The following is a 56,402-nucleotide window of genomic DNA, read 5'->3' as shown; positions in this document are numbered from 1 at the left end:
AGCCGCGCAGCAGATGCTGTTCGACGAGAGCCGCAAGCTGTCGCAGATCCTGCGCGCGATCGAGACTTCCGGAAAACCATGGGTCGCGGCGATCAACGGGCTCGCGCTCGGCGGCGGCTTCGAGGTGACGCTGGCCTGCCATTATCGCGTGGCCGCCGACAATCCGAAGACCAGGCTCGGCCTGCCCGAGATCAAGGTCGGCCTGTTCCCGGGCGGCGGCGGCACCCAGCGGATTCCGCGTATCGTGCAGCCGCAGGATTCGCTGACGATCCTGCTCAAGGGCGACCAGATCAAGCTCGACAAGGCGAAGGCCTGGAAGCTGGTCGATGCCGTGGTGCCGGCTGCGGACCTGATCAAGGCCGCGAAGGACTGGATCAAGGGCGGCGGCAAGGCGGTCGCGCCGTGGGACGAGAAGGGCTTCAAGCTGCCGGGCGGCCCGGTGTTCTCGAAGCAGGGCATGATGATGTTCCCGGCCGGCAACGCCATCTATCGCCGCGAGACCTATGACAACTACCCGGCCGCGCGCGCCATCATGAGCTGCGTCTATGAAGGCCTGCAGGTGCCGATGGACGTCGCGCTGCGCATCGAGTCGCGCTATTTCGCGCAGGTGGTACAGACCAAGGAAGCGGCGGCGATGATCCGCAGCCTGTTCCTGTCGATGCAGGAACTGAACAAGGGCGCCCGCCGCCCGCAGGGCGTGCCGCCGACCAAGGTCAAGAAGCTCGCCATCATCGGCGCCGGCTTCATGGGCGCCAGCGTCGGCTACGTCTCGGCCAAGGCCGGCATCGACGTCGTGCTGATCGATCGCGACCAGGAGAGCGCCGACAAGGGCAAGGCGCACTGCAAATCGGTGATCGACGGACTGATCGCCAAGGGTCGCGCCAAGGAAGCCGACCGCGACGCGCTGCTGGCGCGCATCACCGCGACGCCGGACTTCAACGCGATCAAGGATTGCGACCTGGTGATCGAGGCGGTGTTCGAGGATCGCAAGGTCAAGGCCGACACCTACGCCAAGGCGCAGCCGCTGCTGAAGGAAGGCGCGATCTTCGCCTCCAACACCTCGACGCTGCCGATCAACTCGCTGGCCGAGGAGTTCAAGGACCAGTCGAAATTCATCGGCATCCACTTCTTCTCGCCGGTCGAGAAGATGATGCTGGTGGAAGTGATCATGGGCAACAACACCGGTGACGTCGCGCTGGCCACCGCGCTCGACTACACCCGCCAGATCGGCAAGACCCCGATCGTGGTGAACGACAGCCGCGGCTTCTTCGCCAACCGCTGCGTGCTGCGCTTCACCGCCGAGGGCCTGGAGATGCTGCTCGAAGGCGTGCCGCCGGCGATGATCGAAACCGCCGCCAAGATGGCCGGCATGCCGGTCGGCCCGCTGTCGCTGGCCGACGAAGTCGCGCTCGATTTGATCGTGAAGATCATGAAGGCCACCGAAGTCGACCTCGGCGAACAGGCGGTCGATCAGGCGCAGAAGAAGCTGATGATCGAGATGGTGGAGAAGCAGGGCCGCTTCGGCCGCAAGAACGCCAAGGGCTTCTACGACTATCCGGAGAAGGGCAAGGGCCAGAAGGCGCTGTGGAGCGGCATCGGCGCGTTGCAGCCGAAGCAGCTCGATCCCGACACCATCGACGTCGAGGAGCTGAAGCAGCGCTTCCTGGTGGTGCAGGCAGTGGAAGCCGCGCGCACGGTCGAGGACAATGTCATCGTCGATCCGCGCGAGGCCGATGTCGGCTCGATCCTCGGCTTCGGCTTCGCACCGTTCACCGGCGGCACGCTGAGCTACATCGACTTCATGGGCACCAAGGAGTTCGTGGCGCTTTGCCATAAGCTCGAAGGCAAATTCGGCTCGCGCTTCACGCCGCCGAAGCTCTTGGAAGACATGGCCAAGACCGGCGACACCTTCTACCACCGCTTCGCCCCGAAGAAGCAGGCGGCGGCGTAGTCACCCCGAGCACAGAGCGCTCCCTCTCCCGCTTGCGGGAGAGGGTTGGGGTGAGGGCGCCCCGAGCACTGACTCAGCGACTCGCGGGGCGGAGTGCCCTCACCCGCCGCGCTTCGCGCGTCGACCTCTCCCGCAAGCGGGAGAGGTGTGCGCTGCCGCTGCGGCGAGGCCACGTCTCTCTACGGTTACAAACAACAAGGGCCGGATCATCGCGATCCGGCCCTTCTTTGTTTCAGCACCAGGCGGTTCGTTACGCCTTCTGCAGCAACCCTTCGCTCCGCAGCGCATCCTGCACCTTCGGCCGTGCGGCGACGCGGGCCTTGAAGGCGGCGAGATTGGCGAAGGTCGACATGTCGATCTTCATCCGGTCGGCCCAGGTCAGGATCACGAACAGATAGCCGTCCGCCACCGTGAACTGCGAGCCCATCAGGTAATCCTTTCCGGCGAGCTGCTTGTCGGCATAGGCAAAATATTTTGCGATGCGGTCCTTGAAGAAAGTCTTGGCTTCGTCGCCGAGCACCGGGGAGAACAGCGGGCCGAAGCTCTTGTGCAGGTCGGTGGAAATGAAATTCAGCCATTCCTGCAGCCGATAGCGCTCGGCCGTGCCGTTCTCGGGTGCGAGTTTACCGCCGCCCACCTTGTCGGCGATCATCTGCACGATCGCCGGGCCTTCGGTCAGCACGCCGCCGTCGTCGAGACCGAGCGCCGGGACCGATCCCTTGGGATTGATCTGGGTGTAGTCGTCGCCGTTTTCCAGCTTCTTCGCCCGGATGTCGACCTTGACCAGTTCAAACGGCAGGCCGGATTCGCTGAGCGCAATATGCGGCGAGAGCGAACACGCTCCGGGTGAATAATAAAGCTTCATCGACGATTCCTCCTGAAAGATCATTGGAAAAACTTACCGGCGCGATTAAATGCGGCTGCATGGAAGAGTCAATATTGATGCAGCTGCATACAGTGCGCTACATTCGCGGCGCACGATGGATGGGGCGATGAAACGCAAGCCGTCGACCGAAGCGACCGCCGCCTGGGTCCGTCTGATGCGGGTCCGCAGCCGTGTGCTGGATGCTGTCGAGCTGGATCTGAAAAAGGCCGGCTTCCCGCCGCTCGCCTGGTACGACGCGCTGCTCGAATTGTCGCGCGCGCCGGGTGGCGAGATGCGTCCGGTCGAGCTCGAAAAACAGATGCTGATTCCGCAGTATTCCACATCGCGCCTGATCGATCGGCTGGTCGACGAGGGGCTGGCGGCGCGGCGGGAATGCGAGATGGACAAACGCGGCCTGTTCGTGGAAATCACCGAGGCTGGACGCGAGTTGCAGAAAACAATGTGGGCCGCCTATTCTGCGGCGATCGAAAAACACGTCGGCTCGAAATTGTCCGACGCCGACGCGGTGCGGTTATGCGGGCTGCTCGACCGGCTTGGCTGTTCCTGCGACGGGACGGCGGCCGCGCCGCCCCCCCGAGACACCGCGGCTGCGCGATGATACACAGCTCACCCCTCCCGCTCGCGGTTGTTTCGACCCGCGGCTCCCGTCCCCCTGCGCATCCCATCCCCGCGCGCTGCTTCCGGAACTCTCATGGCGCGTGACCAGATCGATATGACGCCGCTGAACTCGCGCGACGAACTCGTCGGGTGGATCGAAGCGGGCGTCAAGCCGCCGTCGGAATTCCGGATCGGCACCGAACACGAGAAGACGCCGTTCACGCTCGAGGGACATCACCCGGTGCCCTACGCGGGCGCGCGCGGCATCGGCGCGCTGCTCGAGGGCATGCAGCTCCTGCTCGGCTGGGAGCCGATCATGGAGGGCCCGCACATCATCGGGCTGCACGACGTCACCGGCGGCGGGGCGATTTCGCTCGAGCCCGGCGGCCAGTTCGAACTGTCCGGCGCGCCGCTCGACAATGTGCACCAGACCCACGCCGAGCTGATGGCGCATCTGGCGCAGGTGCGCGAAGTCGCGACGCCGCTCGGCATCGGCTTCCTCGGCCTCGGCATGACGCCGTCCTGGTCGCGCGAGGACATTCCGGTGATGCCGAAGGGCCGCTACAAGATCATGACCAACTACATGCCGAAGGTCGGCAGCTACGGCCTCGACATGATGTACCGGACCTGCACGGTGCAGACCAATCTCGACTTCTCGTCCGAAGCCGACATGGTCAAGAAGCTGCGGGTGTCGGTGGCGCTGCAGCCGGTGGCGACCGCGTTGTTCGCCAATTCGCCGTTCACCGAAGGCAAGCCGAACGGCTTTCTGTCGTTCCGCTCTGAAATCTGGCGCGACACCGACAATGCTCGCTCCGGCATGATCCCATGGGCGTTCGAGGACGGCATGGGGTTCGAGCGCTGGGTCGACTACGCGCTCGACGTGCCGATGTATTTCGTCAAGCGCGGCGACCAGTACATCGACGTCTCCGGCTCGTCGTTCCGCGATTTCTTCGACGGCAAGAACCAGAAGCTGCCCGGCGAGCGGCCGACGCTGTCGGACTGGGCCAATCATCTGTCGACGATTTTCCCCGAGGTGCGGCTGAAGCGCTATCTCGAGATGCGCGGCGCCGATGGCGTGCCGTGGGGCCGGCTGCCGGCGCTGCCGGCGTTCTGGGTCGGGCTGCTGTACGACGACACCAGCCTCGACGCGGCCTGGGAGATCGTCAAAGGCTGGGATGCGTCGGAGCGGCAGGCGCTGCGCGACGACGTGCCGCGGCTCGGCTTCAAAGCCCGAATCGGCAACCGCTTCTTGTTCGAGATCGCCCGGGAATGTCTGGTGCTGGCCCATGCCGGGTTGCGCCGTCGCGGCCGAATCGATGGCTTCGGCCATGATGAAACGCGGCACCTCGCGGCGCTCGATCAGATCCTCGACGCGGGCCGGACGCCGGCGGAGGAGATGCTGGAGAAGTTCGACGGCGCCTGGCGCGGCTCGGTCGAACCGGCCTACGACGAATACGCATTCTGAGGATCGCGCCGCGGCCGATCGCCGTTCATCGCTCGTACAGGTAGATCACCGTCAGATGCCGTTTTGGTGCGGCGGCCCGGGCTCCCCATTTTGGTGCGCCCTCGACGGGAACCAGGGCCTAACTCGAAAGCGAGCGTGAATGCGGCGAGGCGGCTCGGTCAGGGCATGGTTATTCGTGCTCGCCTTGGCTGCGGCGGCGCTGGCGCCGCGCGTGGCGCAGGCCCAGGCCAATTTCGACCGGCCGGGGGCCGACTATCTGCGTGCGAAGGTGTCGAGCAACGATCCCGCCGACTGTGCGCTGATGTGCGAGCGCGATCGCCGCTGCCGGTCATGGACCTTCGCCTATCCGCAAGCGCCGGAAGACGGCGCATTCTGTTGGCTGAAGAGCAGCGTGCCGCAGCGCAGCCCGAGCAATTGCTGTGTCTCAGGCGTGCGCGGGGCCGGCGTCCTGGAGCCGCGCAACGGCTCGATCGAGGCGTCGATCGATCGGTTCGGCGGCGACTACCGCAATTTCGAGCTGAAGGCCAACGAAGCCGACGATGCCTGCAAGGCGGCCTGCGAGCAGGACAACAAATGCCGCGCCTGGACCTATGCGCGGCCGGGCTATGTCGGCCGCAACGCGCGGTGTTTCCTGAAAAACCAGATCAAGCCGCCGCAGCGCAAGCCGGGGTTTTTCTCAGGCGTGGTGCGGTAGCACGGCGCATCCCGCGCCGGTGACTTTCGCGCGCCGGAATATTGGGTCAAGCCCGCATAGGATGGCGCGTTATCATGCGCTATCCGCCGGTGCCGCCGACCGTGATCCTGTCCATCCGCAGCGTCGGTTGGCCGACGCCGACCGGGACGCCCTGGCCGTTCTTGCCGCAGGTGCCGATGCCGGAGTCGAGCTGCAGGTCGTTGCCGATCATCGAGATGCGGTGCAGATCGGTGGGGCCGTTGCCGATCAGCATCGCACCCTTCAGCGGCGCGCCGATCTTGCCGTTCTCGATCTTGTAGGCCTCGGTGCACTGGAACACGTATTTGCCTGAGGTGATGTCGACCTGACCGCCGCCGAAATTCGCGGCATAGATGCCGTTTTTCACCGACGCGATGATCTCGGCCGGGTCGCGCTGACCTGCGAGCATGTAAGTGTTGGTCATCCGCGGCATCGGCACATGGGCGTAAGACTGACGGCGGCCGTTGCCGGTCGGCTGCATCTTCATCAGCCGTGCGTTCTGGCGGTCCTGCATGTAGCCGGTCAGCACGCCGTCCTCGATCAGCACGGTGCGGCTGGTGGGCGTGCCCTCGTCGTCGATCGACAGCGAGCCGCGCCGCGCCGAGATGGTGCCGTCGTCTACCACGGTGACGCCCTTGGCCGCCACCTGCTGGCCGAGCAGGCCGGCAAAGGCCGAAGTCTGCTTGCGATTGAAATCGCCCTCGAGGCCGTGGCCGACCGCTTCATGCAGCATCACGCCCGGCCAGCCGGGGCCGAGCACCACGTCCATCTCGCCGGCCGGCGCCGGCACCGATTCCAGATTGACCAGCGCCTCACGCAGCGCGCCGTCGGCGGCCTCGCGCCACGCCTTGGTCTCGATGAAACGCGCATAGGGCTCGCGGCCGCCATAGCCCTTGCTGCCGCTCTCCTGCCGGTCGCCTTGGCCGGCGACCACCGAGACGTTGACCCGCACCAGGGGGCGGACATCGCGATAGCTCTCGCCATCGGGACGATGGATCTCGACCACCTGCCAGGTCGCGCCGACCGACACCGACACCTGCCGCACCCGCGGGTCCTTGTCGCGGATATAGGCGTCGATCTCGGCGAGCAGCTTGACCTTGGCCTCGAAGCCCGGCGCATCGAGCGGATTACCGTCGCCATACAGCCGGACATTGGTATGCGCCGGCGCGGCCGCGAAGCTGCCGCTGTAATCGCCGCGCACCGCCGCCACCGCATCGGCGGCGCGGATCAGCGCCGGCAGCGACACGTCGGAGGAATGCGCGTAGCCGACCGCGTCGTCCTTCACCGCGCGCAGGCCAAACCCCTGCGCGGTGTCATAGGTCGCCTGTTTCAGCCGGCCGTTGTCGAAGGCCAAGGCCTCGGTCTGGCTGTATTCGAGATACAGCTCGCCATCGTCCGCCCCCGCAAGCCCGCGGGCGATCTCGCGCCGGACGTCGTCGCGATCGAGATTGGCGCGGTCGAGCAGGGAGGTCTGGGCAAGGCTGGTCATGTGATCTGTTCCACTGTTGGCTGGTGATCAACATAAGCGCTCTGCGGGCACTCTGCGAGGGGATGGCATAAGCCAGAGCTGCGCCCGCCATCTTCAACCGATCGAAGGATATCGATCCGTCAGTCGAAAAAGAATCGATGTCGCGTAACCGCGTCTTTCGTCACGGACGCATGACAAAACGGGCAGCCGGGATAACCCGTGCCGCCGCATTTCGTTGAACTGCGGGATCTGACGGAAAGGCGACTACGGCAGCTTGTCGTAACCCTCGCCGATGCCGTTGAGGCTCAGCGGGAAGCCGATGCCTTCTTCCGGCGTCTCGAAGATGATGAAGGTCGCGGTCTTGGCGGTGCGGAGCTGGCCGAGCAGCTTGTCGTCCATCACCACTTCGGCGACGCAGCCGTTCGGCAGGCAGCGGACGAAGCCGGCGCGGCCGACGTCGACATTGTCGAGCTTCAGCCCCAGGCCCGACGGCAGCAGCACGCCGAGCGGCGCGACCACGCGCATCAGCTTGCTCTTCTGATCGGCGGTCTTGAGGATGATGACGGTGAGGCCGGCATTGGAGCGGTCCTCCGCAACCACGCTCTGGATCAGCGCGCATTGCTCGGCCTTGGCGCCGGGCGGGGTGTCGCAACGGATCTGCCAGTCGCCATGCACCGAACGCACGGCGCCCTGCGCATCGGCGCGGTCGCTCCACCCGAACGACAGCGCGATCGCCATCGCTCCGGCCAGCACCAGCCGGGCGCCGCTCCTGCGCGCAAGGCGGCGGCATGAGGCAAGCATCGGCGAAAGTTCGGCTGGGCCCATCTGGATCGCTTTCAAGGCAGGGACGGCATGTTTGGTCACAGGCCTCCGACTGATCCGGCAATGACGGCACCATAAAGGCGGCATCGGACGCCGGCGAATCAGGGTCCCGTGAAGTTTGCCCGCTGTGCCTACAACGACGTGTGCGGCTGTCAAGCTCAGTTCACATTATCCGGGCACCACAAGATGCGCCTGAACCGCAACGATTTTCGGCTCACGGACAAACCTCCGCGAGGGCCCTACGAATGTACAATACTGCATTGCAGGTACATGCGAATTGTGGTTTGAGAGAGGGAATGAGAAGCATTCTTAAAGGGGATGCGTCGCATCCCCTTCGGAATGAAAAAGGGCGCTCCGCACAAGCGGCTTAGCCCTCAAAACGCATAGGGGAGCGAGGCGGCATGACGATGTCGATGGGCCTGTTTGGCCGGCGGTTGCTCAGCTTGGCGATTTTGGGAGGCGCGCTTGGTTTCAGCGGCGCTGCGGTTGCGGCCGAAGGCCAGCCGTCCCCTTGGGAAATGAAGCTGCAGCAAGCCGCCACCCCGGTGATGGAAAACATCGTCTGGTTCCACGACTTCCTGCTGTGGCTGATCATTGCCATCACGCTGTTCGTGTTGGCGCTGCTGGTGATCGTGGCGGTGAAGTTCAACGCCAAGGCCAATCCGATCCCGTCCAAGACTACTCACCACACGCTGATCGAAGTGGCGTGGACCATCGTCCCGGTGCTGATCCTGGTTGCGGTCGCGGTGCCGTCGTTCCGGCTGTTGTTCCTTCAGCTCGATATTCCGAAGCCGGACGTCACCATCAAGGCGACCGGCAATCAGTGGAACTGGACCTACAACTATCCCGACGACAAGATCGAGTTCACCTCGATCATGCTGACCGACGAAGAGCGCGCCAAGATGAACCCGGTGCCGCCGCGGCTGCTCGCGGTCGACAATGAAACCGTGGTGCCGGTCAACAAGGTGGTGCGGATTCAGACCACCGCCGCCGACGTGATCCATTCCTGGGCGATCCCCTCGTTCGGCGTCAAGATCGACGCGATCCCCGGCCGGCTCAACGAGACCTGGTTCAAGGCCACCAGGGAAGGCCGTTACTACGGCCAGTGCTCGGAACTTTGCGGCAAGGATCATGCTTTCATGCCGATCGTCGTCCGCGTCGTGAGCGATCAGGAATACGACGCCTGGAAGAAACAGCAGCAGATCGCCTCCCACGGCGGCAAATCCTACGCATCGGCCGGCGCTCCCGCGCGTTGATCGGGTCATCGCGCGAGGCGTCTGAACGAGGACCGCGAGGTTCGAAGGTTTCAAGTCAGGATCTGAAAATGACGATGGAAGCTGCAAGGGTTGCTCATTCCGATCACGCGCATGACGATCACGCCCATGCGCATCCGACAGGGTGGCGGCGCTACGTCTACTCGACCAATCACAAGGACATCGGCACCATGTATCTGATCTTCGCGATTATCGCGGGGATCATCGGCGGCGCGATGTCGATCGCGATCCGGATCGAGCTGATGTACCCGGGCGTGCAGATCTTCCACGAAAGCCACACCTACAACGTGTTCGTCACCTCGCACGGCCTGATCATGATCTTCTTCATGGTGATGCCGGCGATGATCGGCGGCTTCGGCAACTGGTTCGTGCCGCTGATGATCGGCGCGCCCGACATGGCGTTCCCGCGCATGAACAACGTGTCGTTCTGGTTGCTGCCGGCCGCGTTCGCGCTGCTGCTGATCTCGACCTTCGTGGAGGGCGAGCCGTCGTCGAACGGCGTCGGAGCGGGCTGGACGATGTACGCCCCGCTATCGACCTCGGGGCATCCCGGCCCCGCGGTCGACTTCGCCATCCTGGCGTTGCACATCGCCGGCGCCTCGTCGATCCTTGGCGCCATCAACTTCATCACCACGATCTTCAACATGCGCGCGCCGGGCATGACCCTGCACAAGATGCCGCTGTTCGTGTGGTCGATCCTGGTCACGGTGTTCCTGCTGCTGCTGTCGCTGCCGGTGCTCGCCGGCGCGATCACCATGCTGCTGACCGATCGCAATTTCGGCACGACCTTCTTCTCGGCCGAAGGCGGCGGCGATCCGCTGCTGTTCCAGCATCTGTTCTGGTTCTTCGGCCATCCCGAAGTCTACATCCTGATCCTGCCGGCGTTCGGCATGGTCAGCCAGATCGTCTCGACCTTCTCCAAGAAGCCGGTGTTCGGCTATCTCGGCATGGCCTATGCGATGGTGGCGATCGGCGTGATCGGCTTCGTGGTCTGGGCGCACCACATGTACACGGTCGGGATGTCGAGCACGACGCAGGCCTATTTCGTCGCGGCCACCATGGTGATCGCGGTGCCGACCGGCGTGAAGATCTTCTCCTGGATCGCCACGATGTGGGGCGGCTCGATCGAGTTCAAGACGCCGATGCTGTGGGCCGTCGGCTTCATCTTCCTGTTCACCGTCGGCGGCGTCACTGGCGTGGTGCTGGCGAATGCCGGCGTCGACCGCGTGCTGCAGGACACCTATTACGTCGTCGCGCACTTCCACTACGTGCTGTCGCTCGGCGCCGTGTTCGGGATCTTCGCCGGCTGGTACTACTGGTTCCCGAAGATGTTCGGCTACATGTACAGCGAGACGATCGGCAAGCTGCACTTCTGGGTGACGTTCATCGGCGTCAACATGGTGTTCTTCCCGCAGCACTTCCTCGGACTGTCGGGGATGCCGCGCCGCTACGTCGACTATCCGGACGCGTTCGTCGGCTGGAACCTGGTGTCGTCGATCGGCTCCTACATCTCCGGCTTCGCCGTGCTGATCTTCCTGTTCGGGATGACGCTCGCCTTCATCCGCAAGGAGAAGGCGGCGGACAATCCGTGGGGCGTCGGCGCTACCACGCTGGAATGGACCCTTTCGTCGCCGCCTCCGTTCCATCAGTTCGAAGTGCTGCCGCAGGTGCGCTGAGGCTATTGCGACAACGAGCATCCGCCGGGGTTCATCCGCCGGCGGATGCGGCTCAAACAACAGAGGTTTCGAATTGTCGGTCATCGACACCAACCAGATCGATCTCGCCGCGCCCCGCATCTCCGAGGCCGGAGTCGCCGACTACGTCGCGCTGTTGAAGCCGCGGGTGATGTCGCTGGTGGTGTTCACTGCGCTGGTCGGTATGCTGCTGGCCCCGGGCGACTTCCATCCGGTGCTGGCAGTCACCGCGATGCTGTGCATCGCCGTCGGCGGTGGCGCCGCCGGCGCGCTGAACATGTGGTACGAAAACGATATCGACGCGCTGATGACGCGCACCGCGAACCGGCCGATCCCGCGCGGCCGCGTTACCCGGCCCGAAGCGCTGACCTTCGGCATGACGCTGTCGTTCTTCTCGGTGGTCACGCTCGGCGTACTGGTCAATTGGATCGCCGCGGCGCTGCTCGCCTTCACCATCTTCTTCTACGTCGTGATCTACACGATGTGGCTGAAGCGATCGACCGCGCAGAACATCGTGATCGGCGGCGCCGCCGGCGCGTTGCCGCCGGTGGTGGCCTGGGCCGCGGTCACCGGCTCGCTCGCGGTTGAGCCGCTGCTGTTGTTCGCGATCATCTTTTTCTGGACGCCGCCGCACTTCTGGGCGCTGGCGCTGTTCCGTAACGACGACTACGCCCGCGCCGGCGTGCCGATGCTGCCGGTGGTCGCAGGTCCCGATCACACGAGGCTGCAGATCCTGCTCTACACCGTCGTGCTGGTCGCGGTCGCCGCAGCGCCGTGGCCGCTCGGCTATTTCGACGCGGTGTACGGCATCGCCTCGCTGGCGCTCGGCGGCTGGATGCTGGTGCTCGCCATTCGGGTGTATCGCCATCGCAGCGGCAGCGCCGCGCTGCGGGCGACGCGCAATCTGTTCAAGTTCTCGATCCTGTATCTGTTCGCGCTGTTCTCGATCCTGTTGATCGAGGTCGTCGCGAAGGCCGTGTGGCAGTTGTTCGCCTGAGGAGGTCTTGCAATGGACCAGCCGAGGAGACCGGGGATCGTTCTCACCGAAGCGCAGAAGAAGCGCCAGCGTGAACGCTCGATCGCCATCGCGCTCGCGCTCGCCGTGCTGGTGGCGCTGTTCTTCGCGGTGACCATGGTCAAGGGACCGATCGTGCTGCAACGGCCGATGTGAGGAGCAAACCAGCGATGCCGGACGTCCAGCCCAGCGCGTTACCGAAGCCGGCCCCTCGCCGCGGTCTCGGGCGCGATGCGGCGGTGGCGTCGATCTGCGGCTTCGTGGTGGCGCTGATGGTGGGCGCATCATTCGCAGCCGTGCCGTTCTACGACTGGTTCTGCCGCACCACCGGCTTCAACGGCACGACGCAGGTGGCCGGCTCAGCGCCGTCGTCGGAGCCGCTGGCGCGCAAGGTGTCGGTGCGGTTCGATTCGAACATCAACGGTCTGCCGTGGAAGTTCGAACCAGAGCAACGCGAGGTCGAGGTGGCGATCGGCCAGGTCGTGACCGTGTACTACAGCGTCACCAACACATCGAAGCGCGCGACCACCGGGCAGGCGGCCTACAACGTCACGCCGCTGACGGTCGGCTCCTATTTCACCAAGATCAATTGCTTCTGTTTCACCGAGCAGACGCTCGCCGCCGGCGAGACCCGCGAAATGCCGGTTGTGTTCTACGTCGACCCGGCCTTCGCCGCCGACAATGAGAACGACACCGTCAAGAACATCACGCTGTCCTACACCTTCTATCCCGTGCGTGAGCCGCCGCCGAAGCCGTTGGCTTCGGGCGAGCCGGACCAGCGCAAGGGCAATTTATAAACGACACGGAAACGCTGCAAGACGACTGTCGGGTGGCCTTGGGCAAGACCTCACCGGCACTGCCAATGGAGAGCACGACAATGGCCACCGCGCACGCGAAACGTCACGATTATCATCTGGTCGATCCGAGCCCGTGGCCGTTCGTCGGCTCGGTATCGGCCTTTGTCATGGCGCTGGGTGCGATCGGCTGGATGCACAACATGTTCCAGGGCGCGCCGATGCTGTTCGGCGTCGGCGTGATCGGCGTGCTCTACACCATGGCGAGCTGGTGGAGCGACGTGATCAAGGAGGCCGAGTTCCAGGGCGACCACACCCGCGTGGTGCAGATCAGTCACCGCTACGGCATGATCCTGTTCATTGCCTCTGAGGTGATGTTCTTCGTCGCCTGGTTCTGGGCGTTCTTCAACTCCGCGCTGTTCCCCGGCGACCCGGTCCACGCCACCCGCGAGGCGTTGTTCGGCGGCGTCTGGCCGCCGAAGGGCATCGAGACCTTCGATCCCTGGCATTTGCCGCTGCTCAACACGCTGATCCTGCTGACGTCGGGCACCACGGTGACCTGGGCGCATCATGCGCTGCTGAACAACGATCGCAAGGGGCTGAAGAACGCGCTGATCCTGACAATCCTGCTCGGCGTCACCTTCAGCTTCGTGCAGGCCTATGAGTACAGCCACGCGAGCTTCTCGTTCGCCGGCAACATCTATGGCGCCACCTTCTTCATGGCGACCGGCTTCCACGGCTTCCACGTGCTGATCGGCACCATCTTCCTGCTGGTCTGTCTGATCCGCGCCACCAAGGGACACTTCACTCCGACCCAGCATCTCGGCTTCGAATTCGCCGCCTGGTACTGGCACTTCGTCGACGTGGTCTGGCTGTTTCTGTTCGTCTCCATCTACGTCTGGGGCCACGGTGCCTCGACCATGGCCGGCGCACACTGACCTCAGCCGGATGTGCTACAAAAGGCGGCCTGCATGGCCGCCCTGTTCATTTTCCTTGTCCCCTCGTGGGAGAAGGTGGCGCGGACGAAGTCCGCGTCGGATGAGGGGGCTTGGGGCACAACCCCTCACCCGGCTTCGCTTTCGCGAAGCCACCCTCTCCCACAAGGGGAGAGGGTTGGAGGCGCGATGTCCGAACAAGTGCCAGAAGTAACCCTGCTGCAGAGCGCGCTGCGCGGCGTCGCCTGCCGCTGCCCGCGTTGCGGCGAGGGCAAGCTGTATGCGGGTTTCCTGACGCTGCGGCCGCGCTGCGAGGTCTGCGATCTCGACTACGCGTTCATCGATGTCGGCGACGGCGCGGCGGTGTTCATGATCCTGATCGGCGGCGCGATCGTGGTCGGCTGCGCGCTGGTGGTGGAGGTGAAGTATCAGCCGCCGTTCTGGCTGCACGCGGCGCTGTGGGGGCCGCTGGTGCTCGCCACCACGCTGCTGCCGTTGCGGTCGATGAAGGCGCTGCTGATCGCGCTGCAATTCCATCACAAGGCGCAAGAAGGCCGTCTGGAGGGGCCGGAACCGAAATGACCGTGTCCCCCTCGCGCCGGCGCGGCATCGCCGGAATGAGCCTGATCGCGCTCCTGATCGTCGCGGTGTTGCTGTCGCTCGGCTTCTGGCAATTGCAGCGCCGCACCGCGAAGCACGCGCTGATCGCGGCGCTGACCGAGCGCCTCGCCGTCGCGCCGGTCGCATTGCCGTCTCCCGCCGCGTGGCCGTCGCTCACCCCCGCCGCCGATGAATTCCGCCGCGTCAGCTTCACCGCTTCCTATGCGAAGCAGCCGGATGCGATGGTGTATTCTTCCGGCTCCGCGGTGCGCGGCGACATTTCCGGGCCGGGCACCTGGGCGTTTCTGCCGGCGCAATTGCCGGGCGGCGAGACCGTCGTGGTCAATGCCGGCTTTGTGCCGAACACCATGCAGGACCGTGGCTACGAGGACCGCGTGGTGGCGCCGCTCGTCACCGGCCAGCCGGTGACGCTCACCGGCTATCTACGCTTCCCGGAAACCGCCGGGATTCTGACGCCCGAGCCGGACATCGCCAAGCGGCTGTGGTTCACCCGCGACGTGGCGGCGATGGCCGACCGGCTCGGCTGGGCCGGGGGCGCGCGTCCTGCGCCGTTCTATCTCGATCTGGAGTCGCCGGTGCCGGCCAATGGCCTGCCCAAGCCCGGGCCGCTCGGCGTCTATTTGCGCGACCAGCACATCCAATACGCCATCACCTGGTTCGGCCTGGCCTTCGCGGTGGTGGTCGCCTTTGCGTTCTGGCTGCGCGGCCAGTGGCGGGCCCGGCCCGCTGCGCCGGCTGGCCGGGCGTCGCGCCGCATTGCGTGATGTCGCTGGATGCAATCTTTTCGTCAGGGGCGGTTTCCCCTGCGCGGGAAAACGCTCTATGGTGCCCGTGATTTCACCCGCGCGTGAGACTAATATTAATCGATATCAAAGGCTTGGCCGCGGCCCACGCCTTTGGAGGATCCCTTGACGACCTACGTTTCGACCCGGGGTGAAGCCCCGCGCCTCGGCTTTTGCGACGTGATGCTGACCGGGCTCGCCCGTGACGGCGGGCTGTATCTGCCCGAAGTCTGGCCACAGCTCTCTCCCGAGACCATCGCCGGCCTGTTCGGCCGGCCTTACTGGGAGGTCGCCGTCGAGGTGATCCGGCCGTTCGTGGCCGGCGAGATTTCCGACGCCGAGCTCGGCCGGATGGCCAACGAGGCCTATGCGACCTTCCGTCATCCCGCGGTGGTGCCGCTGCGCCAGACCGGCCCGAGCCAGTTCGTGCTCGAGCTGTTCCACGGCCCGACGCTGGCGTTCAAGGACGTCGCGATGCAGTTGCTGTCGCGGCTGATGGATCACGTGCTGGAGAAGCGCAAGCAGCGTACCACCATCGTGGTCGCAACCTCCGGCGACACCGGCGGCGCCGCGGTCGACGCTTTCGCCAATCTGAACAATGTCGATCTCGTGGTGCTGTTTCCGCATGGCCGGATCTCCGACGTGCAGCGGATGATGATGACGACCTCGGCGGCGCCGAACGTCCATGCGCTGGCGATCGAGGGGCATTTCGACGATTGCCAGGCGATCGTGAAGGGCCTGTTCAATCATCACGCCTTTCGCGACAAGGTCGCGCTGTCCGGCGTCAATTCGATCAACTGGGCGCGGATCGTCGCCCAGGTGGTGTACTACTTCACCAGCGCGGTGGCGCTCGGGGCGCCGAACCGGCAGGTCGACTTCACCGTGCCGACCGGCAATTTCGGCGACATCTTCGCCGGCTACGTCGCCAAGAAGATGGGCCTGCCGGTGCGGCGGCTGAAGATCGCCGCCAACGTCAACGACATCCTGGCGCGGACGCTGAAGACCGGCATCTACGAGGTGCGCGAGGTGCACGCCACCACCTCGCCGTCGATGGACATCCAGGTGTCCTCGAATTTCGAGCGGCTGCTGTTCGAGGCGACCGGCCGCGACGCCGCGCAGGTGCGGGCGCTGATGGGCTCGCTCGCCCAGTCCGGCCGTTTCGTGCTGCCGGATGCGGTGCTGGCGGCGATCCGCGAGGAATTCGACGCCGGCCGTGCCGACGAGACCGAGACCGAGGCGGCGATCCGCGCCGCCTGGCGCGAGGCCGGCGATCTGGTCGATCCGCACACCGCCGTCGCCCTGGCGGTCGCTGATCGCGACACCACGGACCCAACCGTCCCCAACATCGTTCTGTCCACCGCGCACGCGGCCAAATTCCCTGACGCGGTCGAGGCCGCCTGTGGAATGCGGCCGGAGTTGCCGGCCTGGCTCGACGGTTTGATGAGCGGGACGGAGCAGATGCAAGTGATGCCCCGCGATCAGGCGGCGATCGAACGCCACGTGCTGTCCATCAGCCGTGCGGCCAACCAAGGAGCTGTCGGATGAGCGTGGAAGTCAGCAAGCTTCCCTCGGGCCTGACCGTCGTCACCGACACCATGCCGCATCTCGAAACCGCGGCGCTCGGTGTCTGGACCGGCGTCGGCGGCCGCGACGAGAAGCCCGACGAGCACGGCATCTCACATCTCCTCGAACACATGGCGTTCAAGGGCACCACAAGGCGCACCTCGCGCGACATCGCCGAGGAGATCGAGGCGGTCGGCGGCGACCTCAACGCCGGCACCTCGACCGAGACCACCGCCTATTACGCGCGGGTGATGAAGGCCGACGTGCCGCTGGCGCTCGACGTGTTGAGCGACATCCTGGCCAACCCGTCTTTCGCGGCGGACGAACTCGAGCGCGAGAAGAGCGTGATCGTGCAGGAAATCGGCGCGGCGCAGGACACGCCAGACGACGTGGTGTTCGAATATCTCAACGAGCTCTGCTATCCGGAGCAGCCGATCGGCCGCTCGCTGCTCGGCACCGCCAAGACGCTGAAGAGCTTCAACCGCGACAAGCTGCAGTCCTATCTCTCGACGCATTATCGCGGCCCCGACATGGTGGTCGCGGCGGCCGGCGCGGTCGATCACAAGCGCGTCGTCGAGGAGGTCTCGCATCGCTTCGCGAGCTTCGACGCCGCTCCGGCGCCGAAGCCGCAGCCGGCCATGTTCGGCGCCGGCGGCTCGCGCGTGGTGCATCGCGACCTCGAACAGGCGCATCTGACGCTGGCGCTGGAAGGCCTGCCGCAGAGCGACAAGTCGTTGTTCAGCCTGCAGGTGTTCACCAACATCCTGGGCGGCGGGATGTCGTCGCGGCTGTTCCAGGAAGTTCGCGAGAAGCGCGGGCTATGCTACTCGATCTACACCTTCCACGCGCCCTACACCGACACCGGCTTCTTCGGCCTCTACACCGGCACCGATCCGGACGACGCGCCGGAGATGATGGAAGTGATCGTCGACGTCATCAACGACGCGGTCGAGACCCTGACCGACGCCGAGATCGCCCGCGCCAAGGCGCAAATGAAGGCCGGTCTGCTGATGGCGCTGGAAAGCTGCAGTTCGCGCGCCGAGCAGCTCGCCCGGCACATCCTGGCCTATGGCCGGCCGCTGTCGGTCGACGAACTGGTGGCCAAGATCGACGCGGTCAGCATCGACACCACCCGCCATGTCGCGCGCGAGCTGCTGTCGCGCAGCCGTCCGGCGGTGGTGGCGCTAGGCAGCGGGCGGGGTCTGGACGCGGCGGTGGGTTTCGCGGAAGGATTGACACACTCCAAGGCCAAAACGTCGTATCATTGACGCCGCGCGCGGTGCGCGGGGCCTGAGCTTCCCGCGGGCGCGGATCGGAGTGTCGTCGATCGGAGTGTCGCCATGGCGCTGTTTCGAATGCCGTCCGCAGGTCCCGCCGCTTTGGCGCCGCGTGGCCACGGGCTGTTGCTGCGCTCTCCCCAGATGGCCGATTATCCGCAATGGGCCGAGCTGCGCGACCGGAGCCGCGCTTACCTCGCGCCGTGGGAGCCGATCTGGCCGTCGGATGATCTGACCCGCTCGGGCTTCCGCCGCCGGCTCCGGCGCTACGCCGAAGACATTGCCGCCGACCGCTCCTATCCCTTCCTGGTGTTTCGCGAGACCGATGGCGAATTGATCGGCGGCGTGACGCTGGCCAATGTCCGCCGCGGCATCGTCCAGGCCGGCACGATCGGCTATTGGGTCGGCCAGCCACATGCCGGTCTCGGTTACATGACGGCGGCGTTGCGGGTTTTGCTGCCCACGCTTTTCGGCGAGCTCAATCTGCATCGCGTCGAGGCTGCCTGCATCCCCACCAACGCGCCGTCGATCCGCGTGCTGGAGAAATGCGGCTTCACCCGCGAGGGGCTGGCGAGGCGTTATCTCTGCATCAACGGGGTGTGGCAGGACCACCTGCTGTTCGGCCTGCTGCACGAGGATTTTCGCGGCTGATCGGGCGGCGAATCACCTTGGGCGCGTGACATCACCGCCTTTGGTTCGCCGGCTTTGCTTTGCTATAACGCCCCCGTTAAGACCAGTGGAGCAGCCGGGTAGGGTGATGAGACACGATTTTGAACGAGCGTCGCAGCGGCGCCGGGGGCGAAACGCCGCGCGAATCATCATTGGAACGGCGATTGTGGGATCGGCGATCTGCGGCGTCGTGCTGGCGACGACGCCGGCGTGGTCGCAATCGTTCACCGATCGGTTCAAGGGCTTGTTCGGCGGTTCGTCGGATCCGGCGCCGACGATTTCGAACGGCCCCGCGACCGACACCGATCTCACCTGTCCCGCCGTCAGCATCCGCTCCGGCGCCGCGACCTACGCGGTCGGGTTGCCCGGTAAGGAGGCCAGCGGCAACGATCTGCGCTATCAAGTGGTGATCGGCCGCACCGCCCGCGAATGCAATCTCAATGGCGGGATGATCACGGCGCATATCGGCATCCAGGGCCGCGTCATCGCGGGGCCCGCCGGCGCGCCCGAGAATGTCGACGTGCCGATCCGGGTCGCCGTGGTGCAGGATGGCGTGTCGCCGAAGACGGTGTTCACCAAGGCCTATCGGACCAATGTGGCGATGGGCGGCAGCGGCAATGTGCCGTTCAGTCTCGTGACGGAGGATGTCGTTTACCCGGCGCCTCCGGCCGACGTGAACGACGCCTATGTGTTCTATATCGGCTTCGATCCGCAGGCGCTGAAGGGCGAGCCGAAGGCGCGGAAGAAGTAGTCGCTGCGCTTCCGGCGAGCCGTCGCATAACTCTTTCCTCTGATAGCCGGAGCCTCGCAAGGGGTCCGGCGCGCCCCTCTCCCGCTTGCGGGAGAGGGTTGGGGTGAGGGTGAGCCGAGCACTGACCCGGCGGTCTGCGAGAGTGAGCTTCCCACCCGGATCGCTGCGCGATCCGACCTTCCCCGCAAGCGGGAGAGGTTGCGAAGTGCGCGTCGCCGGGTGAAAGCAAACACAAAAAAGCCGGCGCGATCGCTCGCGCCGGCTTTTTGAGTTTTTGGATGGAGCCGCGCTCAGTTGAGCTTGCTGCGGACTTCCTGGATGCCCTTGCCGAGCAGATCGTCGGCGACCTGGCCCTTGACCGACTGCGACAGGATGGTCGCGGCGGCGGAAACGGCGGCCTCGGCGGCTGCGGCCCGGACGTCGGCGACGGCCTGGGCTTCCGCCAGAGCGATCTTGCTCTCCGCGGTCTTGGTGCGGCGGGCGACGAAATCTTCCAGCTTGGCCTTGGATTCCGCCGCGATCCGCTCGGCGTCAGCCTTGGCGCTGGAGATGATCGCCTCGGCCTCGCGTTCCGCCTGGGCGCGCCGCGCGCGATAGTCGGCGAGCAGCTTGGCGGCCTCGTCCTTGAGCTTGCGGGCCTCGTCGAGCTCGGCCTTGATCCGGTCGCGACGATTGTCGAGGGCCTGCAGCACGGTGCGGTGGACACCGAGATAGGCGAACAGAGCCATCAGGATCACGAACGCGATCGCGACCCAGGTTTCTGCTTCAGCGAAGATTCCCATCGGCCTCAGCCCTTGATTGAAGCGTTGACCGCGCTATCCAGCGCCTTGCTGTCCGGCTGAATGCCGGCAAGCTGCTGAACGATCGCGGCGGCTGCCTCGGAGGCGATGCCGCGAACGTTGCCCATCGCGGCGGTACGGGTCGCCGAGATGGTCTTCTCGGCGTCGGCGATCTTCGCCGCCAGCCGCTGTTCCAGCGTCTTGCGCTCGGCTTCCGCCGCCGCGTTCAGCTTTTCGCGGGTCTCTGCGCCGATCGCCTGGGCCCGGGAGCGGGCCTGGGCGAGTTCGGCCTCATAGGCCTTCAGCGCGTCGTCCGATTCGCCCTTCAGCTTCTGGGCCGCCGCCAGATCGCCCTCGATCGTCTTCTGGCGCTCTTCGATCACCCCGCCGACGCGCGGCAAGATGATCTTGGACACGATCAGATAGAGCGCGACGAAGGCGATCGTCAGCGACACCAATTGCGAGGCAAAGGTTTCCTTCTGGAACGGCGGAAACGGAGCCTTGTGGCCTCCATCGGCCGCCGTGTGGGCGGTTGCGCCCTTCGCATCGCCATGACCTTCAGCCACGGGCTTCTCCTGTTCGGCCGGTCATGACCATCGGGTCAGGACCGGATTGGACTTAGAGGGCGAACAGCAGCAGCAGCGCGATCAGCAGCGAGAAGATGCCGAGCGCTTCCGTCACCGCGAAGCCGAAAATCAGGTTGCCGAACTGGCCCTGAGCAGCGGAGGGGTTGCGCACCGCAGCGGCGAGGTAGTTGCCGAAGATGATGCCCACGCCCGCGCCCGCGCCGCCCATGCCAATGCAGGCAATACCAGCGCCAATGTACTTCGCGGCAATCGGATCCATGTAACGAACTCCTGTTGGGGTTTGGTTGAAGAGAGGTCGAATGCCGGGCCTCAGTGGCCCGGATGCATCGCATCGTTGAGATAGATGCAAGTCAGGATGGTGAAGACGTAGGCCTGCAGGAATGCGACCAGAATCTCGAGCGCAGTCAGCGCCACCGTCAAGCCGAGCGGCAGGATCGCGCCCATCCAGCCGAGAAAGCCGAGCGCGCCCAGCATCCCGACGAAGCTCGCGAACACCTTCAGCGCGATGTGGCCCGCCAGCATGTTGGCGAACAGACGCACCGAGTGCGAAACCGGCTTGAGGAAGAAGGAGATGACTTCGATGAACACGACCAGCGGCAGGATGTAGACCGGAACGCCGGACGGCACGAACAGCTTGAAGAATTTCAGGCCGTTTTTGTAGAAGCCGTAGAACAGCACGATCACGAACACCAACAGCGCCAGCGCGACGGTGACGATCAGGTGGCTCGACACCGTGAAGGTGTAGGGAATGATGCCGATCAGGTTCGAGACCGCGATGAACATGAACAGCGAGAACACCAGCGGGAAGAACTTCATCCCTTCCTTGCCGGCGGTGCTCCTGATGGTTCCTGCGACGAATTCGTAGCTCAGTTCGGCGATCGACTGGATCCGCCCCGGAACGAGCTGACGTCCGGCCATGCCGCCGATCATCAGCAGGGAGATGACCCCCACGGAGAGGAACATGTAGGCCGATGAATTGGTGAACGCGATTTCCTGTCCGCCAATGTGACCAAGGGTAAAGAGCTTGGTGATTTGGAACTGATGAATTGGATCGGCGGCCATTCGTTTCTCAGTCTATCGGTTTCGCGAACTTGCGCGGGTGTCGGCGATCAGTTGCACTTCGGAACCCGCGTCAGAGCCGCTCGGACTGCTTCGCCATCACACCCGCGGCTCTCATCACATTGATCACGCCGGCGGTAAAGCCCAGCAGTGAAAACACGATAAGGCCCCAGGGCGAAGTCGACAGCAAACGATCGAAACCCCAGCCGAGAGCCGCTCCGCCGAGGATGCCGGCAACCAGTTCGGAGGAGAGGCGAAGCCCGATGGCCATGGCGGATGCCTTGGCCTGAGCCGTGTCCTGCTCGTCCCCGGACAGGTCAGTCCCGATTTTCCGGCCGCCCTCAATTTTGGACAACCGTTGATCCAGACTTCCGAGCCTTGCGGAAAGCGCAGCTTCATCGGGCGTATTGCCGCGACTTTCATCAGTCTGTTTGCCGCCCTCGTGCGTGTCGTCCGCCATATCGTGGAGACCCGAAACGGTGCCGCAGATGATGAAAATAACGCCCCGTGACCCTCAAAAGCCGCGCGGACCATACTGATGGCATAACGGCAAGTCAAGATTCGCTCGCAGTCCTCTAGCGCATTGTTCTGGTTGATTTTATTGGGGATTTGCGACTCGCTGCGATAACTTGTCCGCAGTGCAATAGCGGGATGCGCCGACGTTCCGGCTTGCACCGGTTGATGGCCTCTGATCGGATGCGCCCGATTTCGGCGACTTGCTCGCAAAGGTCCTCTCGATCTTCCATCAGCCGGAGTGCGCATGTCGCGTCAGATCGACTATTATTTCTCGTTCCAGTCGCCCTGGGCCTATATCGGCCATCAGGCGTTCAGGCGGCTCGTCGAAGCCCATGATCTCGCAGTCAATTACAAGCCGGTGCTGTTGACCGGGCTGTTCTCCGAGACCGGCGGCCTGCCGCTCGCCAAGCGCCATCCGGCGCGGCAGCGTTATCGGCTGGTCGAGCTGCAGCGCTGGCGCGAGAAGCGCGGGCTGGATTTCAAACTATGGCCGAAGCACTGGCCGTTCGACGCCCGTCTCGCCGACGGTGTCGTGCTGGCTGCGGTCGCGGCCGGGCTCGATCCGGAGCTATATTTGCAGCAGGCCTATGCGGGGGTGTGGGAGCGCGAACTCGACCTTGCCGACCCTGCGGTGCTGATCACGCTCGCTGACGACGCCGGCCTACCGGGCGAAAAGCTGGTGGCGCATGCGGCGTCTGACCAGACCCGCGATGCCTATGAGCAGAATCGGCAGGACGCGATGGCGGCCGACGTGTTCGGCTCGCCGGCTTACGTGCTCGATGGCGAGGTGTTCTGGGGGCAGGACCGAATCGAACTGCTGGCCGACGCCTTGAAATCCGGCCGCGGCCCGTACCGTCCGCCGCGTTGAATCCCATATAGGGTATGATCCCGAAAAGTGGCCGCCGGTTTTCGGAAAAGATCATGCTCAAACAAGGACCTGGAGCGGGATGACGATTCGAAGATCAATCATCCGGATTAAGGGGGCACCATCCGCCTGCGGGAGTACTCCGATGACCCTTGCCACCCTCGATGCCATCTCCGCCCGCCCCGCGTCGCGCCTGCTCCGGCTCGCGGCGCTGCCCGTGATGGTCGCGCTTTGCGGCGGCGGCGCTTTGGCGCAGTCGTTGCCGGACAGCGAGAACGGCCGCTACACCTTCACGCCGAGCGCGGAAGGCGTGATGCGGCTCGACACCCGCACCGGCAAGGTCTCCACCTGCAGCGACAAGGGCAATGGCTGGGCCTGCTACGTGATCGCGGATGAACGCGCGGCGTTCGACGCCGAGATCGGCCGGCTGCAGGGCGACAACGATCGGCTGAAGAAGGATGCCGACGCGCTCAAGGTCGAGAACGACAGCCTCAAGGCGCAGCTCGCGCAGCGTGGCCCGACCGTCTCCGGCAAGATCGAAGAATCGATGCCGAAGAGCGACAAGATGGCGACGCCGGAAGTCATCACCAAGGATGGCCAGCGCAAGCTGGAGATCCCGCTGCCGAGCGATCAGGACGTCGACCGGGTGATGGGCTTCATCGAGCGCGCCTGGCGGCGACTGATCGAGATCGCCAACCGGATTCAGCGAGAAACCACCGGCGACGGCAAGACCTGAGCGCGCCCGGCCTGCAAAGCGTTACCGAGCGGAGTGAAGTTTCGCATGATGTCGTCCCGCGCGCTCAGCCGCGCCCCGATCACCGCGGCTGCCGTGACCCATGTCGCGTCGTCCCTGCTCACGGTGCAGACCAACGGCGCGGGCTTCGTCGATATCACCGGCGAGACGGCGAAGTTCATTGCGGAGGCGAACGCGCAGGATGGCGCGCTGACGCTGTTCGTCCGCCACACCTCGGCGTCGCTGACGATCCAGGAAAACGCCGACCCCACGGTGCTCGCCGATCTCGCCACGGTGCTGAACCGGTTGGCGCCCGAGAGCGTCGGCTGGACGCACGATACCGAGGGGCCGGACGATATGCCGGCGCATGTGAAATCGATGCTGACCGCGACCTCGCTGCAGATCCCGGTGCTGCAGGGCCGGCTCGCGCTCGGGACCTGGCAAGGCGTCTATCTGATCGAGCATCGCCGCCGCCCGCATCGCCGCGAGGTAGTGCTGCAGTTTCTCGGCGGCACGCGCTGATCTCATCGGATCAACAGACAAAACGGCCGCGGATCGCTCCGCGGCCGTTTCGCTTTGGCAGGATGGTCCGGCGCGCGGGCGCCGGACCGGAAGACGTCAGGTTTTGCTGATATCGACGTGTTTGGTCTCTGGCAGGAAGATCAGGCCGATCACGACGGTGATCGACGCGAAGATGATCGGGTACCAGAGGCCGGCGTAGATATCGCCGGTCGAGGCCACGATCGCGAAGGCGGTCGCGGGCAGCAGGCCGCCGAACCAGCCGTTGCCGATGTGGTAGGGCAGCGACATCGAGGTGTAGCGGATGCGGGTCGGGAATAGTTCGACCAGCATCGCCGCGATCGGCCCGTAAACCATGGTGACGAACAGCACCAGGACGAACAGCAGCCCGATCACCGCCATCACTTGCGGGCGGAAGATGTCGAACGGGTTCGACATCTTGATGATTTCCGGATTTCCCGCCTTCGGATAGCCGGCCGCCTGGATCGTCGCCAGCACCTGCGGATTGGACGTTTTGGCGTCGGTGTAGGGCACTTCCGTGCCGTTCACGAGCACCTTCACGCCGGAGCCGGCCGGGCCGTTGGTGGTCGAGTACTTGACCGAGGATTGCGACAGGTAGGCGCGGGCGGTGTCGCACGGGGCGGTGAAGACGCGGGTGCCGACCGGGTTGAACAGGTCGCCGCACAGCGCGGGATCCGACACCACCTCGACCTTGACGGTCTCGATGGCCCTTTCCAGCGCCGGGTTGGCGTTGGAGGTGATCGCCTTGAAGATCGGGAAGAACGACAGCGCAGCGATCGCGCAGCCGGTGAGGATGATCGGCTTGCGGCCGATCTTGTCGGACAACCAACCGAACACGATGAAGAAGAAGGTGCCGAGCAGCAGCGACCAGGCGATCAGCAGGTTCGAGGTGTAGCCGTCGACCTTCAGGATCGATTGCAGGAAGAACAGCGCGTAGAACTGGCCAGTGTACCAGACCACGCCCTGACCCATCACGGCGCCGAACAGCGCGATCAGCACGATCTTGGCGTTGCCCCAGTTCGCAAAGGCTTCGGTCAACGGCGCCTTCGAGCTCTTGCCCTCGTCCTTCATCTTCTGGAACACGGGAGATTCGTTCAGCCGCAGCCGGATCCAGACCGAAACGCCGAGCAGCACGACCGACACCAGGAACGGAACACGCCAGCCCCAATCCGCGAACGCGGCTTCGCCGAGAATCGTGCGGGTGAACAGGATCACCATCAGCGACAGGAATAGTCCGAGTGTTGCCGTGGTCTGGATGAACGACGTGTAGTAGCCGCGTTTGCCGGGAGGTGCGTGCTCGGCCACATAGGTCGCCGCGCCGCCATATTCACCGCCGAGCGCGAGACCCTGCAGCAGGCGCAGACCGATCAGGATGATCGGCGCCGCGATGCCGATCGTCGCCGCATTGGGCAGCAGGCCGACGATGAACGTCGACAGGCCCATGATCAGAATGGTGACGAGGAAGGTGTATTTACGCCCGACGATGTCGCCGACACGACCGAACACGATGGCGCCGAACGGGCGCACGAGAAAGCCGGCGGCGAAGGCCAGAAGCGCGAAGATGTCGCGCGTCGCAGGCGGATAGGCACTGAAGAATTGCGCGCCGATAATGGCTGCGAGCGATCCGTACAGATAGAAATCGTACCACTCAAAAACGGTACCGAGCGACGATGCGACAATGACGAAACGTTCGTCCTTCGTCATTCCGCTGGACCGCACCTGCGTCGCGGCATAGGTGGACATAGGCGATTACCTCCCTCTGGCTTGAAAACTTGGTTTTTTCTTGCCGCGCTGCGGAATATCCATTCCGGGCACAGTCCGTTAATTACCAAGCTAACATTGACAATGATGTCCGGCATTACGACTTTCGGCCCACGTTCTTGCTACGTTCTTGCGCTTGCTCAATGTTTTGCGTGGCGGGAAAGAGCAGGATGGTACGCGAAGGCAGCCGAAGACGCCTTGCCAGTCGCCGGACATTAGAGCGACACTTCATCCGACCTGCGGACCGCGGGCCAGAATGCGGGACTGTTTGATTCTAGCTTGCGCACAAGGGACATCATGAGCACGCCCGTCAGCACGCATCTGATCATTGCCGACGACCACCCGTTGTTCCGCGACGCCTTGCGGTTGGCGGTCTCGAGTGTCGTTCCCGGCGCCAAGGTCGGTGAAGCCGGCTCGTTCGAGGACCTCACCGCGATGCTCGAGCGGGACGGCGATGTCGACCTCGTCCTGCTCGATCTGAAAATGCCGGGGATCAGCGGGTTTTCCGGGCTGATCTACCTGCGAGCTCAATACCCGGCGATCCCGGTGGTTGTGGTCTCGGCCAGCGACGACGTCGAGACGATCCGCCGTTCGCTGGATTTCGGAGCCTCCGGTTTCGTGCCGAAGCGCTTCGGAGTCGAGAAGCTGGGCGAGGCGATCCTGCAGGTTCTGGACGGCGACGTCTGGGTTCCGCCGGATGTCGACCTGTCGGCGGCCGCCGATCCCGAGACCAGCAAGCTGCGCGACCGGCTGGTGACGCTGACGCCGCAGCAGGTGCGGGTGCTGATGATGCTGTCCGAAGGGCTGCTCAACAAGCAGATCGCCTATGAGCTCGGCGTCTCGGAAGCCACCATCAAGGCGCATGTCTCGGCGATCCTGCAGAAGCTCGGCGTCGAGAGCCGGACCCAGGCGGTGATCGCCGCGGCGAAAATTTCCGGCAACCAGTGGCGCCAGGACGAGCCGGTGGCATAACGACGAGCCGGTGGCGTAACGACCAGCGACCGGGCTGCTCATCGGATCATTGAAAAGCGCTGGTGAATCCGGCGCTTTTTTTATTCGGCCGCGGTTACCGCCTGCTGGGCGTGCCATTGGTTGAGCAGCGCCCGCAGTGACGCCGCCTTCACCGGCTTGTTCAGCACCGCGATCTCCTCCTGCCGCGCCGCGGCGCGGACGCCGGGGCTGCGGTCGGCAGTGATCAGGATCGCCGGGATGCTGGCGCCGAAGCGCTGGCGGATGTCGCGGATCGCCGCGATGCCGTTGCCGCGATCGAGGTGGTAATCGACCAGAAGCCCGGTAATGCGCCGGCCCGCCGCCTCGATGGCCCTGATCGCGGCTTCCAGATCGGCGGCCGCGATGACGGTGGCGTCCCAGGTCGTCAGCAGCGTCTTCATGCCGTCGAGGATCGCCGGATCGTTCTCGATACACACCACGAGGCTGCCGCTCATCGACGCTCGCGACAGCGGCGTCGCGCTGGTCACCGCGGTGGTGTGGTTGGCGACGGCGGCGATCGGCACCGTCACGGAGAACACCGAACCGCCGCCGCGGTTGGCGTCGAGCGCGATGCTGTGGTTCAGCACGCGGGCCAGCCGCTCGACGATCGACAGTCCCAATCCCAATCCACGGGCGATCCGCGCCCCCTGCTCGAGCCGGTGGAACTCCTTGAAGACCTCGCCGCGCTTGAGGATCGGCACGCCGACGCCGGTGTCGTAGATCGCGACCTTCAGCGACTCGCCCTGACGGCGGCAGCCGACCAGAACGCGGCCCTGAGGCGTGTACTTGATCGCGTTGGAGATCAGATTCTGCATCAGCCGACGCAGCATCAGGCGGTCCGACCGCACCGGCAGCGAGCATGGGACGAAGGTGAGCTTCAACCCCTTGGCGCGCGCGGCCGGCGAGAATTCGATCTCCAGCGAGCGCATCAGGTCGCCGACGACGAAATTCGTCAGCGACGGCGTCATCGCGCCGGCGTCCAGCCGCGAAATATCGAGCAGGGCGCCGATGATCTCCTCGATCGCCTCCAGCGATTCATCGATGTTCTCGACCAGCCGCGAATCCTCGCCGCCGTTCTGACGTTCGACCAGGCTGGTGGCATAGAGCCGCGCCGCATTGAGCGGCTGCAGGATGTCGTGGCTTGCCGCCGCGAGGAAGCGGGTCTTCGAGATGTTGGCTTCCTCGGCGGTGCTCTTCGCCAATGCGAGCTGCGAGTTCAGCCGGGTCAGTTCCTCGGTGCGTTCGCGGACCCGCCTCTCCAAAGTCGCGTTGGCCCGCTCCAGCGCTTCGGCCGCCTCGAAGCTCGGGGTGACGTCGGAGAAGGTGATCACCAGCCCGCCATCCGGCATCCGGTTAGCGCGCACCTCGATCACTAAATGCCGGTCCTGCAGCCGCTCCAGGAATGGCTCGCCCTCGGTGGTGTAGGAGGCCAGCCGCATCTGGGTCTGCGCCTCGGCGTCGGTCTGATTGGTGCCGGTACTCGACAGGAACTCGAGAATCTCGATCAGCGGAATCCCGATCTGGATGATGTGCGGGGGCAGTCCGAGGATCTCGCCGAACTGACGGTTGGAGCAGATCAACTGCAGGTTTGGATTGAAGACGGCGATACCCTGGCGGACGTGGTTGAGCGCGGTCTGCAGGATCTCGCGGTTGAAATGCAAGGCGGCGTGGGAATCATCGAGCAGCTTCAGTGCGGCTTCTGCCGACACCGTGCGCTTGCGCAGCAGCAGCGACAGCACCAGCCGCGACGAAGCCGCGCCGATCGAGGACGCGATCAGGTGCTCGGCATGCTTCAGTAGCTCGAAATCGGCGGGGGCAGATGGATCGAGCGTCAGCCGGCGGCTGATTGCGAACGCGCGAAACGATTCCCGCGCCCGCTCCGGGCCGAGATACTGTCCCACCGCGCCGAGGATGTCCTGCACGGTGACCGTGGTGCGCCAGCGCCGGAACGCCGGCGTCATCGGCGTCAGCGCCGGCACGAACACTTCGGCCTGCAGCCGGTCGATCGACGACGGCTTGCTCAGCAGCGACAGCGCCACATAGGCGAGCAGATTGAGCGACAGGCTCCACGCCACGCCGTGCACCAGCGGCGGCAGCTCGGCGCCGAACAGCGCCCGCGGGCGCAGCGCCTCGATCCCCCAAGGGCCGCTCTGCAACAGCATCAGCCCCGCGGTGCTGCTCTCCATGAAACTCGGGATGAACAGCGTGTAGGCCCAGGTCGCGAATCCGATCAACATACCGCCGATCGCGCCCGCCGCGGTGGCGCGCCGCCAGATCAGGCCGCCGAAGAACGCGGGCGCAAACTGTGCGATCGCCGCGAACGACAACAGGCCGATCGCAGCGAGCTGGGTGTTGCCGAGCGCACGATAGTAAAGATAAGCGAGAATCATGATGACGAAGATCGCCACCCGCCGCACCATCAGCAGGAAATCGCCGAAGCTGCGCTGATCGTTGCGCGGCGCGCCCCGGCGGGTCAGCACCAGCGGCATCACCAGATCGTTCGACACCATCACCGCCAGCGCCACGCATTCGACAATCACCATTGCGGTCGCCGCCGACAGGCCGCCGATGAACACTCCGACGCTGAGCAGCGTCGCATTGGCCTGGATCGGCAGCGCCAGCACGAACATGTCGCTGTCGACCGCGCCGAATGGAAAGGTAACCAGCCCCGCCAGCGCGATCGGGATCACGAACAGATTGATCGCGATCAAATAGAGAGGGAACATCCAGCGGGCGCGGCTGACCTCGGCGTCGTTGGTGTTCTCGACCACGCCGACATAGAACTGCCGCGGCAGCATCAGAAAAGCGCAGAACGACAGCACCGTCATCGTCACGAAGGTGGTCAGGGAGGGCGACGAATCGAGCGCGCGCACCGCTTCCGGCATCTTCCTCGCGTGCTCGATCAGATCGGCCGGGGTGAACATCCAGAAGGTGACGAAGAGACCGGCAGCGAGAAAGGCCACCAGCTTGACGATCGACTCGGTCGCGATCGCCAGCATCAGGCCGTGCTGGTGCTCGGTCGCACGGGTCCGGCGGGTGCCGAACAGCACTGCGAACAGCGCCATCGCCATCGCGACGATCAGAGCGATGTCGCCGACGATCGGAATGTTCGCAATTTTGTGATCTTCGCCGAGGATGGTCTGCAGCGACGACGCCACTGCCTTGAGTTGAAGCGCGATGTAAGGCACCGAGCCGATAATCGCGATGATCGCCACCGTCGCCGCGACCCGCTGGCTCTTGCCGTAGCGCGCCGCGATGAAGTCGGCGATCGAGGTGATGTTCTGGGATTTCGCCAGGCTGATCACGCGGCGCAACAACGGCGTGCAGACCCCGATCAGCAGGATCGGGCCGACATAGATCGCGAGGAAGTCGGCGCTGGTGCGGCTGGCGGAGCCGACCGAGCCGAAGAAAGTCCAGGAGGTGCAATAGATCGCCAGCGACAGCGGATAGATCAGGCCGCCGGCCCGCTCGCGCTGGCGTTGCGACAGCCGGTCGCCGAAACTCGCGATGTAGAACAGGAAACCGATATAGGCGAGCGCGGCTGCGATCACGCCCCAATCGTGCAGCATCGCGGTGATACTCCTCGCGCGCCATGCGCCGGCGGTTTTCTAGCGACAAAGCTATCGCCACGCGACAGAGATCTTACCCTGTTGCGTGGCGTCCTTGCCGAAAATCAGTCGCCGGGCGCGGCTCCGCGCGGACTACTCCGCCGCGATCGCCTTGGCGCCGAGCGGCAGGCCGAGCTGGCCCCAGACCTGCACCAGCGCTTCCGCCAGCGCGTCGATCAGCTTGTCGTCATGATACGGCGACGGCGTGATCCGCAGCCGCTCGAGGCCGCGTGCGACGGTCGGATAGTTGATTGGCTGGATATAGATGCCGTGCTGTTCCAGCAGCAGGTCGGATGCTTTCTTGCACTTCTCGGCATCGCCGACGAACACCGGCACGATGTGGGTGTCGGTCGGCATCACAGGGATGCCGGCGTTGTTGAGCACGGCCTTGACCCGCGCGGCGCGGTCCTGGTGGCGCTCACGCTCCCACGACGAAGATTTGAGGTGCTTGATCGCGGCGGTCGCGGCGGCACAGATCGGCGGCGGCAGCGCGGTGGTGAAGATGAAGCCCGGCGCGTAGGAGCGCACGGCGTCGATCACCTCGGCCTTGCCGGCGATGTAGCCGCCGAGGCAGCCAAATGCCTTGGCCAGCGTCGCTTCCATGATGTCGATACGATGCATCACGCCGTCGCGCTCCGCGACACCGGCGCCGCGGGGCCCGTACATGCCGACGGCGTGGACTTCGTCGCAGTAGGTCATCGCGTTGTACTTCTCGGCGAGATCGCAGATCTTCGAAAGCGGCGCGATGTCGCCGTCCATCGAATAAAGGCTCTCGAACGCGATCAGCTTCGGCCGGTCCGGACCGGCGGCGATCAGCAGCTCTTCGAGATGCGCGGTATCGTTGTGGCGCCACACCACGCGCTCGCAGCCGGACTGGCGGATGCCCTCGATCATCGAATTGTGGTTGAGCGCGTCCGACAGGATCAGGCAGTTCGGGATCAGCTTGCCGAGCGTCGACAGGCCGGTCTGGTTGGACACGTAGCCCGACGTGAACAGCAGCGCCGCTTCCTTGCCATGCAGGTCGGCGATTTCCGCCTCGAGCTGGACCAGCGGATGGTGCGTGCCCGCGATGTTGCGGGTGCCGCCGGCGCCGGTGCCGATCCGGGTGGTGGTCTCGACCATCGCACCGACGACTTTCGGGTGCTGACCCATGCCGAGGTAGTCGTTCGAGCACCAGATCACGACATCGCGAGGACCAGTCTGCGAGTGCCAGACGGCGTAGGGAAATCGACCGGCGATCCGCTCGAGATCGGCGAAAACGCGATAACGGCGCTCGTCGTGCAAGCGGGCGACAGCGTCTTCGAAGAATTTGTTGTATTGCATCGCGATGATCCGGAATCCAACAACATGAGTCAGGAGGCTGCCCTGAGCAGCCTTGGTATTAGAACTCTTCCATCCGCGATGTCGAGGCGCAATTTGACCAAGGGGCTGCTCCGCAAGCGTGCCGAGCCGCTCTCGATGCAGGTCAAAGCTTGATGAAGATCAATGCATTAACTGAGCACGGTGGTTTTGCGGCGCGGCTGCGCCGCAAAGGTTAACCGGCCTTGAAGCGCAGGATGCCGTCGGAGCTGTCGACGATCTGCAGGCGCTTCTTCACAAGCATGTAGTTCACATGCGCGATCAGTTCGCCGGCGGCGAAGCCGGTCTGATGTGCATCCAGTACGTGTTTGTGGAATACCACCGGCACCAGTTCTGCGGAACTCATCGCCGCGTCGCGGCAGGCGTCCGCGATCATGTCGCAGCGTTCCTCGTGGTGATCGGCGAGTTGCTTGATGCGGGTCTTGACGCCGTAGAACGGCAGGCCGTGACCGGGCAGCACCAGCACGTCGTCGGGCAGGATCGTCGCCAGCTCGGCGAGCGATGTCAGATACGAGCCGAGCGCGTTTTCGTCCGGTTCGTGGGCCCAGACGCTGACATTCGGAGAGATCTTGCTCAGCACCTGATCGGCCGACAGAAACAGTTTGTCTGCGGCGCAGTACAGCATCACCTGATCCGGCGAGTGGCCGGCGCCGGTGATGATGCGAAAGCTTCGCGCGCCGATCTGAATATCGTCGCCCTTGGTGAGCCGGCGATACGCCGCCGGCAGCGGCACCGTGCGTTTCAGATAGTCCTGCCCGCGGCCGAGCAATTGCGCGGTGATCGTCTCGTCCATGCCGTGGCGGTGGAAGAATTCGCGCGAATTGACGAGGCGCTCCTCTGTGCGGCGGTTTTGATGGTAGACGCCCTGCAGATACTCGATCTGCGACATGTAAAACGGACAGCGGAAACGCTGAACGAGCCAGCCGGCCTGGCCGAAATGGTCGGGGTGAGCGTGGGTCACGATCACCCGGCTGATGCTGAAGCCTTTGAGCGCGCCGTCGAACAGCGTCTCCCACGCCGCGATCGTGGTGTCGTTGCCGAAGCCGGTATCGACCATGGCCCAGCCGTCACCATCGGCGAGCAGATAGATGTTCACATGGTTGAGGCGGAACGGCAGTTTAAGCCGCAGCCACAATACGCCGGGCGCGATCTCGACAGCCTCGTGCGGGCCGGGGTGGCTCTCCAGCGGAAAGCGCAAATCGTCGTGGGGTTTGTCGACGGCGTCGTTTTTCTTATGCATTTTTTTGCAGGCTCCCTCTCTCGACTTAGCGGGACAGCGCCGGCAGCGCCAGTCGAAAAACCGCCGGAGCCGTCTGCGGACATCACAGCTCTGCCGCGGGGATGGCGCGCTGCCATGCGCAAATTGCAAGGCAAGCGCAAACAACAGCCGGTGGCGCGCACGCCGCCAGCTGTCTCCGCGACACCAGGATCAGGCGGCGCGGATATTGACCAGAAATGCGTCGATCTCGCCGCGCAGCAGGTCGGCCTCGCCGCGCAGCGCGCCGGATGCCGCGAGCACTTCGGACGCCGCCGAACCGGCCTGTGTCGAGGCGGCGCTGACGCCGACGATGTTGCCGGAGACCTCGCTGGTGCCGCCCGCGGCCTGCTGGATGTTGCGGGCGATTTCGCGGGTCGCCGCGCCCTGTTCTTCCACCGCCGCGGTGATCGCGGTGGTCACCTCGTTGATCGACGTGATGGTCTGGCTGATGTTGCGGATCGCCCCCACCGCCGAGTTGGTGACGCCCTGCATTGCGACGATCTGCGAGCGGATCTCCTCGGTCGCCTTCGCGGTTTGGCTGGCGAGGCTCTTGACCTCGGAGGCGACCACGGCGAAGCCGCGGCCGGCGTCGCCGGCGCGCGCCGCCTCGATGGTCGCGTTCAGCGCCAGCAGGTTGGTCTGCGAGGCGATGCTCTGGATCAGGTCGATCACCGCGCTGATGCGCTCGGCATTGTCGGCCAGACCTTGCATCGTGGTGTCGGTGGTGCCGGCTTCCTGCACGGCCTTGTTGGCGATCTCCGCCGACGTCGTGACCTGCCGGCTGATCTCGTTGATCGACGACGCCAGCTGATCTGTGCCGGAGGCGACGGTCTGGACGTTGACAGAAGTCTCCTCGGCGGCGGAAGCGACCGCGGTGACCAGCGAGCTCGATCGCTCGGCGGTCTCCGCCATGCTTTGCGCGGTCTCCTGCATCGAATTGGTCGAGGCCTGCAGCTTTTCCATCGCGGCCCGCACCTTGGCCTCGAAATCGGCGATTCGGCCCTCGATCCGCGCCGTCCGTTCGGCCTTGGCGGTGCGGTCCTTGTCCTGCTCCTCGCTGAGCGATCGCGCCTTGATCATGCTGTCGCGGAACACTTCGAGCGTTTCCGCCATCACCGCGATTTCGTCCCGGCGGTTGCCGCGATCGATTTCGGTGTCGAGATTGCCGGCCGAAAGCGATTGCATCGAGCGCTGCAGTCCGCCGAGCCGTCGCAGGATGCTGCGGCCGACGTAAAGCCAGACAAACAGCGCCGAACCGACCAAAGTGAGCGCGCCGAGGCCGATCATCACCTCGGTCGACAGCGCGATCTGCTGCTGCGCCCGCGCCGCGGCCGCCGAGGTCTCGCTGCGAACGCTGTCGACGAGCTGCTTGACGCTGATGCCGAGGCCGACATTGAGCTTGCGGGTCTCGTCGAGAATCAGGTCGCTGTAGTCGCTGGCGTCGAGTTCCTTTTGACGCATCCTGAAGATGCTGGTCTTGCCGTCGCCCAGCGCCAGCAGTTTCTGCGCCGCCGCCTTGATCGCCGCGGTGGTTTCGTTGTCGGACATCCCCTCGAGATTGGAATTGACCTGCTGCCGAGCCTCCTTGAACGAGGTCTCGACCGGCTCGAGCGCGTCGGAATTGCGGGCCGACAGCGCCGCCATCAGGTTGGACGCCGCCAGATTGCTGAGCGCAATCACGTTGCCGAGCTGGTCGATCCGCCGCCCGGCCTCGATCGCGTCGTCCTGCGAGAGGTTTGCCGAGGCCAGCACCGCATTCATTTGGATCTGCGCATTCAGCATCGCCGGATTGGCGATGGCGATGAAGTCGTCATGCAAACTGCGCAGCGCGTCGTAGACCTTCTCGTGCTGGCCCGCCAGATCGAGCCGTTCCTGCGCGGCGGCGCCGAGGCTGCGGATGGTATCGTCGATATTGCGGAGGGTCTCGGACATTGCCGCGATCACCGCTTTGTCGGCGCCGTAGCTGGTAATGTCGGCGAGCCTCTGGGTGGCGAGTGACTGCGCCTGCTTCATCTGCGCCGCGCGCTCCTTCAGCTGGTCCGGCGTAGCCGAGGCCAGCAGCATCGGCGCGAGGCTGGCCAGCCGCTGGCTTTCAGCCGCGAGTTCCAGGCTGGCGGCGAGCTTGGGGATGTCCCGCCCGCTCAGCGCCGACATCGATGCCCCGAGTTCCCGCAGGCTGACGCCCGCTCCCGCGCTGATCAGAATCGCCATGCCGGCGATCACCGCAAAGGCAGCGAACAGGCTGCCGCGAATGCCGAATTGAGGCTTGCGCGCGCCCGTGCGCGCGACCTTCTTCTGCCGTCCAAACATTCCCGCCCCCAATTATTTCACTGTGCCTCGTTTTGGTTGCAACGATGGCTTGGTGCACTATCGGGGCAGGTAGTAAATTTTGTACAATCTGGGGTGTGCGGTTTTGTACGATTTTGCGGGCGTCGGCCGCGCAGACAGAATCGCTGGCCAGGATCGGCCCAAGACCATGATCGCTCAAACAAAAAGGGCCGGCATAATGCCGGCCCTTTCCGCCCCCGAAGGGAATTTGTCAGTACTTATCAGTACTTCGCGACGACCGGGCCACCCCAGTTGAAGCGGTAGTTCAGGCCGGCCTTGACGACGTGCTGGTCGTTCTTGGCGGTGAAGCCAGCGCCCAGATCGACGTTGCCGAAGTCGTAGTACTGGTATTCGATCTTGCCCGACCAGTTCTGAGCGAACAGGTACTCGAGACCGCCGCCGACGGTGTAACCGTCCTGGCTGCTGGTGGACGAGATCGAGCCGAGGACCGTGTTCGACAGGCTGGACTTGTAGTCGGCATAGGCCCAACCGCCCTTGACGTAGAGCAGTGCCGGACCCCAGGTGTAGCCGAGGCGGCCGGTGACCGACGCCAGACCGCGCTGGTTGTCCGAGAAGGAGTAGATGCCGGGCTGGCCGACGACGGTGAAGGCAACCGCGTCGTTGGTGCCGCTCAGCCAGGAGTACTGACCTTCAACACCGAGCACCCAGCTCGGAGCGAACTGCCAGTCGTAACCAGCCTGCACACCACCGAGGAACTTGCCATCGCTGTTGGCGGTGACGCCGGTGCCGATGCTGTTGTCGCCGGCGAAGGCGCCGCCGATGTGACCACCGATGTAGAAGCCGGTCCAGTTATAGATCGGAACCGGGGGAGCGTAGACCGGGGCCTTGTTGTAGGGGCGGGCCGCGAGGTCGGCGGCGAGGGCCGGAGCCGCGCCGAAGGCAACCAGAGCGACGGTTGCGAGAAGGATCTTTTTCATTTTGTTCTCCAGGAGTCTTCAACAGAGGTGCGAGTCTTCAACAGAGGTGCCGTTCGTCGTCACCATCTGGATCAAGGTTTAGCCCGACCTCGCGTAAAAAGCTGTCACCTGGAGGCAACACTGACGCTGGAACTAACCTTATGAGTTTCAACAATTTTCAGTGCTTAATGGAACCTAAAAGAAACCTTAAATTTGCCTTAAACGGGTTCCGCGCTGCCCTCCGGTTGAGCATCGCCGGATTCTGCCTGAAGGCGCGGCTGTTTATCGGCATTCCGAGGGTCAATCTCTATTAATTTACCGTCGATAGTTGATCGACGCGTTCCAGCAATAATGTTATATTGTAACAAGCATCTCCTTCAGCCTCCATTCGGGCGGTTCGCAGTGGACGGTCATCCCCCACATTCCCATCCCTTCGCCTCGCCGAAGCCGGTTCACATGCATGTTCATGGCGTTGATTCGCCGCACCCGGTGCAGCCGACCCCCTGGTCGATTCTGCGCATGACGCTGACATCACGCCTGCTGGCCGCTGCGGCGGTCAGCGCCGCGCTGTGGGCGGTGGTTTTGCTGGCGATGAGATGACGATGGTCGCGCAACTGCAATTCAATGATTTGACGTTGGGTTATGACCGGCATCCGGCAGTCCATCACCTCAGCGGCGAGATTGCCGCCGGCGCGTTGCTGGCGGTGGTCGGCCCGAACGGCGCCGGCAAGTCCACTCTATTCCGCGGCATCGTCGGGATCCTCAAGCCGCTCGCTGGCTCGATCGGTCGCGGCGGCGTCGATATCCGCGATATCGCCTATCTGCCGCAGTCCGCCGATATCGACCGCAGCTTTCCGATCTCGGTGTTCGACTTCGTCGGCACCGGGCTGTGGCGGACCAGCGGATCGTTCGGCGGGGTCGGTAAGGCGGCGCGGCCGAAGATCGCGAATGCGCTCGCTGCCGTCGGCCTCTCCGGATTCGAGAACCGCAATATCGGCACGCTGTCCGGCGGCCAGACCCAGCGAATGCTGTTCGCCCGTGTGCTGCTGCAGGATGCGCGCGTCATCGTGCTGGACGAGCCATTCAACGCCGTCGACGCCCGCACCACCGCCGATCTCGTGACGCTGATCGGGCGATGGCATGATGAGGGCCGCACCGTGATCGCAGCGCTGCACGATATGGAGCTGGTTCGCACCAGTTTCCCGGAGACGCTGCTGCTGGCGCGCACCGCCGTGGCCTGGGGCCGGACCGACGAGGTGCTGACCACGGCCAATCAGGCCGAGGCGCGGCGGATGTGCGAGGCCTTCGACGACGGCGCCGCGGCCTGCACCGCCGCCGCCTCACCGGCGCGGGCGGCCTAAGCCATGCTGCTGTATCAGGCGCTGATCGCGCCCTTCTCCGACTTTGAATTCATGCGCCGTGCGCTTGCCGGCATTGTCGCCTTGTCACTCGGCGGCGCGCCGATCGGCGTGTTCCTGATGCTGCGACGGATGAGCCTGGTCGGCGACGCGATGGCGCATGCGATCCTGCCGGGCGCCGCGATCGGCTTCCTGTTGTCCGGGCTCAATCTGTTCGCGATGACCTTCGGCGGACTGATCGCCGGCTTCGCGGTGGCGATCCTGGCCGGCGTGGTGTCGCGCGTCACCGAACTCAAGGAGGACGCCTCGCTGGCGGCGTTCTATCTGGTGTCGCTGGCGCTGGGCGTGACCATCGTGTCGATGAAGGGCACCAATATCGACCTGCTGCACGTGCTGTTCGGCAACATCCTGGCGATGGACGACCAGACGCTGCTGGTGATCGCCTTCAACGCGACGCTCACTCTATTTGTCTTGGCGGTGATCTACCGGCCGCTGGTGATCGAATGCGTCGATCCGCTGTTTTTGCGGACCGTCAGCCGCGCCGGTGCGCCGGCGCATCTGGCGTTCATGGCGCTGGTGGTGATCAATCTGGTCAATGGCTTCCACGCGCTCGGAACGCTGCTTGCGGTCGGGTTGATGATTCTGCCGGCCGGCATCGCCAAATTCTGGGCCCGCGACATCACCGGCATGATGCTGGTCGCGGTCGGCAGCGCGATGCTGTCCGGCTATTTCGGGCTGGTGCTGTCTTTCTTCACCCGCGTGCCGTCCGGGCCCGCGATCATCCTGATCGCGGCGCTGATCTACATCGTCTCCCTGCTCTTCGGCCGAGCTGGCGGCGTGGTGCGTAAAGTGTTCACCGGCCGCCATCTCGAGGCCTGAGGCATGTTTCGAATTGCGATCGTCATCATCTCGCTGCTGGTCGGGGCGGGAGCCGTACGCGCCGACGATCGCATCGGCGTCGTCGCCAGCTTCTCGATCCTCGGCGATTTCGTCCGCAACGTCGGCGGCGACAGGGTCGCCGTCACCACGCTGGTCGGGCCGACAGGCGACGTCCATATCTACACGCCGTCGCCGCGCGACGCGAAGCGGGTCGCCGACGCCAGGCTCGTCGTGGTCAACGGGTTGGGGCTCGAAGGCTGGCTGCCCCGGCTGGTGCAGTCGTCAGGCGGCAAGGCCACGATCGTCACCGCCACCAAGGGCGTCAAGACCCGCAAGCTCGGCTCCGAAGCCGATCCCCATGGCTGGCAATCGGTGACGAACGCCAAAGTATATGTGTCGAACATCCGCGACGCGCTGGTTGCGGCCGATCCGGCCGGCGCAGCGGCGTATCGGGCCAATGCCGACGCCTATCTGGACAAGCTCGACGCGCTCGATCGCGAGGTGCGCGACGCCGCGGCGAAGATCCCGGCCGCGGCCCGCAAGGTCATCTCGAGCCACGACGCGTTCGGCTATTTCGCCGATTCCTACGACATCGCCTTCATCGCGCCGCAGGGTGTCTCGACCGAGTCCGAGGTCAGCGCCCGCGACGTCGCCCGCATCATCACCCAGATCCGCACCTCGAAGATCCCCGCGGTGTTCCTCGAGAACATCAGCGACCCGCGGCTGATCCAGCGGATCGCCGCCGAGACCGGCGCCAGGATCGGCGGCACGCTGTATTCCGACAGCCTGACGGCCGAAAACGGCGACGCCCCCACTTACATTGATATGGTCAGGCACAATATAAGGACGCTGACGAGCGCGCTCGCGAACTAGGGCGGGATGCCTATCTTCGAATCTTCATCCCGCTCTAGGTTCTTGTTTGAGCATGATCTTTTCCGAAAACCGGCGTCCACTTTTCGGGGTCATGCTTTAACGCGGCGTTCGTCCCGCCCGATCCCGCAGAATCCGCCGTTGGGCGGATGTTGACGCGGATGGCGGTCCCCCGTTTCTGTCTCGTCATGAGAGACGCGCAGCCGAACGCGCCTCAGTCCGTGACTTTGTGCTGGAGTGCCTGCCGATGACGTCTTCCGCTGTCTCGAAAATTCCCGTCACCGTCCTCACCGGCTATCTCGGCGCCGGCAAGACGACGCTGCTGAACCGCATCCTGTCGGAAAACCACGGCAAGAAGTACGCGGTGATCGTCAACGAGTTCGGCGAGATCGGCATCGACAACGATTTGATCATCGGCGCCGACGAGGAAGTGTTCGAGATGAACAACGGCTGCGTCTGCTGCACCGTGCGCGGCGACCTGGTCCGGATTCTCGGCGGCCTGATGAAGCGCAAGGGCAGGTTCGACGCGATCATCGTCGAGACCACCGGCCTCGCCGATCCGGCGCCGGTGGCGCAGACGTTCTTCGTCGACGAGGACGTGATGGCGTTTTCGCGGCTCGACGCGGTGGTGACGGTGGCCGACGCGAAATGGCTGAGCGACCGCCTCAAGGATGCGCCGGAGGCCAAGAACCAGATCGCCTTCGCGGACGTCATCGTGCTCAACAAGACCGATCTCGTCACCAAGCCCGAACTCGCCGAAGTCGAGGCGCGGATCCGCGCCATCAACCCATACGCGCGGCTGCATCACACCGAGCGCTGCCAGGTCGCGCTGGCCGATGTGCTGGATCGCGGCGCTTTCGATCTCGATCGTATTCTGGAGATCGAGCCCGCATTCCTCGAAACCGGCGACGATCATGATCATCACCATGATCACGATCATGGCCACGACCACGGCCATCATCACCACCACGACCATGGCGATGGCCACGGCCTGAAGCACTATCACGACGAGGACATGCAATCGCTGTCGCTGAAGAGCGACAAGCCGATCGATCCCGCCAAATTCATGCCGTGGCTGCAGCAACTGGTGCAGACCGAAGGCCAGAAGATCCTGCGCTCCAAGGGGATTCTCTCCTTCGCCGGCGACACCGACCGCTACGTGTTCCAGGGCGTGCATATGATGCTCGAGGGCGATCACCAGCGTGCCTGGAAGGACGACGAGCCGCGCCAGAGCCGCGTCGTCTTCATCGGCCGCGAATTGCCGGAGCAGGCGATCCGCGACGGCTTCGAGAAGTGCATCGTTCAATGACCGGGTTCGAGACTTCGGGCGAGGCGGCTTCGATCGCCTCGGTGAGCGATCGCGTGATCGAGGTTGCAACCGGCGCACCGGTCGGCGCAGTGCATTTTATCGGCGACACTGCGGTCTTCATCGGCGCTGAGGAAAACGCGACCTTCGCCTCGCCCGGCGGCGAGACGTCGACTGTGACGCTGCATGGCGGCGCGATCCTCAGCTCCGTCGCCGACAGCAAGCGCATCGTTACTGGCGGCGACGACGGCAAGGTGATGCTGGTCGACGCCGGCGGCAAGGCCGAGCTGTTCGTCACCGATGCGAAGCGGCGCTGGATCGACAACGTCGCGTTGCATCCGGACGGCGCGGTGGCGTGGTCGGCCGCAAAGGTCGCCTACGTTCGCGCGCCCAAGGCCGAAGAAAAGTTCTTCGAGGTGCCGTCGACGGTCGGCGGCCTCGCTTTCGCGCCGAAGGGAATGCGGCTCGCGATCGCGCATTACAACGGCGTGACGCTGTGGTTTCCGAACATGGCCGCCAACGCCGAAATGCTCGAATGGGCCGGCTCGCATCTCGGCGTGATGTTCAGCCCGGACAACCGCTTTCTCGTCACCGCGATGCACGAGCCCTCGCTGCACGGCTGGCGGCTCGCGGATTCCCGGCATATGCGGATGACCGGTTATCCCGGCCGCGTGCGCTCGATGGTGTGGACCGCAGGCGGCAAGGGCCTTGCGACGTCGGGCGCCGATTCGGTGATCGTCTGGCCGTTCGCCAGCAAGGACGGGCCGATGGGCAAGGAGCCGGCGATGCTGGCGCCGCTGCAGGCCCGGGTCAGTATGCTGGCGTGCCACCCGAAGCAGGAGATCCTCGCTGTCGGCTACAGCGACGGCACGGTGCTGATGGTGCGGCTGACCGACGGGGCGGAGATTCTGGTCCGGCGCAACGGCACTCCGCCGGTCGCCGCGCTGGCCTGGAATGCCAAGGGCACGCTGCTGGCGTTCGCCGACGAGGAGGGTGCGGCGGGGATTCTTCCGCTGTAAGAGGAAGGCCCGCGGAGACCTTCGGCCCATGCGCTTCCTCACCACTTTCCAGACCGCCGATTTCCTCGACACGCTGCTCGGCCTCGCGGTCGCCTTCGTGCTCGGGATGCTGATCGGCGCCGAGCGGCAATATCGCCTGCGCAATGCCGGGCTGCGCACCAACGTGCTGGTCGCGGTCGGCGCTGCCGCCTTCGTCGATCTGGCGATGCATCTGGCCGGCGCTGACGGCGCGGTCCGGGTGATCGCCTATGTGGTGTCCGGCATCGGCTTCCTCGGTGCTGGCGTGATCATGAAAGACGGGATGAACGTGCGCGGGCTGAACACCGCGGCGACGTTGTGGAGCTCTGCCGCGGTCGGCTGCTGCGCAGGCGCTGACCTCGCCGCGCAGGCGGTGGCGCTGACCGTGTTCGTGATCGCCGGCAACACCCTGCTGCGGCCGCTGGTCAATGCCATCAACCGCATCCCGTTCGACGAGCGTTCGTCGGAAGCGACTTACTCGGTGCGGCTCACCGCCGGCAGCGCTTCGGCCGACCAGCTTCGCGATCAGCTCGAAGAACGCCTGGAAGCGGCCAACTACCCGGTCGCCGATATCGAGGTGGAAACCGCCGACCATGCCGACGACAAGGTCGAAATCGTCGCCACGCTGGTCTCGACCTCGATCGAGCCGAAGGAACTCGACGTCGTTGTCGCCGACATGGGGCGCCGGCCGGGCGTCGATTACGCGACCTGGGAAACCAGCACTAAAGATTGATTCACTTTGTCGACAACTGCGATGGGTTGAACCCTCGTCCGGACATGGAACCTGGAACGATGCCCTCCGGTGTCTGTTGTCCATCCAGCAAGGGGTGACAACAATGACGCCGATCGAGAAGCAAAGCGGTTTGAAACGAGATCTGCTGCTGGCGGGCATCCTGATCATGGCCGGCGTCGCGATGTCGGGCCTGTCGTTGACGCAGGTCGATAACAGCGGGCGCCTGCATCTCGCGCAGGCGACACAGCCGCTGCAATCGACGCCTGGCGCGGACGGCAAGTCCTCCGCTCCGATGGACACCACGACCACCGGCGCGCGGCCGCATGACATTGCGCCACAGCCGGCGCGGCCCGATTCCGACGCGCTCGACGCCGGCGCAAAACCAGCGCTGCCCCCCGCTCCGGCGGAAAAGAAGGGCGAGCCGATCCAGCCGAAAGGCTGAGTTCAAGAAACGTGACGACGAAACTCGATCCGGGCCGCGCGTCGCGCGAGCCCGGATTTTCTTTGACTTGATTTCGTTGGACTTGCCTCAGCGCACCAGGACGTTGCGGAACTGCCACGGGTCCGAGGTGTCGATGTCCTCGGGGAACAGGCCAGGGCGATCGCTGAGCGGAGTCCAGTCGGTATAGTAGCCCTTGACCGGGCCGAGATACGGCCTCTGCACCTCGAGGCAGCGCTTGTAGTCCATCTCGTCGGCCTCGACGATGCCGGCTTCGGGATTCTCCAGCGCCCAGACCATGCCGGCGATCACCGCCGACGACACCTGCAGGCCTGTGGCGTTCTGATACGGGGCGATCCGGCGGGTTTCCTCGATCGAGAGTTGCGAGCCGAACCAATAGGCGTTCTTGGCGTGGCCGTAGACCAGCACGCCGAGTTCGTCGATGCCGTCGACGATCTCGTTCTCGTCGAGGATGTGCCAGGACGACTGCATCTTGCCGGTGGCGCCGAACATCTCGTGCATCGATAGCACGGCGTCGTTAGCCGGGTGGTAGGCGTAGTGACAGGTCGGCCGGTAGATCACGTTCTGGCCGTCGCGCACCGTGAAGTAATCGGCGATCGAGATCGATTCGTTGTGGGTGACGAGGAAGCCGTATTGCGCGCCCGGCGTCGGGCACCACGAACGGACCCGGGTGTTGGCGCCGGCCTGCAACAGATAGATCGCCGCGCCGCAGCCGTCGGTGTGCTTGCGTCCGTTGTCCGGCATCCAGGTCTCGTGGGTGCCCCAGCCGAGTTCGGACGGCTGCAGCCCCTCGGAGACGAAGCCTTCCACCGACCAGGTGTTGACGAACACGTCCATCGGCTTCGGATTCTTCGCGCGCTGGGTGTCGCGCTCGGCGATGTGGATGCCCTTGACGCCGAGCTTGTGCGCGAGCTGCGCCCAGCCGTCGCGGCTCTTCGGCTCGTTGTATTCAGTGCCGGTGTCGCGCGCGATATCAACCAGTGCCTGCTTGACGAACCACGACACCATGCCCGGATTGGCGCCGCAGGTGGAGACCGCGGTGGTGCCGCCCGGGCTCTTGGCCTTGGCCGCCAGCAGCGTCTCGCGCAGTGCGTAGTTGGAGCGCTTCTCCGGGCCGGCGCTCTTGTCGAAATAGAAGCCGAGCCAGGGCTCGACGACGGTGTCGATGTACAGCGCGCCGATCTCACGGCACATCGTCATCAGGTCGACCGAGCCGGTGTCGACCGACAGGTTGACGCAGAACCCCTGGCCGCCGCCTTCGGTGAGCAGCGGGATCAGCAACTCGTGGTAGTTGTCGCGGGTGACCGCCTGCTTGATGAAGCGGACGCCGTGCTTCCTGGCCAGTTCGTCGTCGGCATGCGGATCGATGATCACGAAGCGCTTCTTGTCGTATGCGAAGTGACGCTCGATCAAGGGCAGCGCGCCCTTGCCGATCGAGCCGAAGCCGATCATCACGATGGGGCCATCGATGCGTGCGTGGACGGGATGTGCGGTCAAGATTGAAACTCCGGGGGTGACGGGGTTTGGCTGCCGCGAAGGACTACGGCAACTTCAGGCCCACGGCAACGATGCTTTGCCGTGGGGTTTTCATAATAACTACCAGAAGCGGGCTCAGTTGAGCGCGTCGCGCGGCGGATAGGCTCGTATCACCGTCAACGACCGCCAGCGTCCGCCAGGCGTCTGGAATTCGATCGTCTGGCCCGCCGACAGGCCGATCAGCGCCGCCCCGATCGGTGTGATGATCGAGATCTTGTTGGCCTCGACATCGGCCGCTTCCGGATACACAAGTGTCACACAACGCTCCTGACCGCTGATGTCGTCGCGGAAGGTAACTTCGGAGCCCATCATGATGAGGCCGGGCAGGAGCTGGGAATCCGGCAGGATCTCCGCACGCTCGATTTCCCGCGCCAGAAAGTCGGCGGTTTGTGGATACTTATCCGACGCAGCCTCGGCGATGTTGCGCAGTCGTTCGACGTCGCACATCCGCAAGGTAATCGGAGGCAATTCGGATTGCAGGTAGCTGATCATATCATTCACCATCATGCTGCTGTCGGACCAGTGCCGTTCGGATGATCGCCGCTGGAGGGCGGGCGGGCTCTCGCGGAGCGCCGTTGCATCAATGAAATGACCCCTTCGGGGGGCTCGAGACTTTCAACCGTCGCGACGTGCTGCACGCCATCGACACCTTGATAGTGCATCCGGGCGCCGGGACGCAGGCCGACCAGCGCGGCGCCGACCGGCGACAGCACGGACAGATGCAGGGCGTTGCGGCGGTAGTGCCCAGGAAGGACCAGGATGCGGCTTTCGAGCGGCTGATCGTCGTCGGCGCGAAAGGTCACCCAATCGTCGAGACGGACCGTGAGCGGCGGCGCCGGCGAGTCGATCACCACCGCCCGCTCCAGTTCTGAAAACAGGAAACGGCCGACCGGATCGCGGCTGGCGAGCGCCTGCACGGCGATCTGCCTCAGGCGGCCGAAGTCTCTTGATGCGATACTGACCGGTGGATTCATTACTGAGACCCTCACGCGTCGCCATGCTGGGCGCGCACGTCTGTGCGATGCGATCGTGGTTTTTTGGATTTTGCGAGGATGGAGAACGGCAATCTACCCGGGACGGCGCAACGCGCGTCCGCCCGGGTCACCTTCCAGTCAGGAGGCGACCTGCGCGCAGCAGCAAGTAGATATGGCCAGTGTTCAACATGATGGTCTTATCGTACGGCAGACGGCAACAAAGTCAACGGACCGCCTGCGACATGATGGCTCGCTAGAGCATGATCCCGAAAACTGGACACCGGTATTCGGAAGAGATCGTGCCTAAACAAGAAGCTAAAGCGGGATGACGATTCGAAGATAAGTCATCCTGCTCTAGCGGAGCGATAACGCGAAGTAAGCGGTGAAAGTTCAAGCGCTGCGGCGCTTGGCGGTCACTTCGATTTCGACCTTCATCTCAGGCTTGTAAAGTCCGGCGACCACCAGCAGCGTCGCGGCCGGGCGGATTTCGCCGAGATTCTCGCCACATATGGCGAAGACCTTGTCGGCGTCCGCGGCGTCGGTGATGTAATAGGTAGCGCGTACGATGTCGGCCATGTCGAAGCCGGCCTCCGTAAGTGCCGCGCCGATCGTCTTGAAGCAATTTCGTGTCTGCGCCGTGACATCCTCAGGCAGGGTCATCGTCGCGTAGTCGAACCCGGTGGTGCCGGAGACGAAGACGAACTCGCCGTCCACCACGGCGCGGCTGTAGCCGGCGGTCTTCTCGAACGGCGATCCGGTGGAAATCAGGCGGCGCGGCATCGGTTTGTTTCCTGGGACGATGAGAGCAATTCGGGCAGCCAATGCCGCGTCTGTCCCGGCAAATCAAGCCGGAGAAAGGGCGCGGCGGGTCTTGCCGGGTATCAGGCTGGTTCGGTTTCGGCTGGGCGGGCTCGCCGCCGGCGCAAAGCGTCGACGGCGATCTTGACCACGAAGACGAGCAACACGAGGCGGGTCACCCGCGGACTCTTGTCCGGAGCGCGCGGCGCGAAGACGCGATGGGTCGGGCGTGGAAATCGCATCGGACCGTCCTCAGGCGGCGCGGCGAAGGCGCGACCGCGCAGCCCGCGCCGGCTTCACGGCGGCGCCGGTCGCGACGATCAGGCCGGCCGCGCCATCGAGCGCGCCATGCCTCAGTTCGAGGCCGAGCAGGCGGTCGCGCTCGAACGGACCCGGCAGCGCGACAGCAGCCATCTTCTCAGCCGAGAAGCCGAACCGCGCGTAATACGGCGCGTCGCCGAGCAGGATCACCGCGCCGTGGCCGCGCGCCGCCGCTTCCGCCAGCGCCGCCCGCATCAGCGCGCCGCCGACGCCGAACTCACGGCACGACGAATCGACGGCGAGGGGGCCGAGCACGAGTGCGGCCCGGCCCCCTGCGTCGACATGCCAAAGACGGACGGTGCCGACCAGCCGGCCTTGACGGACCGCGGAGAAGGCGAGGCCTTCCGCGGGCGCGCGTCCATCACGCAAACGCTGGCAGGTGCGCGCATGACGGCCTTGGCCGAAGCACGCATCCAGCAGGCGCTCACGCGCGACAATGTCGGAGCTCTTTTCCGCACGGATTGCGAACGGAACGGCTGCGACGTTCAAGGCAGTCAGGGTGGCTCGGGCGTTCGTCATGGCACGTCGATCCCCACGCCCGCCAGCGCGTTGCACCGGCGGTGTGTTGTCAGCAATCGTCATGTGACAGGGAGAGGCCGGCAAGCCGGCCTCGACTTTCTTGCTCCGCACCCCGCACGCGGCGGAGGTGCGCGGGCGCGGTCTTTAGATGTGGTAGGTCCGCAGCGGCGGGAAGCCGTTGAAGGCCACAGCCGAGTAAGTCGACGTATACGCCCCGGTGCCTTCGATCAGCAGCTTGTCGCCGATCTCGAGCGTCACCGGCAGCGGGTACGGCATCTTCTCGTACAGCACGTCGGCCGAATCGCAGGTCGGGCCGGCGAGCACGCAGGGCGTCATCTCGGCGCCGTCATGGCGCGAGCGGATTGCGTAGCGGATCGACTCGTCCATCGTCTCGGCGAGACCGCCGAACTTGCCGATGTCGAGATAGACCCAGCGCGTCTCGTCCTTGTCGCTCTTGTTCGAAATCAGAACGACTTCGGTCTCGATCACGCCGGCATTGCCGACCATGCCGCGACCCGGCTCGATGATGGTCTCCGGGATCTGGTTGCCGAAGTGCTTGCGCAACGCCCGGAAGATCGAGCGGCCGTACTGCACCACCGGCGGCACTTCCTTCAGATATTTGGTCGGGAAGCCGCCACCCATATTGACCATCGACAGGCTGATGCCGCGCTCGGCGCAGTCGCGGAACACGGTCGCGGCCATCGCCAACGCACGGTCCCACGCCTTCACCTTGCGCTGCTGCGAGCCGACATGGAACGAGATGCCATAGGCTTCCAGGCCGAGGCGCTTCGCCGCGTCGAGCACATCGACCGCCATCTCCGGATCGCAGCCGAACTTGCGCGACAGCGGCCATTCGGCGCCGGCGCAATCGTACAGGATGCGGCAGAACACCTTCGAACCCGGCGCCGAGCGCGCGATCTTCTCCACCTCGGCGGTGCAGTCGACCGAGAACAGGCGAATGCCGAGCTCATAGGAGCGCGCGATGTCGCGTTCCTTCTTGATGGTGTTGCCATAGGAGATGCGGTCCGGGGTCGCACCGGCAGCCAGCGCCATCTGGATCTCCTGCACCGAGGCGCAGTCGAAGCACGAGCCGAGCGACGCCAGCAGCGACAGCACTTCCGGCGCCGGGTTGGCCTTGACAGCATAGAACACGCGGCTGTCCGGCAGCGCCCGGGCGAAGCTGGTGAAATTGTCGCGCACGACTTCGAGATCGACGACGAGGCAGGGCTCGACATCCAGACCATTGTTACGGCGGTCGCGCAGAAAATCCCGAATACGTTCGGTCATGGCACTCTCCCAAGCGTCCAGCGACGGACGCTCTATCAACGTGACGTCGGCCCGAAGACTGCGGCGCCGTCACGCGATGGAGGCGTGACGAGCGATCAGCTCGGGTAGACAGTGCTGCCGTCGATTGGTTGGGAAAGCTCCCGCCCGCTCGCCTGGCAATGAAGGACAAGCCTCTTCGGTATTCGCGCTGGCTGATGGAAAGCCAGCAGAGACCAAAAAAGCCCGCTCCGTCGTTGCTTTAAGTCGCGTCCCCCGTTGAGAGCGGGGTGCGCCGGTTCGCCTCCGGCTGCCGATCACGGTTGCAAGAGAAGAAGTTACCTTCAACGGCATCTCTTGAGAGAGATGCTGGCCCCTGGCGCTCGCTTGGAAGGCGATGTGCGCTTCGAGACCCTCGGCTTCTTCATCCCTTGGCGGCTGTCCGGCCTCTTGTCCGGATACCTACCGACCGACACACGACCACAGGCACGTGCGAAATTGGGCAAGACCGGAGATAGGTGTTTCAGTGCCGGTCCGCAAGATTTTTTTTGGCTTAATGCGCAATTTTTCCGACACTGCCGGCGAACGTTGCTAATCAGCCACGTACGCACGCGCGAACATGAACGTCCGTTCAAGGTCACTAACAAGCGCTGAAGATTTGGCAGACGAGCGTCGCGCGCTACGCGTTCAGAAAACCCGCGTCGCACAGGCGCAAAGCGCGCGTCGGCTGTTTTGTGACAACGAATCGAGGCCGCGGTGAGTTGATCGGGCGCGTTCGACCGAGACCGCGCTCAGGCGCGCCTGAAGAACGGCTCGACGCGCTGCGCGTTGCGGACGAAGGCCACCATCACCACGACGCCGATGACGAACAGCACCGCCTGCAGGATGTGCGAGGACGTCTCGTCGAGCCCGAACAGGATCGCGAGCGCCCAGCCGCCGGCGAAGGCCGCGCCGAACACCTCGGCGCCGATCAGAATCGCGGCGCTGATCACGGTGACGACGCTCGACCAGGCAATCTGGCGGGTCGCGTTCGGGTTCGAAAGCTTGCTCATCGGTCGGGGTCCTGTTGGGCGGCGTAATCTCTCTGAAAAAGCTCGCCGCGGCAAGCGAAAGCCCATGGTCCCGTAAAGTGTCAGCACTGGGGCGCATGACGGCGGAGAATAATCCGCCAGTCGTGCGGCGCGAGGCGCAAAAAAGCCCCAACGGGTGCTATATGTTCGCAATTCGCGAATAACGCAGGATCGATTGATGTCTGAAAGCTCCGGACCGAATGCCGCAGCCCCGAGCACCGGCAATCCGCTGTTGCAGGCCTGGACCACCCCGTTCGAAACCCCGCCATTCGCCGAGATCGCGCCGGAGCATTTCCTGCCGGCGTTCGAGCAGGCGTTCGCCGACCATGCCGCCGAGATCGCCGCGATCACCCACGATCCGACCGAACCGGACTTCGACAACACCATCACCGCGCTGGAGCGCTCCGGCAAGCTGCTCAACAGGGTGGCGGCGGTGTTCTACGACCTGGTCTCGGCGCACTCCAATCCGGCGCTTCTGGAGATCGACAAGGACGTGTCGCTGCGGATGGCGCGGCACTGGAATCCGATCATGATGAACGCCGTGCTGTTCGGCCGCATCGCCGCGCTGCGCGACAAGCGCGCCGAGCTGAAGCTGACCTCCGAGCAGCAGCGGCTGCTGGAGCGCACCTATACCCGCTTCCATCGCTCCGGTGCCGGCCTCGACGACGCCGCCAAGGCGCGGATGGCCGAGATCAACGAGCGGCTGGCGCAGCTCGGCACCAATTTCGGCCATCATCTGCTCGGCGACGAGCAGGACTGGTTCATGGAGTTGGGCGAAAGCGACACCGACGGCCTCCCCGCGAGCTACGTCGCCGCCGCCCGTGCCGCGGCGGAGGAACGCGGGATGCCCGGCAAGGCGGTGGTGACGCTGTCGCGCTCCTCGGTCGAGCCGTTCCTGAAGAGTTCGAGCCGCCGCGACCTGCGCGAGAAGGTCTATCGCGCTTTCATCGCCCGCGGCGACAACGGCAACGCCAACGACAACAACGCGCTGATCGGCGAGATCCTCAGTCTGCGCGAGGAGACCGCGAAGCTGCTCGGCTACCCGACCTACGCGGCCTACCGGCTCGAGGATTCGATGGCCAAGACGCCGGAAGCGGTGCGCGGCCTGCTGGAGCGGGTGTGGAAACCGGCGCGCGCCCGCGCGATGGCCGACCGCGACGCGCTGCAGGAGCTGGTCGCCGAGGACGGCGGAAATTTCAAGCTGGCGCCGTGGGACTGGCGCTATTACGCCGAGAGGCTGCGGCAGCGCCGCGCCAATTTCGACGATTCCGCGATCAAGCCGTATCTCGCGCTCGACAACATGATCGCCGCCGCGTTCGACACCGCGACGCGGCTGTTCGGCGTCAGCTTCGCCGAGCGCAACGACGTCCCGGTGTGGCACCCCGACGTCCGGGTCTGGGAGGTCAAGGATGCCGACGGCGCGCATCGCGGGCTGTTCTACGGCGATTACTACGCCCGGCCGTCGAAGCGCTCCGGCGCCTGGATGACCTCGTTGCGCGACCAGCAGAAGCTCGACGGCGCGGTGGCGCCGCTGATCATCAATGTCTGCAACTTCGCCAAGGGCGCCGACGGCGAACCGTCGCTGCTGTCGCCCGATGACGCCCGCACGCTGTTCCACGAATTCGGCCACGGCCTGCACGGGATGCTGTCGGACGTGGTCTACCCGTCGCTGTCCGGCACCAGCGTGTTCACCGATTTCGTCGAACTGCCGTCGCAGCTCTATGAACATTGGCAGGAGCAGCCGCAGGTGCTGCAGCAGTTCGCCCGGCACTACCAGACCGGCGAGCCGCTGCCCGACGATCTGTTGAGGCGCTTCATCGCCGCGCGCAAATTCAACCAGGGCTTCGCCACGGTGGAATTCGTGTCCTCGGCGTTGCTCGACCTCGAGTTCCACACCCAGCCGGCCTCCGCGATCGGCGAGGTCAGCGCCTTCGAGCGCCGGGAGCTCGAGAAGATCGGGATGCCGGAGGAGATCGCGCTGCGCCATCGGCCGCCGCAGTTCGCCCACATCTTCACCGGCGATCATTACGCCTCTGGCTACTACAGCTATATGTGGTCCGAGGTGATGGACGCCGACGCGTTCGGCGCGTTCGAGGAAGCCGGCGACATCTTCGATCCGCAAGTCGCCAAGAGGCTGCGCGACGACATTTACGCCTCCGGCGGCTCGCGCGATCCGGAGGAGGCCTATATCGCCTTCCGCGGCCGTGCGCCGGAGCCCGATGCACTGCTGCGCCGGCGTGGCCTGCTCGAAACCCCGGAGGCCGCGTAACGCCATGTTGGGCTCGCTTCGTCTCGCCGTCCTTCGATTCGCGCTGGCGGTCGCGCTGACCCTCTCGGCCGGCGTCGCCGCCGCTCACGCCCATCCGCATGTCTGGATCACCGCGACCAGCGAGCTGGTGTACGGGCCGGACGGCTCGTTCACCGGCGTCCGCCATACCTGGGCGTTCGACGACATGTTCTCGACCTATGCGCTGCAGGGGATCGAGACCAAGCAGAAGGGCGTCTACACTCGCGAAGATCTGGCGCCGCTGGCGCAGACCAATGTCGAATCGCTGAAGGAGTTCGCCTTCTTCACTTTCGCCAAGGCGGAAGGAAAGAAGGCGAAGTTCAACGAACCGGTCGACTACTATCTCGACGTCAAGGACAACGTGCTGACGCTGCACTTCTTCCTGCCGCTGAAGACGCCGATGAACACCAAGGAGTACGCCGTCGAGGTGTTCGACCCGAGCTATTTCATCGACTTCACCTTCGTCGAGAAGGAGCCCGTCAAGCTGGCGGGCGCGCCGGCCGGCTGCGCGATCAAGTTCGACCGTCCCAATGACAATTCGGCCAACGCGCAGCGGATGTCGGAGGATAACTTCATGAACGGCGACAATTCGAACTACGGTGCGATGTTCGCCAACAAGATCGCGGTGAAGTGCCCGTGACGTCGGTTGGCATGTCGTTGCCGCGCAATCGTGTGATTATCGGCATTCTCGCGCTCGCCGCCGTAGCCACCGTCAGCGACGCGGCGTTGCATTCCGTATGGGCGCAGAATCCGTTCGGCGGGCCGCGGCCGCCGGCGGAGCCGCAGTCCGGCGGCCTGTTCGGCTGGCTGATGGCGCAGCAATCGGCGTTTTATCGTCAGATGTCGGCGACGATCCGTGCCGCCAAGGCCGATGGCAGCGCGGTCTGGACCCTGCTGGGCATTTCGTTCGCCTATGGCGTGTTCCATGCCGCCGGCCCCGGCCACGGCAAGGCGGTGATCTCGTCCTATCTGGTCGCCAATGAAGAGACCGCGCGGCGCGGCATCGCGCTGTCGTTCATCTCGGCGATGCTGCAGGCGCTGGTCGCCGTGCTGATCGTCGGCATCTGCGCCTGGCTGCTCAACGCCACGGCGAAGACGATGTGCAGCGCGGAACGGGCGATCGAAATCGTCAGCTACGCCCTGATCGCGCTGTTCGGCGCGCGGCTGGTCTGGAGCAAGGGCGGCGGCTTCTTCCGGGCCTTGCAGGGCGCGACCCGCAAGCCGACGCTGGCGTTCGCGACCGCACCGCCGATCGCTGCCGCCGCCGACCTCCACGGGCGCAACCACGGCCACGGTCAGACCCAAGCGCTGCAGACCCAAGCGATACAGGCTCATGCCGGGCACGATCACCATCATGGCCATGATCACGGGCACGCGCATGATCACGCCCACGATCACCCGCACCATCACCACGACGGGGCGCACCATCATCCGGCCCATGGCGATGCCGATCACGATTGTGGCGACCATTGCGGCCATTCGCACAGTCCGGAACCGGCGGAACTCGCCGGCCCGGGCGGTTGGCGGCGCGGGCTCGGCGCGGTGCTGACGGTCGGCATCCGTCCCTGCTCGGGCGCGATCCTGGTGCTGGTATTCGCGCTGGCGCAGGGGTTGTTCTGGGCCGGAATCGCCGCGACCTTCGCGATGGGGCTTGGCACCGCCATCACCGTGGCGGCGATTGCGACGATTGCGGTGTCCGCCAAGGGGCTGGCGCAACGGCTCACGGCCGGCCATGCGGGCGGCGGCGTGCTGTTCATGCGCGGTCTGGAATTCGGTGCGGCCGGGCTGGTGCTGCTGTTCGGGATCGGGCTTCTACTAGGCTACATTGCCGCTGAGCGCGTGACCTGTCTTTAACCAGCGCATCGCAATATCGTGATGGTTGAGCAAGCGCAGCAAACCCGGTCGGTTGCCATTCGTCGATCGCTGCCTAACTACGGAGTGAAGCGACCCGCTGCGGTGCTCGGCCATCATCTGGTCATTGCGCCGTCTTGACAACAATAGGCCAAAGCGCGAAGCCAATCGACATCATGACGGTGATTGTTCCCATCCACGGCCCTGCGCCCGCCCCGGCACCCGTGCCCGAGCGCGTCGGCGTGCTGTTGGTGAATCTCGGCACCCCGGACAGTTGCGACACCAAGGGCGTGCGCGTCTATCTGCGTGAGTTCCTGTCGGACCCGCGGGTGATCGAGAATCAGGGACTGTTCTGGAAACTGGCGCTCAACGGCATCATTCTGAACACCCGTCCGGCCCGCAAGGCCAAGGACTATCAGAAGATCTGGAACCACGAAAAGAACGAATCGCCGCTCAAAACCATCACCCGCGCGCAGGCCGAGAAGCTTGCTGCGTCGCTGACCGATCGCAGCCATCTGGTTGTGGATTGGGCGATGCGCTACGGCAATCCCTCGCTGCGGTCGCGGATCGAGGCGTTGGTGGCTCGGGGCTGCTCGCGGCTGCTGGTGGTGCCGCTCTATCCACAATACTCCGCCGCGACGTCGGCCACGGTGTGCGATCAGGCGTTCCGGGTGCTGCGCGAATTGCGCGCCCAGCCGACATTGCGGGTGACGCCGCCTTATTACCGCGACGACGCCTATATCGACGCACTGGCGAACTCGATCAACGCGCATCTGGCGACGCTGTCGTTCGAGCCGGAGATGATCGTCGCCTCGTTCCACGGAATGCCGCAGGCCTATATCGAGAAGGGCGATCCCTACCAGTCGCAATGCGTCGCCACCGTCGATGCGCTGCGCGAGCGGATGGGCCTCGACGAAAAGAAGCTGCTGCTGACCTTCCAGTCGCGGTTCGGCTTCGACCAGTGGCTGCAGCCCTACACCGACAAGACCATCGAGAAGCTCGCCAAGGACGGCGTGCGCAAACTCGCGGTGGTGATGCCCGGCTTCGCCTCGGACTGTCTCGAGACGCTGGAAGAGATCGCGCAGGAAAACGCCGAGATCTTCATGCACAATGGCGGCGAGGAATTTTCCGCGATTCCCTGCCTCAACGACAGTGACGACGGCATCGCGGTGATCCGCCAGCTGGTGATGCGCGAGCTGCAGGGCTGGCTGTAGCAAGACGCCGGCTCTGAGCGACTGGTTCTGAGAGCCAGATGCTGAGAGCCAGGTTCTGAGAGCCAGGTTCTGAGAGCCAGGTTCTGAGAGCCAAGTTCTGAGAACCAGGTTCTGAGAGCCAAGTTCTGAGAACCAGGTTCTGAGCGCCAGTCTGCAAGCGCTTTGCGACCCGGCCTCGCTTTCTTTACGCTCGAACCTTACATCACAATCAAGCGACCCATGGACGGTTGCGCCGGCTCGGCGAGCGCATCGGCACGGCTGCTCGGGCGGCGCGATGCGGACACAGCCGCCGTGGGAGACGTTGCATGTACGATCTGTCTGGCTTCGATATCTTCTCCATCGTTCTCGTTCTGCTCGTGATCCTGACGCTGTTCGCCGGCGTCAAGACCGTGCCGCAGGGCTACAACTGGACGATCGAGCGGTTCGGCAAGTTCACCCGCACGCTGGCGCCGGGCCTCAATCTGATCATCCCGTATTTCGATCGCGTCGGTCGCAAGATGAACGTGATGGAGCAGGTGATCGATATTCCGCAGCAGGAAGTCATCACCAAGGACAACGCCACCGTGACGGTCGACGGCGTCGCCTTCTTCCAGGTATTCGACGCGGCGAAAGCGAGCTACGAGGTCTCCAATCTCGAACAGGCGATCATCGTGCTGACGATGACCAACATCCGCTCGGTGATGGGCGCGATGGACCTCGACCAGGTGCTGTCGCATCGCGACGAGATCAATGAGCGGTTGCTGCGGGTGGTCGACGCCGCGGTGTCGCCGTGGGGGCTCAAGGTCAATCGCATCGAGATCAAGGACATCGTGCCGCCGGCCGATCTGGTCGAGGCGATGGGACGTCAGATGAAGGCCGAGCGCGTCAAGCGCGCCGACATCCTGCAGGCGGAAGGCCAGCGGCAATCGGAGATTCTCCGCGCCGAGGGCGCCAAGCAGGGCCAGATCCTGCAGGCCGAAGGCCGCCGCGAGGCGGCGTTCCGCGACGCCGAAGCGCGCGAGCGCTCGGCCGAGGCGGAAGCCCGCGCCACCCAGATGGTCAGCGACGCGATCGCCAAGGGCGACGTCGCCGCGTTGAACTACTTCATCGCCGACAAATACATCAAGGCGTTCGGCCAGATCGCGGACTCTCCGAACCAGAAGATCATCATGCTGCCGATCGAGGCGATGAACGTGCTCGGCTCGCTGGCCGGAATCGGCGAGATCGCCAAGGCGACCTTCGGCGAAAGCGCAGCCTCGGCGCAGGCGGCCGCGCGCCGCGGCTCGGTGCCGACCACCGGCGCCGCCCCGACGCCGCCGTCGACGACGCGCGCGTGATGCAAGCGCCGGCACAGTGAGGGAACGACGATGC

The 56,402-nt window shown here is 64.8% G+C and carries 54 protein-coding genes (2 of these 54 cut by a window edge); 33 read left to right on the top strand and 21 right to left on the bottom strand.

The genetic code is table 11. The features are described from left to right. On the top strand, positions 1-1,951 hold the 3' portion of the coding sequence (locus tag BMY71_RS13930; protein WP_092684437.1) for a 3-hydroxyacyl-CoA dehydrogenase NAD-binding domain-containing protein. The gene continues 266 nt to the left of window position 1, outside the view; the window shows 1,951 of its 2,217 coding nt (coding positions 267-2,217); the start codon falls outside the window, past its left edge; its stop codon occupies positions 1,949-1,951. Positions 1,952-2,201: 250 nt separating this feature from the next. Here the strand turns inward: BMY71_RS13930 and gstA are convergent, their stop codons facing one another. Continuing rightward, positions 2,202-2,816, bottom strand: a complete 615-nt coding sequence (gene gstA / locus BMY71_RS13925; protein ID WP_092684610.1) for a glutathione transferase GstA — start codon at positions 2,814-2,816, stop codon at positions 2,202-2,204. A gap of 127 nt (positions 2,817-2,943) precedes the next feature. Here gstA and BMY71_RS13920 point away from each other — a divergent pair, with 127 nt between their 5' ends. From BMY71_RS13920 to BMY71_RS13910, 3 genes are all read left to right on the top strand, one after another. After that, complete coding sequence (locus BMY71_RS13920; protein ID WP_092684435.1) at positions 2,944-3,435, top strand: MarR family winged helix-turn-helix transcriptional regulator; 492 nt, start codon at positions 2,944-2,946, stop codon at positions 3,433-3,435. Between the two features lie 93 nt (positions 3,436-3,528). Beyond that, positions 3,529-4,899 carry a glutamate--cysteine ligase gene (locus tag BMY71_RS13915; protein WP_092684433.1) on the top strand — a complete coding sequence of 457 codons (1,371 nt, stop codon included), beginning with the start codon at positions 3,529-3,531 and terminating at the stop codon, positions 4,897-4,899. A 139-nt stretch (positions 4,900-5,038) separates the two neighbouring features. After that, on the top strand, positions 5,039-5,593 hold the full coding sequence (locus BMY71_RS13910; RefSeq protein WP_011501236.1) for a PAN domain-containing protein: 555 nt from the start codon (positions 5,039-5,041) through the stop codon (positions 5,591-5,593). Positions 5,594-5,672: 79 nt separating this feature from the next. Here the strand turns inward: BMY71_RS13910 and tldD are convergent, their stop codons facing one another. Beyond that, on the bottom strand, positions 5,673-7,100 hold the full coding sequence (tldD, locus tag BMY71_RS13905) for a metalloprotease TldD (RefSeq protein ID WP_092684431.1): 1,428 nt from the start codon (positions 7,098-7,100) through the stop codon (positions 5,673-5,675). 243 nt (positions 7,101-7,343) lie between these two features. Next, complete coding sequence (locus tag BMY71_RS13900; RefSeq protein ID WP_092684608.1) at positions 7,344-7,880, bottom strand: invasion associated locus B family protein; 537 nt, start codon at positions 7,878-7,880, stop codon at positions 7,344-7,346. Between the two features lie 422 nt (positions 7,881-8,302). Between BMY71_RS13900 and coxB the strand changes: the two genes are divergently transcribed. From coxB to BMY71_RS13840, 12 genes are all read left to right on the top strand, one after another. Continuing rightward, positions 8,303-9,157, top strand: a complete 855-nt coding sequence (coxB, locus tag BMY71_RS13895) for a cytochrome c oxidase subunit II (protein WP_011501239.1) — start codon at positions 8,303-8,305, stop codon at positions 9,155-9,157. Between the two features lie 68 nt (positions 9,158-9,225). Next, positions 9,226-10,851 carry a cytochrome c oxidase subunit I gene (gene ctaD / locus BMY71_RS13890; protein WP_092684429.1) on the top strand — a complete coding sequence of 542 codons (1,626 nt, stop codon included), beginning with the start codon at positions 9,226-9,228 and terminating at the stop codon, positions 10,849-10,851. A gap of 73 nt (positions 10,852-10,924) precedes the next feature. Further along, the gene (locus BMY71_RS13885) at positions 10,925-11,866 is read left to right on the top strand and encodes a heme o synthase (RefSeq protein ID WP_092684427.1); all 942 of its coding nucleotides are present in this window, start codon (positions 10,925-10,927) and stop codon (positions 11,864-11,866) included. 12 nt (positions 11,867-11,878) lie between these two features. Then, on the top strand, positions 11,879-12,040 hold the full coding sequence (locus tag BMY71_RS13880; protein WP_011501242.1) for a hypothetical protein: 162 nt from the start codon (positions 11,879-11,881) through the stop codon (positions 12,038-12,040). Positions 12,041-12,054: 14 nt separating this feature from the next. Continuing rightward, positions 12,055-12,681: a cytochrome c oxidase assembly protein gene (locus BMY71_RS13875; RefSeq protein ID WP_092684425.1), complete on the top strand. Its 627-nt coding sequence runs from the start codon at positions 12,055-12,057 to the stop codon at positions 12,679-12,681. An 80-nt stretch (positions 12,682-12,761) separates the two neighbouring features. Further along, positions 12,762-13,616 carry a cytochrome c oxidase subunit 3 gene (locus BMY71_RS13870; protein WP_011501244.1) on the top strand — a complete coding sequence of 285 codons (855 nt, stop codon included), beginning with the start codon at positions 12,762-12,764 and terminating at the stop codon, positions 13,614-13,616. Between the two features lie 186 nt (positions 13,617-13,802). After that, entirely contained in the window at positions 13,803-14,195 is a 393-nt protein-coding gene (locus tag BMY71_RS13865) for a DUF983 domain-containing protein (protein WP_092684423.1), read from the top strand. Continuing rightward, positions 14,192-14,998: an SURF1 family protein gene (locus BMY71_RS13860; protein ID WP_092684421.1), complete on the top strand. Its 807-nt coding sequence runs from the start codon at positions 14,192-14,194 to the stop codon at positions 14,996-14,998. The genes BMY71_RS13865 and BMY71_RS13860 overlap by 4 nt, the downstream gene beginning before the upstream one ends. Positions 14,999-15,142: 144 nt before the next feature. Continuing rightward, positions 15,143-16,561: a threonine synthase gene (gene thrC, locus BMY71_RS13855; RefSeq protein ID WP_092684606.1), complete on the top strand. Its 1,419-nt coding sequence runs from the start codon at positions 15,143-15,145 to the stop codon at positions 16,559-16,561. Further along, positions 16,558-17,847: a M16 family metallopeptidase gene (locus BMY71_RS13850; protein ID WP_011501248.1), complete on the top strand. Its 1,290-nt coding sequence runs from the start codon at positions 16,558-16,560 to the stop codon at positions 17,845-17,847. The genes thrC and BMY71_RS13850 overlap by 4 nt, the downstream gene beginning before the upstream one ends. A 72-nt stretch (positions 17,848-17,919) precedes the next feature. After that, complete coding sequence (locus BMY71_RS13845; protein WP_011501249.1) at positions 17,920-18,507, top strand: GNAT family N-acetyltransferase; 588 nt, start codon at positions 17,920-17,922, stop codon at positions 18,505-18,507. Between the two features lie 106 nt (positions 18,508-18,613). Then, entirely contained in the window at positions 18,614-19,276 is a 663-nt protein-coding gene (locus BMY71_RS13840; protein ID WP_011501250.1) for a hypothetical protein, read from the top strand. A 290-nt stretch (positions 19,277-19,566) separates the two neighbouring features. Here the strand turns inward: BMY71_RS13840 and BMY71_RS13835 are convergent, their stop codons facing one another. The 5 genes from BMY71_RS13835 to BMY71_RS13815 form a co-directional block, all read right to left on the bottom strand. Further along, positions 19,567-20,058: a F0F1 ATP synthase subunit B family protein gene (locus BMY71_RS13835; protein ID WP_092684419.1), complete on the bottom strand. Its 492-nt coding sequence runs from the start codon at positions 20,056-20,058 to the stop codon at positions 19,567-19,569. A 5-nt stretch (positions 20,059-20,063) separates the two neighbouring features. After that, positions 20,064-20,621, bottom strand: coding sequence for a F0F1 ATP synthase subunit B family protein (locus BMY71_RS13830; RefSeq protein WP_011501252.1), 558 nt, complete (start codon positions 20,619-20,621; stop codon positions 20,064-20,066). A gap of 52 nt (positions 20,622-20,673) precedes the next feature. Beyond that, entirely contained in the window at positions 20,674-20,901 is a 228-nt protein-coding gene (locus tag BMY71_RS13825; RefSeq protein ID WP_009796340.1) for a F0F1 ATP synthase subunit C, read from the bottom strand. A gap of 50 nt (positions 20,902-20,951) precedes the next feature. Then, positions 20,952-21,704 carry a F0F1 ATP synthase subunit A gene (locus tag BMY71_RS13820; protein WP_092684417.1) on the bottom strand — a complete coding sequence of 251 codons (753 nt, stop codon included), beginning with the start codon at positions 21,702-21,704 and terminating at the stop codon, positions 20,952-20,954. A gap of 70 nt (positions 21,705-21,774) precedes the next feature. Next, complete coding sequence (locus BMY71_RS13815; RefSeq protein WP_011501254.1) at positions 21,775-22,161, bottom strand: AtpZ/AtpI family protein; 387 nt, start codon at positions 22,159-22,161, stop codon at positions 21,775-21,777. 300 nt (positions 22,162-22,461) lie between these two features. Between BMY71_RS13815 and BMY71_RS13810 the strand changes: the two genes are divergently transcribed. From BMY71_RS13810 to BMY71_RS13800, 3 genes are all read left to right on the top strand, one after another. Further along, positions 22,462-23,085, top strand: coding sequence for a 2-hydroxychromene-2-carboxylate isomerase (locus tag BMY71_RS13810; RefSeq protein WP_092684415.1), 624 nt, complete (start codon positions 22,462-22,464; stop codon positions 23,083-23,085). Between the two features lie 142 nt (positions 23,086-23,227). Beyond that, a complete protein-coding gene (locus BMY71_RS13805) occupies positions 23,228-23,818 on the top strand; it encodes a hypothetical protein (protein WP_041805124.1) in 591 nt (196 codons plus the stop codon). A 45-nt stretch (positions 23,819-23,863) separates the two neighbouring features. Next, entirely contained in the window at positions 23,864-24,337 is a 474-nt protein-coding gene (locus BMY71_RS13800; protein WP_011501257.1) for a secondary thiamine-phosphate synthase enzyme YjbQ, read from the top strand. Positions 24,338-24,433: 96 nt separating this feature from the next. On the opposite strand, the gene BMY71_RS13795 is transcribed toward BMY71_RS13800, so the two are convergent. Further along, positions 24,434-26,098 carry an MFS transporter gene (locus BMY71_RS13795; RefSeq protein WP_092684413.1) on the bottom strand — a complete coding sequence of 555 codons (1,665 nt, stop codon included), beginning with the start codon at positions 26,096-26,098 and terminating at the stop codon, positions 24,434-24,436. A gap of 315 nt (positions 26,099-26,413) precedes the next feature. Here BMY71_RS13795 and BMY71_RS13790 point away from each other — a divergent pair, with 315 nt between their 5' ends. After that, entirely contained in the window at positions 26,414-27,088 is a 675-nt protein-coding gene (locus BMY71_RS13790; RefSeq protein ID WP_011501259.1) for a response regulator transcription factor, read from the top strand. A gap of 80 nt (positions 27,089-27,168) precedes the next feature. Here the strand turns inward: BMY71_RS13790 and BMY71_RS13785 are convergent, their stop codons facing one another. From BMY71_RS13785 to BMY71_RS13765, 5 genes are all read right to left on the bottom strand, one after another. After that, positions 27,169-30,675, bottom strand: a complete 3,507-nt coding sequence (locus BMY71_RS13785) for a PAS domain-containing hybrid sensor histidine kinase/response regulator (RefSeq protein WP_092684411.1) — start codon at positions 30,673-30,675, stop codon at positions 27,169-27,171. Between the two features lie 132 nt (positions 30,676-30,807). Next, positions 30,808-32,037, bottom strand: a complete 1,230-nt coding sequence (hemA, locus tag BMY71_RS13780; protein ID WP_011501261.1) for a 5-aminolevulinate synthase — start codon at positions 32,035-32,037, stop codon at positions 30,808-30,810. Between the two features lie 211 nt (positions 32,038-32,248). After that, positions 32,249-33,313: an MBL fold metallo-hydrolase gene (locus BMY71_RS13775; protein WP_011501262.1), complete on the bottom strand. Its 1,065-nt coding sequence runs from the start codon at positions 33,311-33,313 to the stop codon at positions 32,249-32,251. A gap of 189 nt (positions 33,314-33,502) precedes the next feature. Further along, complete coding sequence (locus tag BMY71_RS13770) at positions 33,503-35,641, bottom strand: methyl-accepting chemotaxis protein (protein ID WP_092684409.1); 2,139 nt, start codon at positions 35,639-35,641, stop codon at positions 33,503-33,505. Positions 35,642-35,880: 239 nt separating this feature from the next. Beyond that, complete coding sequence (locus tag BMY71_RS13765; protein ID WP_092684407.1) at positions 35,881-36,597, bottom strand: outer membrane protein; 717 nt, start codon at positions 36,595-36,597, stop codon at positions 35,881-35,883. Positions 36,598-37,178: 581 nt separating this feature from the next. On the opposite strand from BMY71_RS13765, the gene BMY71_RS13760 reads away from it, so the two are divergent. From BMY71_RS13760 to BMY71_RS13730, 7 genes are all read left to right on the top strand, one after another. Then, a complete protein-coding gene (locus tag BMY71_RS13760; protein ID WP_092684604.1) occupies positions 37,179-37,937 on the top strand; it encodes a metal ABC transporter ATP-binding protein in 759 nt (252 codons plus the stop codon). 6 nt (positions 37,938-37,943) lie between these two features. Further along, on the top strand, positions 37,944-38,813 hold the full coding sequence (locus BMY71_RS13755) for a metal ABC transporter permease (protein WP_175557679.1): 870 nt from the start codon (positions 37,944-37,946) through the stop codon (positions 38,811-38,813). Positions 38,814-38,816: 3 nt separating this feature from the next. After that, complete coding sequence (locus tag BMY71_RS13750; RefSeq protein WP_092684403.1) at positions 38,817-39,686, top strand: metal ABC transporter solute-binding protein, Zn/Mn family; 870 nt, start codon at positions 38,817-38,819, stop codon at positions 39,684-39,686. Between the two features lie 244 nt (positions 39,687-39,930). Then, on the top strand, positions 39,931-40,992 hold the full coding sequence (locus BMY71_RS13745; RefSeq protein ID WP_092684401.1) for a CobW family GTP-binding protein: 1,062 nt from the start codon (positions 39,931-39,933) through the stop codon (positions 40,990-40,992). After that, entirely contained in the window at positions 40,989-42,008 is a 1,020-nt protein-coding gene (locus tag BMY71_RS13740; protein ID WP_011501270.1) for a WD40 repeat domain-containing protein, read from the top strand. The genes BMY71_RS13745 and BMY71_RS13740 overlap by 4 nt, the downstream gene beginning before the upstream one ends. Positions 42,009-42,036: 28 nt before the next feature. Further along, on the top strand, positions 42,037-42,759 hold the full coding sequence (locus BMY71_RS13735; RefSeq protein ID WP_011501271.1) for an MgtC/SapB family protein: 723 nt from the start codon (positions 42,037-42,039) through the stop codon (positions 42,757-42,759). A 103-nt stretch (positions 42,760-42,862) separates the two neighbouring features. After that, a complete protein-coding gene (locus BMY71_RS13730) occupies positions 42,863-43,201 on the top strand; it encodes a hypothetical protein (protein ID WP_092684399.1) in 339 nt (112 codons plus the stop codon). Positions 43,202-43,288: 87 nt separating this feature from the next. Here the strand turns inward: BMY71_RS13730 and BMY71_RS13725 are convergent, their stop codons facing one another. From BMY71_RS13725 to BMY71_RS13695, 7 genes are all read right to left on the bottom strand, one after another. Then, positions 43,289-44,671, bottom strand: coding sequence for a homospermidine synthase (locus BMY71_RS13725; RefSeq protein ID WP_049760668.1), 1,383 nt, complete (start codon positions 44,669-44,671; stop codon positions 43,289-43,291). A 159-nt stretch (positions 44,672-44,830) separates the two neighbouring features. Further along, positions 44,831-45,247, bottom strand: a complete 417-nt coding sequence (rnk, locus tag BMY71_RS13720; RefSeq protein ID WP_011501274.1) for a nucleoside diphosphate kinase regulator — start codon at positions 45,245-45,247, stop codon at positions 44,831-44,833. A gap of 11 nt (positions 45,248-45,258) precedes the next feature. Continuing rightward, positions 45,259-45,729, bottom strand: coding sequence for a GreA/GreB family elongation factor (locus BMY71_RS13715; protein WP_011501275.1), 471 nt, complete (start codon positions 45,727-45,729; stop codon positions 45,259-45,261). Positions 45,730-46,119: 390 nt separating this feature from the next. Continuing rightward, positions 46,120-46,509: a RidA family protein gene (locus BMY71_RS13710; RefSeq protein ID WP_011501276.1), complete on the bottom strand. Its 390-nt coding sequence runs from the start codon at positions 46,507-46,509 to the stop codon at positions 46,120-46,122. Positions 46,510-46,779: 270 nt separating this feature from the next. Further along, positions 46,780-47,367 (bottom strand): GNAT family N-acetyltransferase, encoded by a 588-nt coding sequence (locus BMY71_RS13705; RefSeq protein ID WP_092684397.1) that lies wholly within the window; start codon positions 47,365-47,367, stop codon positions 46,780-46,782. 144 nt (positions 47,368-47,511) lie between these two features. Continuing rightward, positions 47,512-48,654 carry a type III PLP-dependent enzyme gene (locus tag BMY71_RS13700; RefSeq protein ID WP_011501279.1) on the bottom strand — a complete coding sequence of 381 codons (1,143 nt, stop codon included), beginning with the start codon at positions 48,652-48,654 and terminating at the stop codon, positions 47,512-47,514. Positions 48,655-49,421: 767 nt separating this feature from the next. Beyond that, a complete protein-coding gene (locus BMY71_RS13695) occupies positions 49,422-49,682 on the bottom strand; it encodes a hypothetical protein (RefSeq protein ID WP_011501280.1) in 261 nt (86 codons plus the stop codon). 196 nt (positions 49,683-49,878) lie between these two features. On the opposite strand from BMY71_RS13695, the gene BMY71_RS13690 reads away from it, so the two are divergent. From BMY71_RS13690 to BMY71_RS13665, 6 genes are all read left to right on the top strand, one after another. Then, entirely contained in the window at positions 49,879-51,969 is a 2,091-nt protein-coding gene (locus BMY71_RS13690) for a M3 family metallopeptidase (protein WP_092684395.1), read from the top strand. 4 nt (positions 51,970-51,973) lie between these two features. Continuing rightward, positions 51,974-52,627 carry a DUF1007 family protein gene (locus tag BMY71_RS13685; RefSeq protein ID WP_011501282.1) on the top strand — a complete coding sequence of 218 codons (654 nt, stop codon included), beginning with the start codon at positions 51,974-51,976 and terminating at the stop codon, positions 52,625-52,627. Between the two features lie 11 nt (positions 52,628-52,638). Then, the gene (locus BMY71_RS13680) at positions 52,639-53,841 is read left to right on the top strand and encodes a nickel/cobalt transporter (protein ID WP_092684393.1); all 1,203 of its coding nucleotides are present in this window, start codon (positions 52,639-52,641) and stop codon (positions 53,839-53,841) included. A gap of 173 nt (positions 53,842-54,014) precedes the next feature. Then, positions 54,015-55,052, top strand: coding sequence for a ferrochelatase (hemH, locus tag BMY71_RS13675; RefSeq protein ID WP_011501284.1), 1,038 nt, complete (start codon positions 54,015-54,017; stop codon positions 55,050-55,052). A 314-nt stretch (positions 55,053-55,366) separates the two neighbouring features. Continuing rightward, entirely contained in the window at positions 55,367-56,368 is a 1,002-nt protein-coding gene (locus BMY71_RS13670; RefSeq protein WP_092684603.1) for an SPFH domain-containing protein, read from the top strand. Positions 56,369-56,398: 30 nt separating this feature from the next. Next, positions 56,399-56,402 carry the start of an NfeD family protein gene (locus tag BMY71_RS13665; RefSeq protein ID WP_011501286.1) on the top strand. Its footprint extends 446 nt past the window's final position, so only the first 4 of its 450 coding nucleotides appear in the window; its start codon is at positions 56,399-56,401; the stop codon falls past the right edge of the window.

The sequence above is a fragment of the Rhodopseudomonas pseudopalustris genome, from assembly GCF_900110435.1.
Classification (GTDB): Bacteria; Pseudomonadota; Alphaproteobacteria; order Rhizobiales; family Xanthobacteraceae; genus Rhodopseudomonas; species Rhodopseudomonas pseudopalustris.
This window is presented reverse-complemented; position numbering and strand designations above follow the sequence as displayed.

Excerpts from the sequence above, each read along its gene's own strand:
- BMY71_RS13725 (WP_049760668.1), bottom strand. The coding sequence starts at position 44,671 with ATGATCGGCTTCGGCTCGATCGGCAAGGGCGCGCTGCCCTTGATCGAG.
- BMY71_RS13820 (WP_092684417.1), bottom strand. The coding sequence starts at position 21,704 with ATGGCCGCCGATCCAATTCATCAGTTCCAAATCACCAAGCTCTTTACC.
- BMY71_RS13880 (WP_011501242.1), top strand. The coding sequence starts at position 11,879 with ATGGACCAGCCGAGGAGACCGGGGATCGTTCTCACCGAAGCGCAGAAG.
- BMY71_RS13870 (WP_011501244.1), top strand. The coding sequence starts at position 12,762 with ATGGCCACCGCGCACGCGAAACGTCACGATTATCATCTGGTCGATCCG.
- BMY71_RS13710 (WP_011501276.1), bottom strand. The coding sequence starts at position 46,509 with ATGCCGCGCCGCCTGATTTCCACCGGATCGCCGTTCGAGAAGACCGCC.
- BMY71_RS13795 (WP_092684413.1), bottom strand. The coding sequence starts at position 26,098 with ATGTCCACCTATGCCGCGACGCAGGTGCGGTCCAGCGGAATGACGAAG.
- BMY71_RS13845 (WP_011501249.1), top strand. The coding sequence starts at position 17,920 with ATGGCGCTGTTTCGAATGCCGTCCGCAGGTCCCGCCGCTTTGGCGCCG.
- BMY71_RS13910 (WP_011501236.1), top strand. The coding sequence starts at position 5,039 with ATGCGGCGAGGCGGCTCGGTCAGGGCATGGTTATTCGTGCTCGCCTTG.
- BMY71_RS13765 (WP_092684407.1), bottom strand. The coding sequence starts at position 36,597 with ATGAAAAAGATCCTTCTCGCAACCGTCGCTCTGGTTGCCTTCGGCGCG.
- BMY71_RS13770 (WP_092684409.1), bottom strand. The coding sequence starts at position 35,641 with ATGTTTGGACGGCAGAAGAAGGTCGCGCGCACGGGCGCGCGCAAGCCT.
- BMY71_RS13815 (WP_011501254.1), bottom strand. The coding sequence starts at position 22,161 with ATGGCGGACGACACGCACGAGGGCGGCAAACAGACTGATGAAAGTCGC.
- BMY71_RS13760 (WP_092684604.1), top strand. The coding sequence starts at position 37,179 with ATGGTCGCGCAACTGCAATTCAATGATTTGACGTTGGGTTATGACCGG.
- BMY71_RS13810 (WP_092684415.1), top strand. The coding sequence starts at position 22,462 with ATGTCGCGTCAGATCGACTATTATTTCTCGTTCCAGTCGCCCTGGGCC.
- BMY71_RS13835 (WP_092684419.1), bottom strand. The coding sequence starts at position 20,058 with ATGGGAATCTTCGCTGAAGCAGAAACCTGGGTCGCGATCGCGTTCGTG.
- BMY71_RS13860 (WP_092684421.1), top strand. The coding sequence starts at position 14,192 with ATGACCGTGTCCCCCTCGCGCCGGCGCGGCATCGCCGGAATGAGCCTG.
- BMY71_RS13745 (WP_092684401.1), top strand. The coding sequence starts at position 39,931 with ATGACGTCTTCCGCTGTCTCGAAAATTCCCGTCACCGTCCTCACCGGC.
- BMY71_RS13695 (WP_011501280.1), bottom strand. The coding sequence starts at position 49,682 with ATGAGCAAGCTTTCGAACCCGAACGCGACCCGCCAGATTGCCTGGTCG.
- BMY71_RS13735 (WP_011501271.1), top strand. The coding sequence starts at position 42,037 with ATGCGCTTCCTCACCACTTTCCAGACCGCCGATTTCCTCGACACGCTG.
- gstA (WP_092684610.1), bottom strand. The coding sequence starts at position 2,816 with ATGAAGCTTTATTATTCACCCGGAGCGTGTTCGCTCTCGCCGCATATT.
- BMY71_RS13805 (WP_041805124.1), top strand. The coding sequence starts at position 23,228 with ATGACCCTTGCCACCCTCGATGCCATCTCCGCCCGCCCCGCGTCGCGC.
- BMY71_RS13715 (WP_011501275.1), bottom strand. The coding sequence starts at position 45,729 with ATGAATCCACCGGTCAGTATCGCATCAAGAGACTTCGGCCGCCTGAGG.
- BMY71_RS13785 (WP_092684411.1), bottom strand. The coding sequence starts at position 30,675 with ATGCTGCACGATTGGGGCGTGATCGCAGCCGCGCTCGCCTATATCGGT.
- BMY71_RS13875 (WP_092684425.1), top strand. The coding sequence starts at position 12,055 with ATGCCGGACGTCCAGCCCAGCGCGTTACCGAAGCCGGCCCCTCGCCGC.
- BMY71_RS13900 (WP_092684608.1), bottom strand. The coding sequence starts at position 7,880 with ATGCTTGCCTCATGCCGCCGCCTTGCGCGCAGGAGCGGCGCCCGGCTG.
- BMY71_RS13775 (WP_011501262.1), bottom strand. The coding sequence starts at position 33,313 with ATGCATAAGAAAAACGACGCCGTCGACAAACCCCACGACGATTTGCGC.
- BMY71_RS13750 (WP_092684403.1), top strand. The coding sequence starts at position 38,817 with ATGTTTCGAATTGCGATCGTCATCATCTCGCTGCTGGTCGGGGCGGGA.
- tldD (WP_092684431.1), bottom strand. The coding sequence starts at position 7,100 with ATGACCAGCCTTGCCCAGACCTCCCTGCTCGACCGCGCCAATCTCGAT.
- BMY71_RS13705 (WP_092684397.1), bottom strand. The coding sequence starts at position 47,367 with ATGACGAACGCCCGAGCCACCCTGACTGCCTTGAACGTCGCAGCCGTT.
- BMY71_RS13865 (WP_092684423.1), top strand. The coding sequence starts at position 13,803 with ATGTCCGAACAAGTGCCAGAAGTAACCCTGCTGCAGAGCGCGCTGCGC.
- BMY71_RS13740 (WP_011501270.1), top strand. The coding sequence starts at position 40,989 with ATGACCGGGTTCGAGACTTCGGGCGAGGCGGCTTCGATCGCCTCGGTG.
- hemH (WP_011501284.1), top strand. The coding sequence starts at position 54,015 with ATGACGGTGATTGTTCCCATCCACGGCCCTGCGCCCGCCCCGGCACCC.
- BMY71_RS13690 (WP_092684395.1), top strand. The coding sequence starts at position 49,879 with ATGTCTGAAAGCTCCGGACCGAATGCCGCAGCCCCGAGCACCGGCAAT.
- hemA (WP_011501261.1), bottom strand. The coding sequence starts at position 32,037 with ATGCAATACAACAAATTCTTCGAAGACGCTGTCGCCCGCTTGCACGAC.
- BMY71_RS13840 (WP_011501250.1), top strand. The coding sequence starts at position 18,614 with ATGAGACACGATTTTGAACGAGCGTCGCAGCGGCGCCGGGGGCGAAAC.
- BMY71_RS13800 (WP_011501257.1), top strand. The coding sequence starts at position 23,864 with ATGATGTCGTCCCGCGCGCTCAGCCGCGCCCCGATCACCGCGGCTGCC.
- rnk (WP_011501274.1), bottom strand. The coding sequence starts at position 45,247 with ATGATCAGCTACCTGCAATCCGAATTGCCTCCGATTACCTTGCGGATG.
- BMY71_RS13685 (WP_011501282.1), top strand. The coding sequence starts at position 51,974 with ATGTTGGGCTCGCTTCGTCTCGCCGTCCTTCGATTCGCGCTGGCGGTC.
- BMY71_RS13700 (WP_011501279.1), bottom strand. The coding sequence starts at position 48,654 with ATGACCGAACGTATTCGGGATTTTCTGCGCGACCGCCGTAACAATGGT.
- ctaD (WP_092684429.1), top strand. The coding sequence starts at position 9,226 with ATGACGATGGAAGCTGCAAGGGTTGCTCATTCCGATCACGCGCATGAC.
- coxB (WP_011501239.1), top strand. The coding sequence starts at position 8,303 with ATGACGATGTCGATGGGCCTGTTTGGCCGGCGGTTGCTCAGCTTGGCG.
- BMY71_RS13920 (WP_092684435.1), top strand. The coding sequence starts at position 2,944 with ATGAAACGCAAGCCGTCGACCGAAGCGACCGCCGCCTGGGTCCGTCTG.
- BMY71_RS13850 (WP_011501248.1), top strand. The coding sequence starts at position 16,558 with ATGAGCGTGGAAGTCAGCAAGCTTCCCTCGGGCCTGACCGTCGTCACC.
- BMY71_RS13790 (WP_011501259.1), top strand. The coding sequence starts at position 26,414 with ATGAGCACGCCCGTCAGCACGCATCTGATCATTGCCGACGACCACCCG.
- BMY71_RS13730 (WP_092684399.1), top strand. The coding sequence starts at position 42,863 with ATGACGCCGATCGAGAAGCAAAGCGGTTTGAAACGAGATCTGCTGCTG.
- BMY71_RS13915 (WP_092684433.1), top strand. The coding sequence starts at position 3,529 with ATGGCGCGTGACCAGATCGATATGACGCCGCTGAACTCGCGCGACGAA.
- BMY71_RS13680 (WP_092684393.1), top strand. The coding sequence starts at position 52,639 with ATGTCGTTGCCGCGCAATCGTGTGATTATCGGCATTCTCGCGCTCGCC.
- BMY71_RS13825 (WP_009796340.1), bottom strand. The coding sequence starts at position 20,901 with ATGGATCCGATTGCCGCGAAGTACATTGGCGCTGGTATTGCCTGCATT.